Annotated in this window: 28 protein-coding genes (1 of these 28 running past the window's edge); 5 read left to right on the forward strand and 23 right to left on the reverse strand. The window is 49.4% G+C overall.

Features of this window, described 5'->3' with window-relative positions; all coding sequences use genetic code 11:
* From BN1546_RS00005 to BN1546_RS00060, 13 genes are all read right to left on the reverse strand, one after another.
* Nucleotides 1–373 (reverse strand): AMP-binding protein (locus BN1546_RS00005; protein ID WP_176702314.1); only part of this gene is annotated, 373 nt, incomplete at its 3' end.
* Nucleotides 360–6,254, reverse strand: coding sequence for an amino acid adenylation domain-containing protein (locus BN1546_RS27625; protein ID WP_369690598.1), 5,895 nt, complete (start codon nucleotides 6,252–6,254; stop codon nucleotides 360–362). The genes BN1546_RS27625 and BN1546_RS00005, both read right to left, overlap by 14 nt.
* A complete protein-coding gene (locus BN1546_RS00010) occupies nucleotides 6,176–28,702 on the reverse strand; it encodes a non-ribosomal peptide synthetase (protein ID WP_255305233.1) in 22,527 nt (7,508 codons plus the stop codon). Before BN1546_RS00010 ends, BN1546_RS27625 begins: the two co-directional genes overlap by 79 nt.
* A gap of 51 nt (nucleotides 28,703–28,753) precedes the next feature.
* Nucleotides 28,754–30,619 (reverse strand): ABC transporter ATP-binding protein, encoded by a 1,866-nt coding sequence (locus BN1546_RS00015; RefSeq protein ID WP_090735168.1) that lies wholly within the window; start codon nucleotides 30,617–30,619, stop codon nucleotides 28,754–28,756.
* A complete protein-coding gene (locus BN1546_RS00020; protein ID WP_090735171.1) occupies nucleotides 30,594–32,423 on the reverse strand; it encodes an ABC transporter ATP-binding protein in 1,830 nt (609 codons plus the stop codon). The genes BN1546_RS00015 and BN1546_RS00020 overlap by 26 nt, the downstream gene beginning before the upstream one ends.
* Nucleotides 32,424–32,638: 215 nt before the next feature.
* Nucleotides 32,639–33,463, reverse strand: a complete 825-nt coding sequence (locus BN1546_RS00025; protein WP_058831520.1) for a thioesterase II family protein — start codon at nucleotides 33,461–33,463, stop codon at nucleotides 32,639–32,641.
* 805 nt (nucleotides 33,464–34,268) lie between these two features.
* On the reverse strand, nucleotides 34,269–35,246 hold the full coding sequence (gene glpX, locus BN1546_RS00030; RefSeq protein ID WP_014599716.1) for a class II fructose-bisphosphatase: 978 nt from the start codon (nucleotides 35,244–35,246) through the stop codon (nucleotides 34,269–34,271).
* Between the two features lie 144 nt (nucleotides 35,247–35,390).
* A complete protein-coding gene (locus BN1546_RS00035) occupies nucleotides 35,391–36,194 on the reverse strand; it encodes a pyruvate, water dikinase regulatory protein (RefSeq protein ID WP_064962314.1) in 804 nt (267 codons plus the stop codon).
* A gap of 13 nt (nucleotides 36,195–36,207) precedes the next feature.
* Complete coding sequence (locus BN1546_RS00040) at nucleotides 36,208–36,903, reverse strand: helix-turn-helix transcriptional regulator (protein ID WP_013370994.1); 696 nt, start codon at nucleotides 36,901–36,903, stop codon at nucleotides 36,208–36,210.
* 156 nt (nucleotides 36,904–37,059) lie between these two features.
* Nucleotides 37,060–38,271: an ABC transporter permease gene (locus BN1546_RS00045; RefSeq protein WP_058831517.1), complete on the reverse strand. Its 1,212-nt coding sequence runs from the start codon at nucleotides 38,269–38,271 to the stop codon at nucleotides 37,060–37,062.
* A complete protein-coding gene (locus BN1546_RS00050; RefSeq protein ID WP_013370992.1) occupies nucleotides 38,268–38,987 on the reverse strand; it encodes an ABC transporter ATP-binding protein in 720 nt (239 codons plus the stop codon). The genes BN1546_RS00045 and BN1546_RS00050 overlap by 4 nt, the downstream gene beginning before the upstream one ends.
* A 6-nt stretch (nucleotides 38,988–38,993) precedes the next feature.
* The gene (locus tag BN1546_RS00055) at nucleotides 38,994–40,454 is read right to left on the reverse strand and encodes an efflux RND transporter periplasmic adaptor subunit (RefSeq protein ID WP_058831516.1); all 1,461 of its coding nucleotides are present in this window, start codon (nucleotides 40,452–40,454) and stop codon (nucleotides 38,994–38,996) included.
* Nucleotides 40,455–40,467: 13 nt separating this feature from the next.
* A complete protein-coding gene (locus BN1546_RS00060) occupies nucleotides 40,468–41,631 on the reverse strand; it encodes a TolC family protein (protein ID WP_090735174.1) in 1,164 nt (387 codons plus the stop codon).
* Nucleotides 41,632–41,950: 319 nt separating this feature from the next.
* On the opposite strand from BN1546_RS00060, the gene BN1546_RS00065 reads away from it, so the two are divergent.
* Nucleotides 41,951–42,139, forward strand: a complete 189-nt coding sequence (locus tag BN1546_RS00065) for a hypothetical protein (RefSeq protein ID WP_013370989.1) — start codon at nucleotides 41,951–41,953, stop codon at nucleotides 42,137–42,139.
* Between the two features lie 144 nt (nucleotides 42,140–42,283).
* Here the strand turns inward: BN1546_RS00065 and BN1546_RS00070 are convergent, their stop codons facing one another.
* Entirely contained in the window at nucleotides 42,284–42,607 is a 324-nt protein-coding gene (locus BN1546_RS00070) for an MGMT family protein (protein ID WP_013370988.1), read from the reverse strand.
* A gap of 116 nt (nucleotides 42,608–42,723) precedes the next feature.
* On the reverse strand, nucleotides 42,724–43,884 hold the full coding sequence (locus BN1546_RS00075) for a rhamnogalacturonan acetylesterase (protein WP_090735177.1): 1,161 nt from the start codon (nucleotides 43,882–43,884) through the stop codon (nucleotides 42,724–42,726).
* Nucleotides 43,885–44,216: 332 nt separating this feature from the next.
* Here BN1546_RS00075 and BN1546_RS00080 point away from each other — a divergent pair, with 332 nt between their 5' ends.
* The 4 genes from BN1546_RS00080 to BN1546_RS00095 all read left to right on the forward strand — a co-directional run bounded on the left by BN1546_RS00080 (nucleotide 44,217) and on the right by BN1546_RS00095 (nucleotide 47,965).
* On the forward strand, nucleotides 44,217–44,642 hold the full coding sequence (locus tag BN1546_RS00080; protein WP_058831512.1) for a CHRD domain-containing protein: 426 nt from the start codon (nucleotides 44,217–44,219) through the stop codon (nucleotides 44,640–44,642).
* Nucleotides 44,643–44,840: 198 nt separating this feature from the next.
* A complete protein-coding gene (locus tag BN1546_RS00085; RefSeq protein WP_090735179.1) occupies nucleotides 44,841–46,031 on the forward strand; it encodes an acyltransferase in 1,191 nt (396 codons plus the stop codon).
* Between the two features lie 110 nt (nucleotides 46,032–46,141).
* A complete protein-coding gene (locus BN1546_RS00090) occupies nucleotides 46,142–46,843 on the forward strand; it encodes a response regulator transcription factor (protein WP_090735182.1) in 702 nt (233 codons plus the stop codon).
* A 15-nt stretch (nucleotides 46,844–46,858) separates the two neighbouring features.
* A complete protein-coding gene (locus tag BN1546_RS00095) occupies nucleotides 46,859–47,965 on the forward strand; it encodes a sensor histidine kinase (RefSeq protein ID WP_090735185.1) in 1,107 nt (368 codons plus the stop codon).
* Nucleotides 47,966–47,980: 15 nt separating this feature from the next.
* Here the strand turns inward: BN1546_RS00095 and BN1546_RS00100 are convergent, their stop codons facing one another.
* The 8 genes from BN1546_RS00100 to BN1546_RS00135 form a co-directional block, all read right to left on the reverse strand.
* On the reverse strand, nucleotides 47,981–48,736 hold the full coding sequence (locus BN1546_RS00100; protein WP_058831508.1) for a LutC/YkgG family protein: 756 nt from the start codon (nucleotides 48,734–48,736) through the stop codon (nucleotides 47,981–47,983).
* Nucleotides 48,729–50,249 (reverse strand): LutB/LldF family L-lactate oxidation iron-sulfur protein, encoded by a 1,521-nt coding sequence (locus BN1546_RS00105; protein WP_090735188.1) that lies wholly within the window; start codon nucleotides 50,247–50,249, stop codon nucleotides 48,729–48,731. The genes BN1546_RS00100 and BN1546_RS00105 overlap by 8 nt, the downstream gene beginning before the upstream one ends.
* Nucleotides 50,246–50,974, reverse strand: coding sequence for a (Fe-S)-binding protein (locus BN1546_RS00110; protein WP_058831506.1), 729 nt, complete (start codon nucleotides 50,972–50,974; stop codon nucleotides 50,246–50,248). The genes BN1546_RS00105 and BN1546_RS00110 overlap by 4 nt, the downstream gene beginning before the upstream one ends.
* A gap of 171 nt (nucleotides 50,975–51,145) precedes the next feature.
* Nucleotides 51,146–51,904, reverse strand: a complete 759-nt coding sequence (locus BN1546_RS00115) for a DeoR/GlpR family DNA-binding transcription regulator (RefSeq protein ID WP_013370978.1) — start codon at nucleotides 51,902–51,904, stop codon at nucleotides 51,146–51,148.
* A gap of 20 nt (nucleotides 51,905–51,924) precedes the next feature.
* Complete coding sequence (gene rhaB, locus BN1546_RS00120; RefSeq protein ID WP_090735190.1) at nucleotides 51,925–53,400, reverse strand: rhamnulokinase; 1,476 nt, start codon at nucleotides 53,398–53,400, stop codon at nucleotides 51,925–51,927.
* The gene (gene rhaI / locus BN1546_RS00125; RefSeq protein ID WP_090735193.1) at nucleotides 53,397–54,617 is read right to left on the reverse strand and encodes an L-rhamnose isomerase; all 1,221 of its coding nucleotides are present in this window, start codon (nucleotides 54,615–54,617) and stop codon (nucleotides 53,397–53,399) included. The genes rhaB and rhaI overlap by 4 nt, the downstream gene beginning before the upstream one ends.
* Before the next feature lie 389 nt (nucleotides 54,618–55,006).
* Complete coding sequence (locus tag BN1546_RS00130; protein WP_013370975.1) at nucleotides 55,007–57,076, reverse strand: bifunctional rhamnulose-1-phosphate aldolase/short-chain dehydrogenase; 2,070 nt, start codon at nucleotides 57,074–57,076, stop codon at nucleotides 55,007–55,009.
* A 304-nt stretch (nucleotides 57,077–57,380) separates the two neighbouring features.
* Nucleotides 57,381–57,671, reverse strand: partial view of an acetyltransferase gene (locus BN1546_RS00135; protein ID WP_090735195.1) — the final stretch only. The gene runs 351 nt beyond the window's last position; only the last 291 of its 642 coding nucleotides appear in the window; its start codon lies beyond the right edge, outside the window; its stop codon occupies nucleotides 57,381–57,383.

Genomic DNA, 57,671 nt, shown 5'->3' on the forward strand with positions numbered 1-57,671 from the left:
TGGGCCAGTTGCAGGCAATGTACTGGGAACTGGTTCCAAAACGGTAATCCCGGCGATACGCCGCAGCCGTATTCACCAAACTGCGATGCTCGATCATAACACCCTTCGGACGTCCGGTTGTCCCGGACGTATAGATCACATACGCCAGATCGTGCGGTTCATTGATGTGATCGACGTCTGTCGTATCTCCCGTGTACATCGACTCGTTGTCCAGCGCTAATACAGTATACAGACACAGCTTTGTTGCCGATTCAGATGCTGCTTCGCTGTCAGACTTCGAATCTGATTTCAAGCTTAAGCCTTCATTCAGGTTGTCTCTTTCCATCGTTTCAACGCTAACCGCCGTCTCCAGCTCACCCTTAGCTTTTTTCATCGCCCAAAGTCCATTGGCTTTCATTCAGCCATGCTTGTGCGCGCTCCTGCAATCCCGTCTGGGTCAACAGTACCGTCGCACCACTGTCCTCCAGCATGAAGCGAATGCGTTCGGACGGATAATCCGCATCCAGCGGCACATATGCGCCTCCAGCCTTCCATACCGCCAATACGCCGACCAACATGTCTACCGACCGTTCACTCAGAATGCCGACAATCGATTCGCGTCCGATACCTTCATTTCGCAATCTACGCGCCAATTGGTTCGCACGCTTGTTCAGTTTCCGGTACGTAAGCTGTTGCTCCTCGTACACCACCGCCACGTGATCTGGTATAAGCTGGGCCTGTTTTTCCACAAAGGTATGGAACAGGGCTCCTGCTTCAACAGCAACATCCGTTACGCCCACTTCTCCAAAACCGTAGATGAGTTGCTCTTGTTCCTCATCGGTTACCATATTCAAAACTGCCAGTGGCTGCTGTGGATGATAGGCAATCGCTCGAACAATTTCCGCAAAATGCTGTGCCAATCGCGTCATGGTCTCCCGCTTGTACAGCACTGTGCTGTATTCCAGACTGCACAGAATGCCTTCTGGCTGCTCTATTGCCTCCAAGCTCAGATCGAATTTGGATGTATGATTATCCAGTGGATAGGAGTTCAAGCTCAGCCCTTCCAGCTCGAACTCCCGCTTCTCCAACGTTTTCAATTCAAACATCGTGTCGAACAGCGCATTCCGGCTCGTATCCCGCGCTACATTCAATTTTTCAACCAATTCTTCAAAAGGATAATCCTGATGCTCATACGCACTGAGCGCATGTTCCTTGACCTCTTGCAGATACTCAAGGAACGATTTGTCGCTGGATGGATAATTACGAATCGCCAGCGTGTTAATGAAGACACCGACTAGATTACTGAGCTCCGCATGCGGTCGTCCTGCAATCGGCGTACCGACTACAATGTCCTCTTGGCCTGTGTATTTGTGCAAGAGTGTGGTGTACGCAGCCAGCATCACCATATACAGGGTAGAGCCGGTCTGGGCAGCCAGTTCTTTCAGGCGTTCACTAACCTCACGCTCCAGTACAAATTCGATCGTATCCCCTGCCGTACTCTGTACCGCTGGGCGAGCAAAGTCCGTAGAGAGATCCAGCACAGGCAGTTCCCCTCGGAAGGTGTTCAGCCAGTACGCTTCCTGACGCTGCATCCATTCCTGATGGGCTTCGCTTTGCTGCCATACGGCATAATCTTTGTACTGAATCCGCAATGGCGCCAGCTCTTCACCGTCATACAAACGGACAAACTCATCAGTCAGGACCTCCAGGGACACCCCATCTGAGACGATATGGTGCATATCGAGCATAAGCAGATGTTGGGATTCCTGTTCTACTCCTTGAATGCCCAGATCCACCAAGCCTACTCGTAGCAGCGGCGCAGCTTTGAGATCAAACGGACGGACAAAGCGCCGCACCAGCTGTTGCGCCTCTATGTTGACCCTGGTGTACCTATCTGTAGTTGTGTCCTGATCTATATCCGCAGTCGCACCCTCTGCCTGTACCTTCGTATATTCCACCTCGAACGGTACGGTGTCCTCGATCCATTGCATTGGCTCACTGTCGATCAGCTCAAAACGGGTACGCAAGGTCGCATGGCGGGCGATCAGTTGACGGAATACATGTTCCACTCGTTTCACGTCCAGCGGACCGCTCACTTGCAGCACCGACGGCATGTTGTAGTTCACATCCAGCGGATCGAACTGATGCAGCACATACAGTCGTTTTTGCGCCGAGGATAGTGGATAGAAGCTACGCTCTTCCGTTACTGGAATGGACGCATACGCCACCTGATCCAGCTGTTCCAGCACAGCCGCCAGTTGTTCAATCGTTGGTGCTTCAAAAATACTGCGCAGAGGAAGCTGCTTGTTCAGCTCTTGGTGAATCTTCGAGGTTAGTGTCGTCGCCCGCAGCGAATGTCCGCCAATCTCGAAGAAGTTTTCCTTCACGCCAACTTGTGCCAGGCCCAGCACATCTTGCCAAATTTGCGCCAGCTTCACTTCCACCCACGTCCGCGGCGGGACATAATCGGCTCCGCTTTGCAGGCTACCTTCCGGTGCTGGCAGTGCCTTGCGGTCGATTTTGCCATTGGGACTCAGTGGCATCTGCTCCAGCTGTACAAAGTAGGACGGCACCATGTAGCTTGGTAGTTCCTGCCCCAGCGCACTTCTCAGCTCGCTGGCACTGATTTCTTGCCCCGCGACATAGTAGGCCACCATGTGTTTTTGTCCCGTTTCATCTGCACGAGCCATGACAATCGCTTCTCGTACCGATTCCACTTGGAGCAACTGCGTTTCGACCTCGCCCAGCTCAATCCGGTACCCCCGGATTTTCACCTGATGGTCGATCCGGCCCAGATATTCAATGTTCCCGTCCGGCATCCATCTCGCCAAATCGCCGGTACGGTACATCCGCTCATACCCTGCTTCCCCGCCAGCAAACGGATCTTTCACAAATTTCTCAGCCGTCAGCTCCGGACGGTTCAGATAACCTCGAGCTACGCCGACACCGCCGATGCACAGTTCACCTGCCACGCCAATTGGCTGCAATTGCTCCGTGCCTTCCTTCACGATGTAGAGACGAATGTTTTGAATCGGTTTTCCGATCGGAATAACCGCATATTCCTCTGACGGCTCGCAATCGAAGTACGATACGTCCACCGTCGCTTCGGTTGGGCCATACAGGTTGACTAGCTTCGCTCCGGCTAGGCTCGACACGAGCCGCTGGAACCGGGCCACATGCTGTGGCGGCAACGCTTCGCCACTGGCAAAGACATGGCGCAGTGTGCCTAGCTTCGCTCGCATCACATCCCGCGGCTGCTGCTCCACATATTCCAGGAACGCATGCAGCATGGCTGGTACAAAGTGCATCGTACTCACGCCATCGCGGGCAATCGTGTCGACGATGTCTTCCGGGTTCTTTTCCCCGCCGACCGACAGCAGGCTTACCTTTGAGCCGACCATCGACCACCAGAACAGCTCCCACACCGACACGTCGAAGGTAAAGGCGGTCTTTTGCAGAATCGTATCTTCCACGCTTAGGCCATACCGATCATGCATCCACAAAATCCGGTTTAGCACGGAATGGTGTTCCACCATCACGCCCTTCGGTTTTCCGGTGGAACCGGAGGTATAGATCACATAGGCCACATGGTGCGGTCCGGCCAAGGGCTCCAGATTCGAGCCATCTTCGTGATAGATGTCCTCACGGTCCAGCACCAGCACCCGGCCGTCGAAACTCAGCGATGCTTGCTCCGCCAGATGCGATTGCGTCAGCACTAGCTTCGCGCCCGAGTCCTCCAGCATAAAGCGGATGCGGTCGGCCGGATATTCCGGATCGATCGGTACATAAGCTCCGCCTGCCTTGAGGATCGCGTAGATACCTACGATCATGTCCAGCGAACGGTGAAGCAGAATGCCCACCGGCTGATCCGGTTCCACCCCTTCCGCACGCAGCGTCCGGGCCAAACGGTTGGCTCGCTCGTTTAGCTCACGGTAGGTCAGCGACTCTTCACCGCACAGTACCGCGACTTGCTCCGGCATGTTCGCGACCTGCTGCTCAAACAGACTGCTTAGTGTCTGATCCTGCGGATAGGCTGCCGCTGTATCTCCCCATACCTGAACGATCTGTGCCTGTTCTTCCGGTGTCACCAATTCCAGCTCATTCACACGGATATGCGGATTGTTCACGATTTGCCCGATGACATGCAGTACATGTCCCTGCATCCGCTCGATCGTAGACCGGTCGTACACATTCGCGTTGTATCTGAACATGATGCGGAAGGTTTCATCCGGCATCACAATCAAATCCAGATCATAGTTCGTCTGCTCAACAACCTCTACATTCGTAATGTCAAATGCAGACGGACGAACTTCACCCAACTGCTCGACTTGCTCCTCTACCGGATAGTTTTCAAATACCATAATGTGATTAATCAGATGCTGCTTCTGCTCGGTCAGCGCCTGAATTTCATACAGCGGGAAGCTGTCATATACCCCCGAAGCCAGCGCTTGCTCCTGCGTGTTCCGCATGATTTCGACAAACGTGGCATTTCGTTCACTTTGAATCCGAACCGGAATCGTATTAATGAACAGACCGATCATATTTTCTACGCCAGCAATATCCGTCGGACGTCCAGATACGACACTGCCGAATACAACATCTTCATTGTTATTATATTGCTGCAAAATAACGCCCCACACGCTCTGCATCAGCGTATTGATCGTGACCTGCTGCTGCTTTGCAATCCGGTACATGGCTTCGCTCCACGTTGGATCCAGATCTACCGTTACTTTTTCAGAAACATATTCGCTGGCTTCGCTTGCTGTCGAGGATACCGCATGTTCCCTGCTGTCCGTCACGTGGTCTTTCGATGCAGTATCCGATCCAGGCAGCAACGTCTGCTGTTCAAAGCCCGCCAAATAGTTGCTCCAATACTCTTTTGCCGCACGTTCATCCTGACGCTCTAGCCACTCGATATATTGGCCATACGGTGTGATCGGAGCCAGCTCCGGCTGTTTCTGCTCCAGCAGCGCAAAGTACGTACCAAACACCTCACCCGTAACGAGCGATAAGCACCAGCCGTCCATGATAATGTGATGGAAGCTCCAAACCCAGTGATACGTTTCTTCATCGGTCTGCCATACCTGTACGCGCATGAGTGCATCCGTACCGAGATCAAAGCCCCGAGCCTGATCCTCCTGCTTCAACGCCTGGATATACGCCTGTTGTTCTGCTTTCGGCATTCCGCGTACATCCTTGAAGGACAGATCGCTATCTTTGTGACGGAACACCAGTTGCAATGGCTCCTGACCGTGTCCGGTCTCAAACCGATGGAAATTCGTCCGCAGCGCTTCATGACGCTGTGTCAGCAGATCTAGGCTCTTGCGGAAAACAGCAACATCGAAGCTGCCTTTTTGATCAAACGAGGCTTGCTGGAAGTATGCACCTGAGTCGGGTTCCATCAAGCTATGGAACAGCATCCCTTTCTGCATGGGAGAAAGAGCATACACATTTTCCAGTTCACCCACAGAAGCCGTTTGCTCCGTTAATTGCTCCAGTTGTTCCAACGACAAGCCTTTGAACAAGACATCGCTTGGCGTTAGTTCGCTCCGCTCTTGGGAGGCACAATGCTTGATTACTTCCTGCAAGCTTTCCCGTAGCAGCCGGGCAAACTTCTCTACATTTTGCTGATGATATACTTGGCTGTCATAGCGAATTTCCAAGGTCAGCACGCCTGCTGTAATCATGCCGTTCACATTCAGCGGCTGCTCCAGCACGGTATAACCACTCATCGGTTCTCCGTCCGTATGCGAAGACAGCACGATGTCACTCTGTTCCAAATCCTGATCAAATTGTCCCAAATAGTTAAAGCTGATCTCAGGCTGCAGATTCAAGGAAGGATCGGCATTATCCGAAGACATATACTTCAAAATACCGTAACCAATACCCTTATGCGGCACATGACGCAGGTCCTCTTTTACCCGCTTGATGCGCTGCCCTACTTCCGCCTTTCCATCGACATCCAGCAGCACGGGATACTGACTTGTAAACCAGCCCACGGTACGTGTAATATCCATATCTGGAACAATAGCTTCCCGGCCATGCCCCTCCAGATTGACCAGCACACGCTTTTGACCGCTCCAGTTGTACAATGCGCTGCCGAGTGCGGTTAACAGCAAATCATTGACCTCCGTATTGTACGCACGATGTGATTCCTGAAGCAGCAACCGGGTTTCCTGTTCGCTCCAAGCTACGGTCACCGTCTCACTATCTCTGACCCAAAAAGGCTGTCCTGCCGCTTTGTCTCGATCCTTAGGCAGCGATGCAACTTCCATGTGAGCAAGACGCTGCCAGTATTCGCGTTCGTTGTCAATGGCCGGACTGTTCGCATATTGAGACAACCGCTCTGCCAAGCAGAGAACGAATCCGTTTTATAAGGCAAGCGAATCGCTTCTCCCCGAACGGCCTGTTCATATCCAGTCGCAAAATCTTCAAACACAATCCGCCATGAGATCCCATCTATAACCAAATGGTGAATGGCAATCAGTAAATGATCTCCATCCATGCAGCGGAAAAGTCCCAGCTTCACCAGCGGTCCTTCATCCAGATGAATGGAGCTTTGGATGGCATTGGCTTTCATCTCAATTGCGGCTGCCACCTCTGCCATGTTTTGCACATCCGTCAAATCCACAACGTCCAGACTGTACAGCTCGCCTTCGTTCACACTGCGATTCCACGCTTCATAGCCCTGTTCCGTCTGACGGAAGACCATACGCAGCGCATCATGATGCTTCGTCATCTGGGTCACCGTGCGATGCAATGCGCCTATGTCGAAGCCTTCTGCTCTATTCAGCATCACCGACTGGTTAAAATAGTGCGGCTCTGCCGATGCTTGTCCAAAGAACCATTGCTGAATCGGAGTCAGCTTAACACTTCCCGAAACCTCGCCCTGATCGGCCGTACGGCTAACTGGGTGTACATGATCGCTCAGCAGCGAAATGGACGGATATTGGAACAAATCCTTCATGTCCAGCTTGTAGCCCGCTTGCAGCAAGCGGGAGGATACCTGGATTGCTTTGATCGAATCGCCGCCCAGATCAAAGAAATTATCCAAAATCCCGATGTTCTTCGTTCCTAATACAGACTGCCAAATCGAAACCAACGTCTGCTCCAGTGCTGTGCGCGGCTCTACATAATCCGCTCCGCTTTGCAGACTGCCTTCCGGTGCCGGCAGGGCCTTACGGTCGATTTTGCCGTTCGGTGTCAGCGGCATCTGCTCCAGCTGGATGAAATACGAAGGCACCATGTAGTTTGGCAATTCCTCACCCAGAAAGCCGCGCAGCTCCCCAGCGCTTACGTCTCTTTCAGCGACATAGTACGCCACCAGTTGGTTTTGCCCCTGCTCGTCCGCTTGGGCCAGTACGATGACCTCTTGCACGTCTTCCACTTTCAAGATTTGTGCCTCGACTTCGCCCAGTTCGATCCGGTAGCCCCGGATTTTTACCTGATGGTCGATCCGGCCCAAATATTCAATATTGCCGTCTTGCATCCATCTCGCCAAGTCCCCCGTACGGTACATTCGTTCATAGCCTGCTTCACCCGCCGCAAACGGGTTCGCTACAAATTTCTCCGCCGTCAGATCTGGACGATCCAGATAACCACGCGCCAGACCCGGACCGGACACGCACAGTTCACCTGCTACGCCGACCGGCGCCAAATGTCCATGGATATCCACCATGTATACCCGGTGATTCGGCATAGGACGTCCGATGGAAATGAGTTGTCCTGCCCTTTCATCCTCGGATACCGGCCAGATGGACGTCGCCACCGAGTTTTCGGTTGGTCCATAGCCATTGTAGTACGCCACCTGATCCTTCCACTTGTATACCAGTTCGGTGGATGAGGCTGAACCCGCAGTGAACAGAATACGCAGGCTTGACATCCGCTGCGGCTCCAGATACACCGCATAGGTCGGTGGCAAAGCAGCCACCGTAATGTGGTGATCCGCCATATATTGCTCAAACCGCTCGTAGTTCAAAATCGTCTCTGTTGTTGGCACATATAACGTAGCCCCGCAGAACAGCGCTTGGAAGATTTCCCAGCAAGCCGCATCGAACGAATAGCTGGCAAACAGCAGTGCATGATCCGTTGTACTAATCTTGAGTGTCTGATCAAAATACGTTTTCAGATTGCAGAGCCCGTGATGCTCCAGCATAACGCCCTTCGGCTGCCCGGTTGTACCCGACGTATAGATTACATACGCCAAATCGTTCGGACCAGACAGCGGCTCCAGGTTGGAACCATCCTCGTGGTACACGGTTTGTGCTCCATCCAATACCAGTACTTGACCATCAATAACTGCTTTGTCCATCAGATGACTTTGTGTTAACAGCAGCTTCGCACCCGAGTCGTCCAGCATGTAGCGGATACGTTCCTCCGGATACGTCGGATCAATAGGGACATATGCGCCTCCAGCTTTCAAAATCCCGAAGATGCCCACGATCATATCCACCGAACGCTCGGTCATCAGACCCACCAGCCGATCCTTCGTCACGCCTTGACTGCGCAAGGTACGTGCCAGACGATTCGCGCGTTCATTCAGCTCGCGATAAGTCAGCGTTTCTCCTTCAAAGAACAAGGCTGTCTGCTCTGGCGTCTCTAATGCTTGCGCTTCGAACAAGCCGTGAATCGTTTGCTCGCTTGCATAGGCTGCCGCTGTATTGCCCCACACCTCAACGATTTGCTTACGCTCCTGCATCGTAACCATGTCCAGTTCATGTACACGAATGTTCGGATTCGCTGTCACCTGCTTCAGCAGCTGCACCAGATGACCTCGAATTTGCTCCACACTTTCCCGTTCAAAGGCTAGGGCATTATAGCCAAAGCTCATATGAATGGTGTTTCCCGGCAGCACTACCACGTTAAAGTCATAGTTGGTCTGCTCAACGGACTCGGCTCCTGTGATCGTGAAGCTGGACGCCTCACTACTACCTAATTGCTCAATTTGCTCCTCTACCGGATAGTTCTCAAAAATAAGAATATGATGAATCAAATCCTGCTTAAGCTCCGACAACCCCTGAATTTCATACAACGGATACGTATCATACACATGGGAAGCAATCGATTGCTCCTGGATGTGCTTCATCACGTCGGAGAATACGCTGTCCACCTGACTGCGGATACGCACCGGAATCGTATTGATAAACAGACCAATGATATGCTCCACATTCGGAATGTCTGCCGGACGTCCAGATACCACACTGCCAAACACGACATCATCGGTGCCATTATATTTTTGCAGCAAAAGGCCCCATACGGTTTGCATCAACGTATTGATGGTCACCTGATAACGCTTGGCTATGCGCTGAATACCAGCTGTGAGCTCTGCGCCCAAATCAAAATCCAAACGCTCCGACTGATACCCCGTCTTACCCTGAATTTTTGCCTGTGGCAAGCGGGACTGCTCCTCATATCCATCCAGAACCTTGCTCCAGTAGCTCGATGCGGCCTGACGATCCTGCTGCTCTAGCCATTCGATATATTGACTGTACGGCGTTACAGGGGCCAGTTCCGGCTGTTTATGAGCCAGTATCGCAAAATAACTCGCAAACACTTCGTTGGTCACCAGTGACAAGCACCAGCCGTCCATCACGATATGATGGAAGCTCCATACAAAACGGTACGATTCCTCACCTGTGCGCAAAACAGCGACACGCATCAAAGCATCCTGCGCCAGATCAAAGCCTCTTTGCTTGTCTTGGCGCGTAAATTCGAGCATGTACTCGTTTTGCTTCTCTTCCTCCATATCCCGCAAATCCTCAACATACAGTTCGCTGCGCTTATTCCGGTACACGACCTGAAGCGGTTCATCCTTCCAGCCGCTGTAGAAGTTCGTACGCAGTACTGTATGCCGCTGCACCAATACATCCAAACTGGCCGCAAAGGCAGCGATATTAAACTCTCCTCGCAGATCAAAGGAGGCCTGTTCAAAATATGCTCCCGATTGCGAATCCATCAGATTGTAAAAGAGCATGCCCTTCTGCATCGGCGTCAGTGCGTATACATTTTCCAGCTCACCAATACGTGCCGCCTGTTCCGCGATCTGTTCCAGCTCTCCAGTCGTCAGACCTTTGAAGGATACATCACTTGGCGTCAGCTGAGGCTGCTTTTGAGCGGCGCAATGCGCAATGACCTCCTGCAAAGCAGATTTCATTAGCCCCGCCACCCGTTCCAGCGTTTCTTTACGATACTGCTTACGGCTGTAAGCGATCGTCAAGCGCAGCTTACCTTCTGAGATCATCGCGTTCAAATCCAGCGTGTACAGTAACGGTGAATGGGCATCCTCTGTTTCCCCTGCACGGTAGGAGGACAACGTGATTCCACTGTTTTGCAGATCTTGATCGACTTGACCCAAATAGTTAAAGCTGATTTCCGGCTCGGCTGCGATCGTGCCCACTTCATCTGCAGGCAACGCAGAGGACAGGTAACGCCAAGTGCCATAGGTCAGGCCTTTATGCGGAATCCGGCGCAATCCTTCCTTCGTTTCTTTAATCCGCTGAGCCAGCGTCAGGTTTGCACCTGTATCCAGCAGCACTGGATACAAGCTCGTAAACCAGCCTACTGTACGTGTAATATCCACCTCTGGCAAGATCGCTTCCCGACCGTGTCCCTCCAGGTTCACCAGTACATGGCCTGCACCTGTCCAGTTGTGCACCGCGAGTCCCAGCGCGGTCAGCAGCAAATCATTGACCTCGGTGTTATAGGCGCGATGGGCCTGCTTCAGCAGTTGCTGGGTTTCAGCTTCAGTCCACTCCACCGTTAGCACTTCGCTGTCTGCATTCACGGAGCCCTCGTAGGCAAAATCCTTAGGCAGTGGTGCAGCTTCAGCTTTGACCTGTTCCAGCTGCTTCCAATAGACTTCATCCGATGCAGCCTCAGGACGGTTAGCATAAGAGGATAACTCCCGTGCCCAAGTTTGGAAGGAATCTGTTTTATAGGGCAATCGTACAGGCTCGCCCTGGATCGCCTGCTCGTAGCCTGTCGAGAAATCTTCAAACAGAATCCGCCACGACACCCCGTCCACCACCAAGTGGTGAATGGCGATCAGCAGATGGTCGCCCTCCGCTGTGCGGAACCATCCGAGTTTCACCAAAGGTCCTGCGGACAGGTCCATGCTGCTTTGGATTTCCGTTGCCTTCGCTTCCAGCGCTTCCGCATAAGCGGCCCGTTCACGGTAATCTACCATTTCCAGTGTATATAACGTGCCTTCCTCTACATGGCGAGTCCAAGCTGTATAACCAGCGGAAGTCTGATGGAATACCATACGCAGCGCATCATGATGCTTCACGAGGTGATCCATGGCTTGGCGAATTGCCGTCTCCTCAAAGCCCTCCGCGCGATAGAGCATGACCGCTTGATTAAAGTGCTGTGGACGCTCGCGCTCCTGCGCCAAGAACCAATGCTGGATCGGAAGTAGCGCCGTTTCCCCGCTGACTTCTTCCTGATCTGCCATACGACGGACCTCGTGCATATGCGGTGCCAGAGCTTCAACGGTTGGATACTGGAACAAATCCTTCATGTCCAGCTTATAGCCAGCCTGGAACGCACGGGATGCGATTTGGATCGCCTTGATCGAATCACCGCCCAGATCAAAGAAATTGTCCAGAATACCAACCGTCTGCAGCCCCAGTACCGACTCCCAGACGGCTACCAGAGCGCGCTCTTGCATAGTGCGCGGCTCTGCATAATCGACTCCAGTTTGCAGGCTGCCTTCCGGTGCCGGCAAGGCCTTGCGGTCGATTTTGCCATTCGGTGTCAGTGGCAGCTGTTCCAGTTGTACAAAGTACGATGGTACCATGTAGCCTGGCAGCTCCCGTCCCAGCTCACTTCTTAGCTCGCTGGCCTCGACTACTTGTCCCGCGACATAGTAGGCCACCATGTGGTTTTGGCCCATTTCGTCCATACGGGCCACGACCACGGCTTCGCGTACCGATTCCACCTGGAGCAGCTGCGATTCGACCTCGCCCAGCTCAATCCGATAACCCCTGATTTTCACCTGATGATCGATCCGGCCCAGATATTCGATGTTGCCGTCCGGCATCCATCTCGCCAAATCGCCGGTGCGGTACATCCGTTCATAGCCTGCTTTGCCTCCGGCAAACGGGTTCTCTACAAATTTCTCGGCCGTTAGTTCTTCGCGTTTCCAATAACCACGGGCTAATCCTTCCCCTGCAATACATAATTCGCCCGGCACACCGATTGGCTGCAATCCCCCATCCGCGTTCATGATATATATTTGGGTATTCGCGATAGGACGTCCGATATTAATTTGATGAGCATGGGTCAGTTCCTGTACAGTCGACCAAACTGTCGTTTCTGTAGGTCCGTACATATTGTAAATGCGAGGACCGTTTATCTTTTGCAGATCTCCCAACAGCTTGGACGGTAGGGCTTCACCCCCGACCATAATTGCCTTCACGCTTTGCAGTGCGTGGGAACCTGTTTCATGACCCAGTAGCATTTGCACCCGCGATGGTGTCATTTGCAACATCTCAATATGATGATGAGTAATCAACTCACCAAGTGCCTGAGGATTCACCTGATGCTGGCGGTCGCCAAGCACAACCGTCATGCCACCGAGCAGAGGCAGGATGGTTTCCAAGACAAAAATATCGAATGAAATGGTCGTCAGTGACAAAATGGTTTGACTCGTTTCAAAGTCAATTGCTTCGCGCATACCTGTAATAAAGTTGAGCACTGAGCGATGCTGGAGCATAACCCCTTTCGGGTTTCCAGTTGAACCAGAGGTATAGATGACGTAAGCCAAATGCTCTGGGCGGGCAATCGCCTCCAGGTTGCTGCTTTCTCCCTGATACAATTCTGCATCCTCAATAAATATTGCATTGGCGTTGCAATGGTGCTCTTCCAACAGATCACGACTGGTCAGAAGCACTGTGGCCTCGCTATCTTCCAGCATGTATTGAATACGAGATGACGGAAATTCGGGATCAATTGGCACATATGCACCGCCTGCTTTTAGAACGGCCAGCAGACCTACGATCATTTCCACTGAGCGATGCACCATCAGGCCGACCAGCTTATCAGGTCCTACACCCTGTGCTTGAAGTATGCGTGCCAATGAGTTGGCTCGTTCATTCAGCTCCCGATAAGTCAGACTCTGATGTCCAAACATTAATGCTACCTGATCCGGTGTCTGTGCCACCTGTTCCTCGAACACCGCACTTAACGTCTGATCCTGTGGATAAGCTGTTGCAGTATCGCCCCAAACCTGAATAATCTGCGCTTGTTCTTCCGATGTTATCAATTCCAACTCACTCACACGGATATTCGGATTCTCCACAATTTGCCTAATGACATGCTCGATATGACCCTTGATACGCTGCATTTCGGACCGGTTATATACCAGTTCATTGTATTCCAGCAGGATCGTGATATCCTCGTCAGGCACGACAATCAGGTTAAAATCGTAGTTGGTTTGCTCTGCAATTGCCACATTGGCTATAGATAAGCCTTTATGTGCGTCTGCTTCGCCGGAATCAATCACCTGAGATATCTTTTGCCCGATCGGATAGTTTTCAAAGACCATAATATGATTAATCAGGTCTTGTTTTTGTTCAGTCAGCGCCTGAATATCGTAGAGCGGAAACGTGTTATATGGACCGGAGGTCAAAGCCTGTTCCTGTGTACGCTTTAATATTTCAGCAAATGTTGCATTCCGCTCACTGTAAATGCGTACCGGAATTGTATTAATGAACAAACCGATCATGCTCTCCACGCCTGCGACTTCTGCCGGACGCCCGGATACCACACTACCAAACACGACATCCTGATTATTATTGTATTTCTGTAAAATAACACCCCACGCACTCTGTAAAATCGTATTAATTGTTACTTTCTGTTGCTTTGCAATACGCTTCAATGCGGTACTCCGCTCTTTACCTAACCCAAAGGTCACCTTCTCCAAAACATAGCCTGTATCCGAACGCCCGTCACTTCCGTCTGCATCCTCATTCTGCACTGTTACAGAAGCCTGCGCTTTCTCACCAAGCAACAAGGTCTGTTGCTCATAGCCCGCCAAATAGTCGCTCCAATAGCGAGCCGCTTCCTGCGCTTTCTGCTGTTCCAGCCATTCAATGTAACGGCTATATGGTCTGACAGGTGGTAGTTCCGGCTGCCTGTTCTTCATCAAAGACGAATACGCACTTAGCACTTCTTCCATGACAAGTGACAGACACCAGCCGTCCATCAGGATATGATGGAAGCTCCATACAAATCGGTATGAGCAATCCCCTGTACGGAAGACAGCTATACGCATCAGCGCATCCTTGCCTAAATCAAAGCCTCGAGCTTTGTCCTGAGTCACAAATTCAGCTACAGTGTGTTCACGCCCTCTGGCATCCTCGTAACGGAAGCTCGGATTTTTATGACGATAGACAACCTGCAACGGTTGACCATGCCAGCCACTGTAGAAATTTGTCCGGAAAATTGCATGACGGCTTACGAGCAGCTTCACGCTTTCCTCAAACATGCTCGGTTCAAACTCTCCTTCAAGATCAAACGTCAACTGTTCAAAATACACTTCGGTTTGTGTATTCATCAAACTATGGAACAGCATACCCTTTTGCATTGGCGTTAGCGGGTACACGTTTTCCAATTCTCCAACCGTCTTTGTCTGCTCCTTAATCGTATCTAATTGCTCTAGGGTCAGACCTTTAAACAGTACATCGCTTGGAGTCAATTCGGTCTGCTCCCTTGCAACACAGTGCTCGATAACTTCAAGCAGATTGGCTTTTAGTAGGTTAGCCAGCATTTGGATGGTGTCCTTACGAAAGACCTTGCTGTTATATCGAATATCCAGTTTCAGGATACCGTTGGTTACACCCGCGTCCACAATGAAATCGTATTTCATCTCCACCTGATCACTAACGACCGATCCAATCGAGTAAGGTGACATACGGATATCACTGTTTTGCAACTCCTGATCAAACTGTCCGTGATAGCTAAAACTTACCTGTGGCTCGGCAAAAGCTTGATGTTGACCGAGATTCAGTGCATCTGCTTGCTGATCCGTGGCTTGGCCGGATTCACTCAAATATCTCCAGATTCCGTAGCCAATTCCCTTATTCGGAATATCACGCAGACTCTCTTTGACCTGTTTGATGCGTCCCGATAAAGTAAAATCACTGCCGATGTTCAGCCATATTGGATATTGAACCGTAAAGCAACCTACCGTACGAGAAAGGTCCGTATCTGGTAAAATGCCCTCACGTCCATATCCTTCCAAATTGATCAGGCTACGTTCATGACCGGTCCATGTGTACAGCATCATGCTCAAAGCTGTCAGCAGCAGATCGTTCACTTCCGTGTTATATGCGCGGTGCGCTTGCTTCAATAGCCGTTCTGTCTCTTCTTCCGAAAGCTTAACGACCATTTTACCCGTGTCAGCCAAGATAAATTTGCCATCCTGTGCTTGATCTTCAGGCAAGCGTACCTGGTCAGCCAAAGCGGATGCGTTCAGATGCTCCCAATAGGCGCGTTCGCCTTCCAGTGCTGCACTATTCGCATAGGTGTACAGTCTTTGAGACCAGGAACGGAACGAGTCCGTTTTATCCGGTAACTGAAGCACTTCTTGATGGACGGCTTTCTCATAGACTGTGGCTAAATCCTCCAACAAAATGCGCCACGATACCCCGTCTGCCACCAAATGGTGGATGGCTATGAGCAAATGATCCCCATCCGCACAGTGGAACAAACCAGCTTTAAATAGCGGGCCTTCATGCGCATAAATACTGCTTTGAATTTCGCTGACTTTCGCCTCAATCGTCGCACTAAGCAAGGCTTCATCAGTGACATCTCTAAAGTTCAATACATCCAGATGATACAGTTCGCCCTCATGTACTCCACGGTTCCATGCTTCATAGCCTTGCTCCGTCTTGCTGAACACCATCCGTAGTGCATCATGGTGCTCAGTTAGCTTCATGAGCGCCTGACGTAGAGCGGATTCGTCAAAGCCCTGCTTCAGATGCAGCAAAACCGCCTGGTTAAATGGATACGCATGCACTTGCCCTTGTTCTGCAAGCCAGTATTGGGTCGGCGTTAGCGCCACTTTCCCCGTGACCTCGCCTTGCTCGGTCGTTTGCTTGTCCGCTAACCGAAGATGCGGAGCCAGTTCCTTCACATTTGGAAATTTGAACAAGTCCTTCATATCCATCTTGTACCCGGCTTGAAGCAGTCGGGAAGAGAATTGAATCGCCTTGATGGAGTCGCCGCCCAGATCAAAGAAGTTGTCTAAAATACCGACCGTTTGTACGTTCAGAACGGACTGCCAGATTGCTACGAGTGCCCGTTCGGCTCCAGTGCGCGGCTCTACATACTCCGCTCCGCTTTGCAGACTGCCTTCGGGTGCCGGCAGAGCCTTGCGGTCAATTTTGCCGTTTGGACTCAGTGGCATCTGCTCCAGCTGTACAAAGTAGGATGGTACCATGTAGCTTGGCAGTTCTCGGCCCAGCTCACTTCTCAGCTCACTGGCACTGAGTTCTTGCCCCGCAACATAGTAGGCCACCATTTGGTTTTGGCCCGTTTCATCCGCACGAGCCATGACCACGGCTTCTCGTACCGATTCCACCTGGAGCAGTTGCGTTTCCACCTCGCCCAGTTCGATTCGATAACCCCGGATTTTTACCTGATGGTCAATCCGTCCCAAATATTCGATGTTCCCGTCTGGCAACCATCTCGCCAAATCGCCTGTGCGGTACATCCGCTCATAGCCTGCTTCCCCACCAGCAAACGGATCGGCTACGAATTTCTCAGCCGTCAGCTCCGGTCGGTTCAGGTAACCGCGGGCTACGCCGACACCGCCGATGCACAGCTCACCCGCAACCCCAATCGGCTGCAATTGCTCTTTGCCTTCCTTCACGATGTACAGACGAATATTTTGAATCGGTTTCCCGATGGGAATAACTGTATATTCTTCATCCAGCTCGCAATCGAAGTACGATACGTCCACCGTCGCTTCCGTCGGGCCGTACAGGTTGATCAGCTTCGCTCCGGCTAGGCTCGACACGAGACGTTGGAACCTCGCCACATGCTGCGGTGGTAAGGCTTCACCACTGGCAAAGACATGGCGCAGCGTGCCCAGCTTCGCTTGCATCACTTCCCGTGGCTGTTGCTCCACGTACTCCAGGAACGCATGCAGCATAGCAGGTACAAAGTGCATCGTGGTCACGCCATCACGGGCAATCGTGTCAACGATGTCTTCCGGGTTCTTCTCCCCGCCGACTGACAGCAAACTCACCTTCGAGCCGACCATCGACCACCAGAACAGCTCCCACACCGACACGTCGAAGGTGAAGGTGGTTTTTTGCAGAATTGTATCCTCCGCACTCAAGCCGTAGCGATCATGCATCCACAAAATCCGGTTCAGCACGGAATGGTGCTCCACCACTACACCTTTCGGTTTTCCAGTGGAACCGGAGGTGTAGATCACATAGGCGACATGATGTGGCCCCGACAACGGCTCCAAGTTGGAGCTATCTTCGTGGTAGATTTCGTTGCGTTCCAACACCAGCACCTGGCCGTCGAAACTCAGCGATGCTTGCTCGGCCAGGTGCGATGACGTCAGCACGAGTTTCGCTCCCGAATCCTCCAGCATAAAGCGGATGCGGTCGGCCGGATATTCCGGATCGATTGGTACATAAGCTCCGCCAGCCTTAAGGATCGCATAGATGCCTACGATCATGTCCAGCGAGCGCTGCGCCAGAATGCCTACCGGCTGTTCCGATTCTACTCCTTCTGTGCGCAAGGTGCGTGCAAGACGGTTGGCTCTCTCGTTCAGTTCACGATAGGTTAAGGATTGATGCTCCCAAACGACAGCTACATGATCTGGTGTGCGTTCAGCCTGCTCCTCAAACAGCTTTTGGATCGTCTGATGGCTTGGATATGCTGAAGCCGTCGCATTAAACGCTCCTGTAATCTGCTGCTTTTCCGCTGCTGTGACTAATTCCAGCTCTTCAACCCGAACATGCGGGTTGAGCGAAATTTGCTCCAGCAGGCGTGCTAAATGCCCATGCAGACGCTCAATACCTGCTTGATCAAAGCTGAGCGCGTTATACATAAAGCGAATCTTGATGCCTTCTCCCGGCATAACAGCTACGTTCAGATCGTAGTTGGTTTCCTCTGTAGCCACCACGTTCGAAATCGTAAATTTATCCTGTCCCTCGCTACCTAACTGTTCTACCTGCTGTCCCACCGGATAATTTTCAAATATCATAATATGATTGATTAAATCCTGTTTCTGCTCGGTCAGCGCCTGAATTTCATACAACGGGAATGCATCGTAGGCATTGGAAGCCAGCGCCTGCTGCTGGGTTCGTTTCATCAGCTCGACAAAGGTTTCACCTTGTTCAGACTGCACACGCACTGGAATGGTATTAATGAACAGCCCGATCATGTGCTCCACGCCTGGAATATCCCCTGGACGACCGGACACGACGCTACCGAACACGACATCCGTACTGTTGTTATATTTTTGCAACAGAACGCCCCATACCGTCTGAATCAGCGTATTGATCGTGACCTGATTTTGCTTCGCCACCCGTTCGATCTGAGCAACCAGCTCTGGCTGGAAGTTACATTCCAGATCTTCAGCGACATACTCCCCGGATTGTAAAGATTTCGACTGTGTTTTTTGCTGTGGAAGCGTAATTTGCTGCTCGTAGTCCGCCAGATACCCACTCCAGTATTGCAAGGCCGCCTCACGGTCCTGACGCTCCAACCATTCGATAAATCGGCTGAACGGCGTGACTGGCTCCAGTACTGGCTCCCCTCCCGCACGCAGTGCCAGATAGCTACCGAATACCTCCTGTGTCATAAAGGACAAGCACCAGCCATCCATCAAAATGTGATGGAAGCTCCAGATAAAGTGATACGTTTCATCCCCGGTTTGCAGGATGGAGATACGAATGAGTGCGCCCTCTGCGAGATTGAATCCTTTTGCTTTATCTTCGATGACAAAAGCTTCAACACGAGCTGCTCGTTCCTCTTTTTCCAGTCCGCGCAGGTCTTCATAATATAATTGTCCGCTACGGTTGCGGAAAACGACCTGTACAGGCTCGTCCTTCCATGAACTGATAAAGTTCGTCCGCAATGCCTCATGACGCTGCACGAGCAAATCAAAGCTTTTACCGAAAGTAACTACATCGAAGCGGCCATTCAACTCAAAGGTGGCCTGCTCAAAATAAGCCGCCGAATTTTCATCCATCAAGCTGTAAAAGAGCATCCCCTTTTGCATCGGCGTCAAGGCATATACATTTTCCAGCTCGCCCAGATCTCGCGTATCTTCCACCAATTGCTCCAGCTCGTCCAGCGTTACATGGTTTAACAGGACATCACTTGGGGTCAGCACCGTTCTTTCTTGGGCAACACAGTGATGAATCACCTCACGCAAGCTGGATGCCAGCAGCTCTCCAAGCCGTTCAATTGTTTCATGACGGAACTGCGTTGTGCCGTAGCGAATCGTGAACATCAACTCGCCATCTTCGATCACTCCATTGATATCCAGCGCAAAATCCATAGTCGCGTTCGTGCTGACAGGCACACCGATAGAATAGGCGGAAGGCTGTAGATCATTGCCTTTATAATCCTGATCGAATTGGCCCAAATAGTTAAAACTGATCTCAGGCTGAGCCTGTAACTGTACGCCTGCTTTCTCCAGCGCATTCATATCTGACAGGTATCGTAAAATACCATAGCCGATGCCTTTTTGCGGAATATGGCGCAGCCCTTCCTTGATCTTTTTGATCAGGCGAGCGATATGTCCCCCTTCTCCCAGACTTCCATCCAGTACAACCGGGAATTGGCTCGTAAACCAGCCGACCGTGCGCGTAATATCCACATCCGGCACAATGGCTTCCCGTCCATGGCCCTCCAGGTTGATCAGCACCCGTTCGGAACCAGACCAGTCATAGACGGCTTTTCCGAGCGCAGCCAGCAGCAGGTCATTCATTTCCGTGTTGTACGCGCGATGAGCTTGTTTGAGTAGCTGCTCGGTTTCCGGCTTCGTCCAGCGGACCGTGACTACCTCACTGTCTCCGAGCCGTGCCTTGTCATTAGCAAAATCCTTCGGCAAAGGCTTCGCGAGGCTCGCTTCTGCTTGCTCGATATGCTGCCAGTAGGCAAGCTCCCGCCCCATCGTCGCCTGATTGGCATAAGCTGACAGCTGTTTGGCCCATACCTGGAATGAATCTGTTTTATGCGGTAGTCGAATGGCTGTGCCGGTTTGACCTGCAACAGCCTGCTCATAACCGGATGCCAAATCCTCCAGCAAAATACGCCACGATACACCGTCTACAACCAAATGATGAATGACGATTAATAAATGGTCACCCTCCGCGCAGTGGAACAGACCGAGCTTCACAAGTGGACCCTCGCTCAAATGAATGCTCGCTTGAATTTCACTCGCCTTGGCCTCCACAGCGGTCGATTCGTCTTCGACTCCGCCAAAATCTACAATGTCCAGCGTGTATAGCTCGCCTTCCTCTACGCTGCGGTTCCAAGCGACATAACCCTGCTCCGTCTCACGGAATACCGTGCGCAGTGCGTCATGATGCTGGACAATACGGTCCATCGTATGGCACAGCGCGTCAACATCAAAGCGCCCGGCTCGGTACAGCATCATGGCCTGGTTGCTGTGGTGCAGGTCAGCCGGCTGCTGCTCGAAGAACCATCGCTGAATAGGTGTCAGTTCCACCGGGCCTACTGCCTCTTCCTGACTGGCCATCTTGCCATCTGTACGAAGCAAAGGACTGAGTGCCGCTACCGTCGGATTACTGAAGAGATCCTTCATGTTCAATCGATAGCCTGCTTGCATCAATCGGGATGATACTTGCAGTGCTTTGATCGAATCGCCACCCAGCTCAAAGAAGTTATCCTGCGTGCCTACGGCTTCCACGCCCAGCACCCCAGCCCATACCGCAGCCAGTACTTGCTCCACCTGGGTACGCGGGGCCACATAGGCTGCTCCCGTATAGATGCTGCCTTCCGGCTCCGGCAAGGCCTTGCGGTCGATTTTGCCGTTGCTGGTCAGCGGGATGGTCTCCAATCGCATCAGACGTGCAGGCACCATGTGTGCTGGCAGTCCGGCTTCCAGCTCGGTCTGTACTTCCTCCATCCGCAGCTCGGCTTCTCCCGTGATGTATCCACACAAATATTTGTTTCCACGCTCGTCCGTCCGGTCGATGACTACGGCTTGGCGCACACCTGGTACTCGCTGGATCGCCGTTTCAATCTCGCTCAGCTCGATCCGGTAGCCCCGAATTTTGACCTGATAGTCCATCCGGCCGATAAAGTCCACATTGCCGTCCGGCATCCACCGCGCCAAATCGCCTGTGCGATACAGCCGTTCCCCCGGTACGTACGGGTTCGCTACGAATTTCTCGGCGGTCAAGTCCGCACGGTTCAGGTACCCCCGTGCCACGCCAGCACCGCCAATGCACAGCTCACCCAGTACGCCGATCGGCACCGGATTCAGCTGGCTGTCCACGATGTAGAAGCGTGCGTTCAGCCACGCTTGACCAATCGGCACATGGCCGCTGCTTGGCAGCTTCGATAGCTCTTCGTCATAGAAGCTGGAGTCAATCGCCGCTTCGGTGACGCCGTAGCTGTTCATGATGCGGATATCTGCGCCAAACCGTTCTTGCAGCACCCGGTAGTCCGTCACGCTGCAGCTATCCGAGCTGGTGATCAGCAGTTCCATGCTGCTCATGTCCAGCCCCTGTTCATGCACATGCTGCATAAACGGTACGATCAAAGCTGGTGTCGATTCGAACACCGTGATTTGATAATCACGAATCCATCCGTACAAACGGCTTGGATCAATGCGATCATCTTTCGGACAGATAACCATCGTGCCGCCGTTATAAAGCGTCCGTGCAATATCGCCGACGAACACGTCGAAGGAAAAGCTGGCCAGTTGCAACAGTCGTACCGGGAACTGGTTCAGACGGTAATCCCGGCGATACGCCGCAGCCGTATTCACCAAGCTGCGATGTTCGATCATGACGCCTTTCGGACGTCCGGTTGTACCGGACGTATAGATCACATATGCCAAATCGTGTGGTTCATTGATAGGTTCAACATCCGTGGCATCCCCGGTGTACAGCGACTCATCGTCCAATGCCAATACGGTATGCAGACGCAGCCCTGTTGCTGGTTTGGATGCTTCTTCGCTGTCAGACTTCGAATCTAATTTCAAGCTTACGCCTTCACTCAGGCTGTCTCTTTCCATCGTTTCAGCGCCAGCCGCTGTTTCCAATTCACCCTCAGTCTGCCCTCCGACCAAGGCCTGCCGACTTGCCTCCAGCCAACCCTGTGCACGCTCTTGCAAACCGGTTTGCGTTAGCAGCACCGTCGCACCACTGTCCTCCAGCATAAAGCGAATCCGATCGGACGGATAATCCGCATCCAGCGGTACATATGCGCCTCCGGCTTTCCACACCGCCAGTACGCCGACCAGCATGTCCACCGAGCGTTCACTCAAAATACCGACAATGGACTCGCGTCCAATGCCCTCATTCCGCAATCTACGAGCAAGCTGGTTTCCACGCTCGTTCAGCTCGCGGTACGTAAACTGCCGTTCCTCGTATACAACGGCCACGTGATCCGGCACAAGCTGTGCCTGTTCTTCCACATAGGCGTGGAACAACAAATTAGATTCTTTTTCATCAGTCCACGCAGCTACGCCTACTGATCCAAAACCATCGATGATTTTTGCTTTTTCCGCAGCAGTCACCAATTGAAGCTCATCTACCAGTGCATCTGGTCTGTGAATCGCTTCTTCAATCATATGCAGCAAATGCTCACGGATTTGCTCTACAGCTGCACGTTCCAACACCTTCGCGTTGTACTCCAAATGCACATGGATTTCGTCGCCTGGCACAACGGTAATGTTGAAATCATAGTTTGTTTGCTCTGACATGGAAGCATTGGCAATCGTAAAGCCATTCGCTCCACGGCTACCCATCTGCTCCATGCGCTGTTCCACCGGGTAGTTTTCAAACACCATAATATGATTCACTAGATCCTGTTTCTGCTCGGTCAGGGCCTGAATGTCATACAACGGATAGGTTTCGTAGGCACGGGAAGCCAGTGCCTGCTCCTGGATCTGCTTCATCAGCCCAGCAAATGTCATATCTTTCTCACTGTGAATCCGTACAGGAACGGTATTAATGAACAACCCAATCATTTTGTCTATGCCCGGAATATCGGCTGATCTACCAGATACGACACTGCCAAATACCACATCCCGGCTGTTGTTATACCGCTGTAGCACAACGCCCCACGCTGCTTGCAAAAGTGTGTTGACCGTCACTTGCTTCTGCTTAACCAGCTTGTTCATCCGCTCCGTCACTTCACGGCCCAGTGTAAACGAAAGCTTGTCCGCTTCATATGCTTTAGCGTGACCGTCCAGCTGTTTGACCTGCGGCAATACCGTCTGCTGCTCAAAGCCCGCAAAATAATCGCGCCAGAACCGTTCAGCCTCCGTCTTGTCCTGCCGATCCAGCCATTCAATATATTCGCTGTATGGTGTTACCGGGGCAAGCTCCGGCTTGCGGTCTTCGAGGATAGCAAAGTACGTATTAAATGCTTCCCCTACAACCAGGAACAAGCACCAGCCGTCCATCAAAATATGATGGAAGCTCCATACAAAACGGTACGACTCCTCGCCTGTACGTAAAATAGACACCCGCATCAGCTCGCCTGAGCTGAAATGAAAGCCTTCGGCTTTGTCGCGCTCAGCAAAATCAGCAATGTATGCGTCCTGCTCTTCTTGTCCCATCAAGCGTATATCTTCAAAACGGAACCCCGCATGTTTGTGTCGATACACCACCTGTAAGGGCTGTTCATTCCAGCCGCTATAAAAATTCGTTCTGAATATTTGATGGCGATCCACCAGTTGATTGAGGCTTTCGGCAAAAGTCTCCACTTGAAAGCTGCCTTGTAGATCAAATGTCGCCTGCTCAAAATATGCCCCGGATTGCGGCTCCATGAAGCCGTGGAACAGAATGCCTTTTTGCATGGGTGTTAACGAATAAATGTTTTCCAGTTCCCCCGCAGCAGCCGTCTGCTCTACAATATGATCCAGCTCTACAGTCGTCAGTCCTCGGAAGGACAAGTCGCTTGGGGTCAGCTCCGGCAACTCTTTGGCCACACAGTGAGCCAATACCTCACGTAAACTCTCCTGAAGTAAATCAGCCAGCTTTTTGATTGATTTTTTCATGAACATTTTGTTGCTGTAGCTGATCGTCAGTTCCAGTGCACCGTCCGTGATCATGCCGTTAATATCCAGCGCATACCGCTTGGTCAACGTGTCACTCATGGAAGCTCCGATGGAATAAGGAGACATGCGGAAAGCATTATTTTTCAAATCCTGATCAAATTGTCCAAGATAGTTAAAGCTGATTTCCGGCTCGGCAACAAAAGTTGCTTTCCCTTCTCCGTCAGCAAGATATCTCAAAATCCCGTATCCAATCCCTTTATGCGGCAGACGGCGTAGTCCTTCCTTGACGTTCTTGACACGCTGTCCCACATTCCGGTCTTCGCCCATATCCAGTACAACTGGGAATTGACTGGTAAACCAACCGACCGTGCGCGTAATATCCATATCCGGCAAAATGGATTCCCGTCCGTGACCCTCCAAGTTTACAAGCACCTGACGGATGCCTGCCCACTCCTGAATGGCGATGCCCAGAGCTGTCAGCAGCAAGTCATTTGCTTCTGTATTGTAGGCCCGATGAGCTTGTTTCAAGAATTGTTCCGTTTCTTCGACCGTCCACGCTACGGTCAGTGTTCGATCATCACGAAGCTGTGGCTTGGCCTGAGATTTACGAGTATAATCCTTAGGCAATGCCTCTTGAGCAGCACCAGCTCGCTCCACCTGCTCCCAATACGCACGTTCCTTCTCCAACGCGGCGCTGTTCGCATAAGCTGCCAGTTGATCTGCCCACAGGCGGAAGGAATCCGTCTTATTCGCCAAGCGGACAGACTCGCCCCGTAAAGCCTGCTCATAGCCGGATGCCAGATCCTCCAGCAAAATACGCCATGACACGCCGTCGACCACCAAATGGTGGATCGCCACCAGCAAATGGTCTCCATCGGTGCAACGGAACAGACCCAGCTTCACCAGAGGACCTTCATCTAGACGGATGCTGCTTTGGATTTCGCTGGCTTTGTTCTCCAGCAAATGAGCAAAGTCAGACTCCGTGGTATAATCCATCACTTCGAGGCTATACAGCTCTCCTTCTTGCACGCCACGGTTCCATGCTTCATAACCACCGTCTGCATTCTGGCGGAATACGATGCGCAAAGCATCATGATGCTCGACAATGCGTTGCAGTGCTTGATGAAGCGCCGTTTCGTCCAAACGATCCTCACGGTGCAACATCAGAGCTTGGTTATAGTGTTCAGGATGGGATGGCTGCTGTTCAATAAACCAATGCTGAATCGGTGTCAATGCCACGTTTCCTCTGACTTCTCCTTGATCGGACACGCGGGTCACCCTCTGCACCCGTCCATTCAGCTCAGCAATCGTTGGATACTGGAACAGCTCCCTCATTTCCAGCTTGTAACCATTTTGCAGCAGTCTTGAAGACACCTGGATGGCCTTGATCGAGTCGCCGCCCAAATGAAAAAAGTTATCCAGAACACCAATCTGTTCGATACCCAGTACAGATTGCCATACCGATACCAATGTCCGCTCTACCTCATTACGAGCGGCTACATAATCCTCGCCGGAATCCACGCTTCCCTCCGGCTGCGGCAACGCACGCCGATCCACTTTGCCATTTGGTGTCAATGGCAATTGTTCCAGCTGTACAAAATACGACGGCACCATGTAACCCGGCAATTCCTGACTCAAGTCGCTTCGCAGCTCACTTGCTGTGATATCGGCAAGGGTGACCACATATGCGCAGAGCTGTTTTTGTCCCTGCTCATCCTCACGTACAATGACAACAGCTTCTTGCACTGCCTCCAGCTTCAGCAACTGCGCTTCCACCTCGCCTAGCTCAATCCGGTAGCCACGGATTTTCACCTGTGCGTCGATCCGTCCTTTGTATTCCAGCGTTCCGTCCTCATTCCAGCGCACCAAATCGCCTGTACGGTAGCAGCGCTCACCGCTGCGGAAAGGACTGTCTATGAACTTTTCAGCCGTTAAATCAGGACGATTCCGGTAGCCACGTGCCACCCCGTCGCCGCCGACGATTAGCTCACCCCATGCCCCTACAGGCTGAAGCTGCATGGAACGGTCTACAACATACGCTGTGGAGTTGTAGATCGGACGCCCGACCGGCACCGCTTCCGATTGCACGCCAGCAATTGCATGAGTTGTAGAAAAAGTTGTATTTTCCGTTGGGCCATAGCCGTTGATAATCCGTAGGGACGGATGAGCCTCCAGCACCCGGTTAATGTGCGGTACGGATAACACATCACCGCCGACCAGCAGTTCTTGTACCCCCTCGAACAACTCCAGATCCTGCTGGGATAGCTGGTTAAAGAGTGGCGCAGTTAGCCACATTGTCGTAATACCATGGCTGCGGACAGCTTCCTTGAGCTTCGGAGCGTCCAAAATAACATCCTGACTTACCAGTACAAGCTGTCCTCCATTCAGCAACGCACCCCAAATTTCGAAGGTGGACGCGTCAAAGACAACGGCACCAGTTTGCAAAATGCGCGTGTCAGCACCCAGTTGCGCATAGTTTGTATTTTTCACCAAACGCACGACATTGCGATGCTCTACCATAACTCCTTTAGGCTGTCCGGTCGTACCCGAAGTGTACATAAGATAGGCTAGTCGATTGCCAAATGTATGTGCTCCAGTAGTACTGTCTACGACAGACGAAGAAGATTCTTTTAAATTCTCATTTTTCAGATTTAAATAATGGGTAAAATCTGCATGACTAGCTTCGTTTTGTTCCCCATGTATGTTATTCACGTCTTGGTTATTCTCTGCCCCGTACACAGCGGCATCGCTCAGATCCAGCACGATTCCGGTGTAATCCTCCGGCTGCTGTTCCACATGCTGCACCAGCAGCAACTCCGCTCCCGAATCTTCCAACAGGTAGCGCACACGTTCAGCCGGATAATCAGGGTCAATTGGCACATATGCGCCGCCCGCTTTGAGAATCGCAAGCATACCAACGATCATATCTGCGGAACGCTCTGCAACGATACCTACAGTTCGCTCGGCAGTTACACCGTGCCCGCGCAGCGTGTGAGCCAGTCGATTGGCTTTTACATTCAATTCGCCATAAGTTAAATGGGCATTGCCAGACACAACTGCTGTCTGATTCGGTGTACGTGCCGCCTGTTCCTCAAACAGCTCATGAATGCCTGCTTCGTGTGGATATTCCACTGCTGTAGCATTGAATACGTCGACGATTTCCGCCCGTTCTTCCTCACTGATCAGCGACAATTCCTGTATTCGCTTGTGTGGGCCCTGTACCATATGCTCCGCCACACTCAAAAATTGTCGAATAATTCGAGCTATTTCCTGCTCACTAAACAGCTCGGTACGATAATCCAGGTATAATACGAGTCTATCGTCATCCAGCATTTCAACCATGTGAATATCGAAGTCATTCACTGTATCTCCGCAGAAATCGTTATCCACCTGCTGAATCGCTTCATCAAAACGAGAGAAACTCAATGTACGGTACTGAATGGATGCTCCAAACAGACGCTGGATGTCCAGACTGCTTTGCTGTTCACGTAAATCTTGAATAATTTTGTTGTACGGGTAACGCTGATGCCGCAAAATGGACGCCTGCTCCTTCCCTACACCCTGTAAGAAGGCCAGCAGTTCGGATTCCGGTTCGACCAGCAGACGCGTAGCCACGGTGCTGACGAACATGCCGATGGTATCCTTTTCTTTCTTAGACGTACGGTTGGCATAGAGTGTTCCTACGGTTAAGTCCTGCTCACCCGTCACTTTATGCAAATAAATATACAGAGCGGCCAGGAAGAACGTGAAAATACTGATTTTATGTTCCTCGCAAAAAGCCGTAACACCACGATACAATCCATGTTCCAGTATAAAACTCTCCCGGCGTGCAGATGTGCTCAGTGTCAGCGGGTTATATGATTTTAAACCTGTGGTCTCTGGCAAATCAGCAAACTTTTCCGTCCAATACGTCTTGTCCTTTTGATAGCGATCAGATTGCTCATAGCTTTGCTCTACCTGAATAAAATCCAGATAAGGATTGCCTTTGGTTGATGCATCCTGTCCTGTACCGTGCACAATATCCATATAATGTCCAGTGATTTCATTAATGGCCTGATTCATGGACACGCCGTCCGAAATAATATGATGCATTTTAAAATTAAACCAGGTTTCTTCTGCCCCTAACTGCAAAATAACAAATCGGTACAGCTGCGAATCCAACAATGAGAACGGCTGTGGATTATGGCGCTTTAACCATTCATTCGCTTCTTCCGGGGTTACTTGAAGCGTTTCAATACTTTCCGCTGTAAACGGCTCTACATATTGATATGGGATTCCATCCTGAGCAGTGATTTTGATACGGAAAGAATCGTTTTGGGCAATCACCCGGTTCATTGCTTGCCGCAATGCATCTATACGAACAGTTCCTCTGATTTTTACAGTAGCAATAATGGTTGAAGTGTTCCGATGAGGATACAAAAGCTCCGTGTACCAAATACGTTGCTGTGGCTGGCTTAAGGAAAACAATTGAACATCTTGCTGTGTCATCCGTCTCTCTCCTCGCAAAATAGATATTTGGTAAAAAGAAAATTCGCATATTTATGCGGTTTGTTCCTCGGGATGCTTTCGGAACTGAAGCTCGTACAGCTCCGCATAATGACCTCCCTCAGCAAGGAGCTGGTCATGAGTTCCCTGTTCTTTGAGCTCGCCATCGGCAAGGACACAGATCGTATCCGCCCGTTCAATCGTAGACAATCGATGGGCAATAACTAATGTGGTGCGATCCTTCATCAGCTCATCTAAGCCCTGCTGAACTTCGTATTCCGACTCTGCATCCAGGGCTGAGGTCGCTTCATCCAGCAGCAAAATCGGTGCATTTTTGAGCAGAGCACGGGCAATCGCAATCCGCTGTCTTTGTCCGCCGGACAAATTGGCTCCGCGTTCACCGACAATCGTGTCATAACCCTCCGGAAGCTCAGCTATGAAGCCGCTGGCATAGGCTGTTTTGGCCGCAACCTTTACTTCCTCATCGGTGGCATCCGGTGAGCCAAAACGGATATTATCCGCTACTGTACCATGGAACAGTGTAGCCTCCTGTGGCACATAGCCCATCAATTCCCTAACCTCATCCAACCGAAATTCTTCTGCCAAGCGGCCGCGAACTCGCAGCACTCCTTCATCCGGTGGGTAAAATCCCAGTAACAGCTTCATCACTGTGCTTTTGCCACCCCCACTCGGACCGACAATCGCGGTTACCTGCCCTTCTGGCACGACCAAGTTCAATCCTCGCAGCGTTGGACGGTCTGGCTGATAGCCAAAGGTAATGTTATGCAGTTCCAGCGCAGCCGCAGTCTGTTCAATGGCGAGGTCTGAACCCACAGTCTCGACACCGCCATAAGATTCCTTAGGTTCACGGGCGGATGAAGCTGATACCTCCAGATCGAAAAGCACGGTTACTGATCCCTTCTGCTTCGCCGCAGGGAACTGTTCCTCTTCCTTCGACTCATTCAAGATTTCGCGGATACGCGCCAAGCCTGCCAAAGAGTTTTGTAACAGGGATACAGCCGCCCCCAGTTCCAAAAACACCGTTGAAATACCCGTTTGCAGCTGCACAATCTGTCCCAAAACTCCAAGTTCCATTTGCTTCTGCGAAACCAGGATCAATCCGGCAACAAGCACACCGCCCAATGTAATAAATTCAATGACAAAATTGCACATATCCTGCAAGCCCATATGACGTCCCTGTCGGATACTAATGCGATTTATGTCTTCGCTTGCATCGTTGCAAAGTCCGCCTACCTTTGCCCTGAGCCCAAACAACTTCACCGTCTGTAATCCGGAAAGCAAATCACTCAATCGTTCTGTAAATCTGCTCATCCGTCCCTGTAATTCTTCGCTCGTGTGTCGCATTTTCTTCGCGAAATGAGCATTTATCCAGGCTGAAGCCAAACCAAGTAAAACCGCCATAGCCCCAAATCGCCAATCCAGCACCATCAGAATGACTAATGAGCCTAAGAAAAGCGAAGTTTCCAGTATAATCGAGCGAATATGAACGGTATAAGCCTGCTCCAGCGCTTGCACATCGTTCGTCATGCGGGATACAAGATTACCCGAATGATGTTTTTCGGCTTTTTCATACGATAGCTTGACAACATGGCCGAATAGCTTCATTCGTACATCGGCAATCGCAAGCTTGACACAGCGTTTATACATATAGCTGCACACAGGGGAAATAAGACTTAATGCCAAAAATGTCCCGCTGACCAGATAGACCGCTCGATATAGCTCCTGTACATCGCCATTAACCGCAAAATTCAGCAGATTATGCACCACAAAAGAAAGCAAAATTGTGATGCTGGCATTGGTTAGACTGTTGCCAACCAACCCCGTAAAATACCATTTTCGATGCGGCTTCATCAGGGACATCAATTGCTTAAATTCATAAAACCCCTGCTTGAAGGTCACGACGCTCACTCCTTTCCTCAGGCAGTGAATACCCGTCTTCCTCCGTTTGCTGTCCTTCAAAATTTTGCAAATACAGCTTTCGGTACACACCATCACGGCCTAGTAATTCCTCATGTGTACCTGATTCCACAATACTCCCCTGATCAAGTACGATAATGCGGTTCGCCTGGCGTACAGTTGACAGTCGATGAGCTATGACCAGTACCGTCCGGTCTTGCATGGCTGCATTCATTGCAATCTGTACCTGAGCCTCCGACTGGCTATCAAGTGCTGAAGTCGGCTCGTCCAGTAAAAGCAGCGGAGCATTTTTCAGCAATGCTCTTGCTATAGAAATACGCTGCTTTTGTCCGCCGGACAATCCGCCTCCCCGCTCGCTCAACAGAGTTTCATATCCCTCTGGTAGCTGAACAATAAAGTCATGCGCATGTGCCGCTTTCGCCGCCTCGACAATTTCTTTCCGAGTCGCCTCCAGACGGCCATATCCGATATTTTCTGCAATGGTGGCCGGAAAAAGCGACGGTTCCTGAGATACCATCGAGATATGGCTACGTAGGCTTGATAGGTTCCAATCTGTCAAATTCTTGCCAAATAATTGAACGGCTCCAGCATGTTCTCCAGGTTCATTAAATCCGCATAGCAGCTTGAAAATTGTGCTTTTACCGCCACCGCTGGCCCCAACAATCGCTACCGTTTCACCTTGTCCTACCTGAAAGCTAATATCCTTCAGCACCGAGTTCCCTTCGTTGTAGCCAAAGGTCAAATGCTCAAAGCTGACTACAGTAATGTCGTCCTTGCTTTCTGCATCGTCTTCCTTGAGATTTTGGCTTATTGTAGTGATTTTCCCGTCTTGCCGTTCATCCGGCCAATCCAGCACCTCAAACAAATGCTTCGCAGCTCCCTCTGCTTCCTTCATTTGTGAAATGATTGTCGGCAGCATGGCGACAGGCTGCAAGATGAACGAAATCAGATATAAAAAAAGGACAATGCCTCCAGCATTCAGCTCACCTTGTTGAATCAGATATCCCCCGCACACTATGACCAAAATAATTGGTGTCGCCAGCATCATCACACCTACTGGGGTGATGAACGCATAGCGTTTTTCCAGCCGCAGCCCACGCCGGATGACCTCCTCCGTAATCACCAAATACTTCTTCAACAGCACAGCCTGCATATTGAATGCCTTGACGATAGGAAGTCCTCCAATTGCATCCTGCCCCACCGCATTCAAATGAGCAATTTTCTCCTGAAGCTCCTTGGAGTATTTTTCAATTGGCTTGCTCATCAGTGAGGTGATAATCATTCCTACAGGCATAAGCGCAAGACTTGCCAAAACCAGTTTCCAGCTTGTCAGTAAAAGCAACGTTAATGATGCTGTAAACACAAGTGGCAAATAAAACAGATTAGCAAATTGCTGGATAAAAAAGTTCTGCAACAGCGCCGTATTGTTTGTTAGACGGGATACCAGATCTCCGGTGAACTTCCTCTCCACGCTAGAAACAGGTAAATCATAAAACTTATGTACGAGATCGCCTCTCAAGTCACGCAGTGCACTAACACTAAATCGTGCTGAAGCGTACCTCATCACAAACTTACAAGGCATTCCAATGACCGTCATACCAACAACTAGATAGATCATGTTCTGGGTGGAGGAGAATGTGCCCTGTGCCATTTGCTCTATGGCCTTACCCAAAATAATGTCAATAGCTGCCAAACACAAAGAAGAAATTACGGTTATAAAAACCCAAAGGTTATACGGTTTTATATAACGTGTAAGTCTCCGAAAAGCAGAATTTGCTTGAAACAAGGGCATCCCTCTTTTTCATTGCCCACACTTTATGCAGTGCGAACTATTTAGATTGGCGATGGACGTCGTTGAAGTAAACTCTGTGTCTGAAATGAATGAGTGCCTGTACAGTAAAGTTGGATTTTAATCTATGTTGGGAAATGCATCATGGTGGGTTGTTTTATCGGTTATTGCTGAGATGGTGATAGCGAAGTGCATCGTGATGTGTGGGACAGTCAACTCTGCCTAAATCGTGGTTGTAGAGTACTTGTGTTGCAAGCTGTATGAGCTGCCGCAGTGTGGGCCATCGGCGAGGATGCGGAAAGAATGTCCTCGACTGCACTCATAACCTCTTGCTCTTGTTCATGGATGAAAAAGTGATTGCCTTCGAACATCCGGACATCCATAGGTGACATCGTATGCTGCTGCCAGGCACGGAGTGAGTCTGTGCTAACCTCAAAATCCTTCGTTCCCCCTAGAACCGTCATCGGGCATGCCAGTGGATTTCCCGGCTGATAAATATAAGTTTCACATACCTTAAAATCTGCACGCAGACGAGGCATAATAATTTGCATCAATTCTGCATTTTGCAGCACCTCTTCGGGGGTGCCCTGCATCAACCGGAGCTCTTCGGTGAAAGAATCATCTGCTAAATCATGGAGTCGTTTTTTGGAGTATGGAATATGAGGGGCGGATTTGCCGGATACGATGATATGCACAGGTAGTTTTCCTGTTTTGCTGTACAACTGCCGTGCTGTTTCAAATGCAATCAGTGCCCCCATGCTATGTCCAAAAAAGGCAAACGGCTTATGCATGTATGGAGCCATAGCGGGAACCAGCGATTGAACGATGTCTTGAAGGGTTTCCATTGGAGCTTCAATGGAGCGGGCCTCACGTCCTGGGAGTTGTATTGGCAACACAGTAATATCAGGTGCGAGCCTGGACTTCCAAGAGTTAAATATGTAAGCACCGCCGCCGGCGTAGGGGAAGCAAAATAATTGGAGTTTCGCAGTCGGTTGGACCTCTGTTTTCGCGAACCAAGATTGTGATCGAGTCGTCATATGAATTCCTCCATCCTCTATTAAGTCATAATTTTACATTAAATCCTTATATATCTTTTTTTCTTCCAACACTTTCTAGCTTTTTTAAATATACAAACTTTAAAACGGCTTGACATGGGACAAAAGTGCTAAATTACTAGACTTCATAAAAATAAACCAAAATCCATATTATGCTATTTGTTTCCAAACTACAAAAGCAACAATTTTACTTTTTCGCTCATTATCTGCCCATCACGATCTGCAAATTTGGCTTAAAACATAATTTCACATTTTCACGAACATTGTAAAACTAAAATCATTATGATTTACAATTACGCCTAAAGCCCTTATCCTATAACAATTTTATCTTTACATGCCTTTAACATAAATGTAACAAATTCAACCTGATATCATCCGACAAATTCCGACTTTTTCCGCACCTCCCTTCAACCTCCTATATAATGGAACTAATTTAAAACAACCACACACAAACCCAAATTAATAACTCTTTAAATTTTTAATAAACAGGGTTTTTATATAGTTCCAAAGAACTATATAATGCATAATTTTTTTTGACTCTTCGTCTAAAAAAATTAGTTCGAATTGATTTTTTCTCTTCCAAAGCTATGTTTTTTCTTTTCAAGCCCTAATAGAAACGTTTCAATTTCACTTCAAAAGTGCCTGCTTTTTAGAAATTTATATCCTTGCTTTTACTCTTTTATCCCCAAAAAACAGTAACAGCAAGTCTCCCTTTAGTCAGAGACTTGCTGTTTTATAAGTTTATTATGATTGAATTCACCAGTGAAGGAAGTCTTGACTTCAAATTTCAAGAGGATGCCGCGGCTGCAAGCGTACCGGAAGAATCAGCTGTATGATGAATACTTCGCACGAAACGAATCGTTTTTGTATCTGAATGCATTACAACTGAATGGGTTTCAGCTCTGTGACCAGGCAGAGAACGAACCCCCTGCAACCACTCACCAGGCGTAACGCCTGTAGCGACAAACATCACGCCTTGGCGTCCGACCATGTCCTCCATCGACAGCAACGCCCCTGGATCAGTAATACCCATGCGTTTGCAACGTGCAATCTCTTCTTCTCCATGAGGAAGCAGACGGCCTTGTATTTCTCCGCCCATGCATTTCAGCGCGGCCGCGGCCAATACACCCTCAGGAGCGCCGCCAGAGCCGATATGCAAATCTACACCGCTATCCAGGCAGGTTTCAATTGCGCCCATCACATCCCCATGACCAAGCAGCTTGATCCGAACGCCGCTTTCCCGCAGAAGCTGGATAATCCCGGCATGCCGTGAACGATCCAGAATCGACACCGTAAGATCGGACAAGGATTTCCCCAGTATGCGCGCTGCTTTTGACAATGTAGTCGGAATCGTGTCTTCTAGTGACAGCTTTCCAGCCAATGCCGGACCAACAGCTAATTTTTGCATGTACATATCCGGAGCGTGTAGTAGACTACCACGAGGTGCAGCAGCAATGACCGACAGTGCGTTATTCAAACCGTTCGCCACCGTTTCCGTCCCTTCGAGAGGATCAACAGCAATATCCATGGCCGGCCCTCTGCGATTGCCTACTCTCTCCCCGATATACAGCATGGGAGCCTCATCCATTTCGCCTTCACCAATCACGACCGTGCCGTCCATGGATACCGCATTAAAATGAGTACGAATGGCTACTGTTGCCGCCTCGTCCGCGCTATTCTTATCTCCACGCCCTGTCCATTGTGCCGATTGCAGTGCCGCTGCCTCTGTTACCCGAACGAATTCCAATGCCATTTGACTCTCCATACCTATCCCTCCACCTCTCCTAAAAATAATTGTTACCCACAGGCAAATAATATTTCACGGCAGCTTTGCTGCCTTTTATATTTACACTCCTGTATCCCGTGATTCATATTTTCTTTATAAACGCTGCTTCTAAGTTGCTTCGCTTTATAGCATTCTGACAATCAAGCCTGCTGTCTCTTCAATTGCTTTATCTGTAACATCAATGATCGGACAATTCAGTTCTTTAAACAAAGACTGCGCATACGCGATCTCCTCTTCCACCCTCGTCGCTGTAGCATACTGCACATTATTAGGAAGCCCCATTACCTTCAGTCGTTCACTGCGTATTTTCAACAGTAGCTCCGGCTGGATCGTCAATCCGAACACTCGGCCACGCTGAACATCCTTCAACTGAACAGGTGGTGTCAGCTCCGGTACAACCGGTATGTTGACTGTTTTATAACCTTTATGTGCGAGAAACATGGATAAAGGAGTTTTGGAAATACGAGACACCCCAAGCAATACTATATCTGCTTTGAGAATAGCGCTCACATCTTTGCCATCATCGTATTGAACTGCAAAATCCAGCGCCTCTACACGCCGAAAATAGTTGTCGTCCAGTCGGTGCAATAGACCAGGCTTCTCCTTGGGATCGTTATGAAACGTATCGGCAAACGCCTGCATCATCGGTCCCATAATATCGACAGCCCGCACATTCAGCCGAACAGCCTCCTCTTTCATCGCCTCTCTCAATTCCGGCTGTACCAGCGTATAAGCTACAAAGCCTTTACGCTCGGCAACTTCCTCCATTACCCGACTCAGCTCGTCTTCATCCCTCACATTCATAAATCTTTTGATCTCTGTGTCTGGTAACTCAAATTGGCGCATGGTCGCCTGTACGACAGCTTCTGCCGTTTCACCAATCGAGTCTGAACAGATCGCTATAAAATGACTGCTCGCCTGAACCATTCGATTCCTCCCATTAATCCTCTGCTACCATATCGAGCAACATTTTAATAATATTTGTCTTTGTAATACGTCCCACGACTTTCCAGTGTTCTCCTGGTTTGTCAGAATCCGAAGGGACCACGACAGGCAGACTGTCGATTTGACGGGCAATAATTTTGCGTGCTGCCTCTAGTACGGTATCCTCTGGGGAAACAGTGACCACATTCGCCTGTCGGGTCATCACAAGACTGACAGGAATGGTTGCTGCATTGGGATTGCCTAACGTGACCTTGAGTAAATCCTTGCGGGAAGCCACCCCTGCCAAATTTCCGTCTTCATCGGTGACGATCAAATTGCTCACATTTTCCAAAAACAGAGCTACGACAGCTTCCTGAATTGTGGTTGTTTCACGTACGATGACTGGAACCCCGTGAAGATCACCGACCTTCATTTGCAAAAGCCGGAATTTTTCCTCCCGGTTCGGCGTACCCCGCTTTCCAACAAAATAACCGACCTTGGGCTTAGCATCTATGTAATTCAAAATGCCCAATTTGGATAGGTCGGTCCGAATGGTCGCCTTACTGAGATTAAGCATTTCCGCAATCTGGTCACCCGTAATCGGGGCATGCTTTTGTACGATGTTTAAAATTTCTACTTGTCTTGCCGTAAGGTCGATGATGAACGCCCCTCCTTTTTTGCTTGCGATCTGATATGGAATATAATACGTCATATATGATAATAAATCAACCTAAAAAAACATATAAAACATCACATATATAAAATCAAAGTGGTTATTCATGTTTTTTTATCATTTAAAACACTTATTCCATACAAAAAACGGGCGCTTTATCCCCCCTCTTTCGAGTAAGGCAAAGCACCCGCTTTCCTATTCGTATCTTAAAGCATCAATCGGACGCAGCTTCGAGGCTTTGCGCGCCGGATATACTCCGAACAGCACTCCGACTCCCATGCAGCACAGAAAAGAGTACAGTACTGGCTCTATCGAATACACAATCGGCATTTGGACGAATTTCTCAAGCAGCTTTGCACCCCCAAGACCCACCATAACGCCGACCAGTCCACCCATTAGACTGAGAAAAACAGCCTCAGCCACAAACTGCAGCATAATATCACTGCGTTGCGCACCAATCGCTTTGCGAATTCCGATCTCCCTCGTACGCTCCGTGACAGACACCAGCATAATATTCATAATGCCAACACCACCAACGCCGAGCGCAATTGCAGCTACACCGATCAGTAGCATATTCATAACCCGGTCAACCCCGGAAACTGTTTTTAGGATTTCCGTCTGGGTCATAATTTGAAAATCATCGCCCTCTGATGGCTTTAGCTCATGTCTGACACGCAGCACCTGCCGAATTTGAGCACTTGCCTGATCAATCTTGTCCTCCGTTGTTGCAGAGGCATTCACCTGCTGAATGCTCATATTACCTAGTCGTTCCATCCCCGTTGTGATTGGCACATATACCTGCTGTCCGCTGTTACTCATATTGGAATTGGAATTAGCCAGCACACCAACCACCTTAAAGGGCAGTTGTTTGATCATAATGATCTCACCTACCGCTTTGGAAGCATCCGGGCCAAAAATATTACGGGCCGCATCACTCCCCAATACAGCCACATTCAATCGTTTATCCACTTCATAGTGGGTAAACGATCTGCCCTGAGCGAGCGACAACTTTCTCACATGAACAAATCCCAGCGAGGTCCCCTCGATTTGCCCGCTGACCTTATTGCGACTCCATGTAATATCTGCATTGGTCATCGCACTTGGCGCCACCTCGGCTACTGCTTTTTGCTGCTCTAGTGCCTCAATATCCTCCAAAGATATTCCTTTCGTCTGGTTGAACGACATGGAACTTGACCCATCATATGGAGCATAAGGATAGATCATCAGCAGATTATTTCCCATACTATTGATCTGCGATGTAATTGTAGCGGTTGATCCTTTACCGATGGCTACAATCGCAATCACAGCGGCTACTCCGATAATAATACCCACCATGGTCAGCAAGGATCGCAGCATATTGGTTCGCAAACTATTGAGCGACACACGAATAATTTCCTGAAACTTCATGCCTTCACTTCCTCTGCCGCCATTCTTCGTTCCTCAACAGGCTGATCCTTTTCAATCCGCCCATCTCGAAAATGAATCAGACGCTTGGCGTATTCCGCAACCTCTTGATCATGAGTAACCAGTACAACCGTTTTCCCCTGATCGTTCAGACGCTGAAAAATCCCCATGATTTCCACACTTGTTTTGGAGTCCAAAGCTCCTGTCGGTTCATCCGCTAAGAGAATAACCGGATTGTTCACAAGTGCCCGCGCAATGGATACCCGTTGCTGCTGACCGCCTGACAATTCATTTGGCCTGTTGTTCATCCGATCGCCTAGACCTACGCTTGTGAGGGCATCCATAGCCCGCAAACGACGCTCCTTGGCAGAAACCCCCGCATAGATCATAGGCAGTTCCACGTTTTCCAGAGCTGTGGATCGTGGAAGTAAATGGAATTTCTGAAATACAAATCCGATTTTCTGATTACGTATAATAGCCAGTTCATCCTCGCGAGCATCTAAGATCGAATATCCATCCAAATAAAATTGTCCTGATGTAGGTAAATCCAGACAGCCGATGACATTCATCATTGTGGACTTGCCTGATCCAGACGGTCCCATAATCGCAACAAAATCACCGTCAGCAATATCAAGTTGAACCTCACGCAGAGCATGAATTTCCTGATCTCCGACATGGTACACTTTTTTCAAACCCTCAATCTGAATAACATATCTCATGCCCGTTTAAAAGCCTCCCTGCATGCCGCCCATTGCGGAAGGATCTGGCGGAGGTTCAGGGGCAGGCACAATAATCGTGTCTCCCTCCTTAACACCGGACTTAAGCTCTACTCGGTCTGGCGTGTAAAATCCGAGTTCTACGGGCTTGAATGTGCGTGCCCCCGGATTCGCAGCGTTATTAGCGGAAACATACACGCCATCCTGTCCTCCTTCGGATCTCAGGGCAGTCGCAGGAACGAACAGTACATTTTTGTGGACTCCCAAAATAACGGCCACATTCATAATCATGCCTGTTTTAAGCTTACCTTTCGGGTCATGAACAGACAGCTCCATCAGATACGTCGTCATCCCTTCATCCGTAGAGGCTTCCGGTGAGACAAATTGCACCTTGCCTGGAAACGATTCACCCGGATATGCATTGGTCGTCAACACAGCCGAAAGCCCCTTTTTGACCTTGACAATGTCGTTCTGACTTACCTTCACAACTACCTTAAGATCGTTAGAATCCGAGTTATTCATGACAATAAATGGAGCCGTTGGACTGGTTCCCACATCCCCGTTTACCTTCAAGATCACTCCGTCCCACGGTGCCGTGACCTGAAGCTTGTTCAGTTCATTTTTTTTCTGCTCTAGCTCAGTCGCGAGTCTTCGCACCTCTATCCGTGAGGACTGAATACTCGATGCATCAGCCGGAACCTGAGTCTTGCGAAGCTCAGCCAATGCGGCACGGTAGCCGATTTCAGCCTCTGAAATGGTACGACGTTTTTGCGATATAATCTTGCGGAACTGTAAATCTAGATTATCATAGTCCGTTTGTGCTTTATCCAATGCTTGCTCTGCCTGCTCCAATTCACTGTTGGATACAGCCCCGGCATCATGTAAAAACTTTTGGTCTTCATATGCCTTCCGTGCTTGCTCCAACTGCTTTTGGGAAGCTTTCTTCTGACTTTCGGCCTCTTCCAGCTCAAATGATTCTTGCGCTGTATCGACAGCCATTTTGGCCCGAAGTACATTTGTTTTCTGAATTTCAATATCTTCCGCCTTCGGACCCTTCTCCAATTCAGCCAACTTGGCTTTGGATATCTCTAAAGAATCAGACGCACTCTGAATTTGCATTTTAATTTCTGAACTGTCCAGAAGCGCCAGCACTTGCCCTTTTTTGACCTTGTCTCCGGCTTTTACGTTCACCGCAGCCAGCTTGTTATCGCCTGCACTTGTGAAGTTCAGCTTCACTTCCTTGGATGCTTGTACGGTGCCGGTTGTGTCGAGCTTCTCGCTCACATCGCCGCGCTCTACTTTAAACGTCTCGTCCTGAACTATAGGTGCTGCCTGCTCTTTCGGCATATTCAGATATACTGCTGCTCCGCTTCCGCCTACAACCAGTAAAACAATCGCAGTCCAGATCCACTTTTTTCTCCGTTTTCTCCGTAGCTTGATTAAAGCATCATTTAAAACCGTTTCTGCCAACGCCTTTTCCTCCCTATGTGCTCCATGGCTTGTTCAACGTATACTCATTTTGATCCAACTCGATCGCCAGCTCTTCCATTTGCCGTTCAATCTGGTTCACTTTTAACTGGTTGTTTTTCAATTCCATCTCAATAATCAGACCTCTGGCCCACTTTTTGTGTGATAACTCCAAGGCCTCTTTTGCCGTACGCAAGCTTTCTTCCAGTTGTACGTATTTCTTTTGGTTTTCCTTAACCGTGGCATACAAATTGCGAAGTGATTCGGCAAAATCCTTTTGACCTTTGGCAAGCTCCTCTTTGGCTGTATCGACATCCATTTTAGCTAGATCGTAAGCACCTGCGCCGTTGTTAAAATCAAAATATCTCACATTAAGTTCCGAAGATTTGATGCTGTCCTCCAGCTTCCATAAATTCGGATTCATGTCTGTCAGCTGTTGTATATGTAATTCGATATCCAGCTTCTTCGGTTCCTTGTACACGGGTCGATCCACCATTTCATAGGCTGTTCCGTTAGGCTGTCCCATGAGGAAATTCAGAGCATCTCTGGATTTTTGCAACGCAATTTTTCCCTGCTCGACCGCTTGCTGCGCCTGGGCTCTGGCTTGTGTACTCTCGTTTTTCGCATATTCAGACAGCTTGCCGCGCGCAAATTTGGCAAGTGCAATCTTTTCCTCCGCTTGGGCGATTTCAAGCGCCTCCAGATCATTTTTCACCTGATTCTCTGCTACAAACACACTTTGGTAGCTTTTCATTACATTAAAATAAATCTGGTCTTTGGCATATTGCGCCTGCTTTTTGCTAGCTAGATAGGATAGTGTCGAAGAACTGTAATTCCTCCAGGACGTTTCATTATCAACATACTCATTGTCTATATAATCGATAGGTGAATTGCCCAGCTCCTTTTCTGCATTTTTCAGTTCAAGTCTGCGACGCTCTACATCCCGCTCTGCGGTACGCGTATTGTAGCTGTTCGTCTGTGCCCATTCCACTGCCTGCTTGAGCGTTAATGGAGGTAGAGCCTGTCCCGTTACGGATGATGTCTTCGCCGTAGCCGCAGCAGATGAATTAACTGACACATTTGCTGAAATGCTTCCTGATGAACTGTCAGCCTGTGCAGTGGTAACCAAGCCTGTAGAAAAGGACAATACAAGCAGCACGGCAGCCGCTTTTTGCTTCATAAGTGAATCTCTCCCCTTTCGGTGCATCTTTCGAATCTTTTCCATTCTTTTCGACATAAATTTCCACGAATTCCTCGCATTCTAATTGTACTTTCAGGTTTATGTTGGTACAAGGTGTCAAAACAATACATTTTTGTAACCTTTACTGTCAGATTACTCGTTGTAAACTACTTTACGTCCCACCAGACATAGATTTAAGCTGTTTTTACCTGAACTTTACCTAAATTTCAGCTAATTTTAAGGAAACCAACAGCATCTATTAAGGTTTGGAACATATAATAGAGAAAGAATAACAGCCGCTCACTAGGAGGGTTAATAGATGATAAAAGAATCTCGCATGACAACTACTAACGAACCGTCTGATTTGTGGATGACTCGCTTTTTACGCGAATCAGAACAAAAAAAGAAACAACTCATTCGGGAAGCCCGAAAAAATAATGATATACCGCTGATGAACAGTATTTCTTTTCACCTTGCCCAGCGTGACCAGCAGCATCTGATTGGATAAGCTTACTGGGAAATCTAGTGCTTATATATGAACGCCATTCTTCATTAATCTACATGATACGCCAGTTTAAAAAGAGACGGGACAAATCAAAACTATGATTTGTCCCGTCTCTTTTTGGCGAGGATTTAGACTAGTGTTCCTCGCCTATTCTTCCGTCTCCGTCTGCGGATGATAAAGATATTGATCCAGCGGGATACGTCCGTTTGCATTAAACTGTATGCCCTCCTCTTCCAAGTACAGGCGCTGCAGGGAGGCGGACTCATCCTCCTGCAAAGCAATCTCTCCCAAGCGGTTGACTACTCTATGCCATGGAAGTCGATGTTTTTGGCTCAGTGTATGCAAAATTCGCACCACCTGTCTAGCACCTCTTGGGCTTCCGGCCTCTGCCGCAATTTGACCGTAAGTCATTACTTTTCCCTCAGGGATCAGCAATATAATCTGAAGCACACGGGCAGTGAAAGGCTGCATGTTCTAATTCCTCCGAATTACTATTGCTTTTTTCCATTATTATAGCACCCTGAACATAAGCCAAAAACCCCTGTTCCTACAAATGTAAGAAACAGAGGTAAAACCAGCATTGAAATTTAGAATCCACTCAGACCCTGTCTTTTTAAATCGTGTGCTACTAATCGCGCCAGTTGCCTTGCTCCTGCAAAGTTTGGATGTAGTGTATCACCGTTCATATACAAAGCCAGCGTAGCTTCTTTGCCAATAGAAGTGAAATAAGCTGAACTGAGCACATTCAGATCGACTAAAGGCGTTTGTTCCTCTTGAGCCAGCGCCAAAATAGCGCTTCTATACCATCTGTTTTCTGCGTTGTGTACATTGTTAGCATTAAAGTCAGTGGCTCGTCCTTGCGGTGTTGACAGAATTACCGTCGCCCCCTTAGCCTTCACCTGCCGGATCATATCTCGCATCCAATCCTTAAACTCCGCTTCGCTTTCGTTATGCTTTGGATTGGTGTCATTAATGCCTAATTGGAGAATAAAATAATCCCCTGGCTTGATATATTGAACGATAGCCTCCAACTGACCGTCCTGATGGAAGCCTCTAGCAATTTGGCCCCCTGACGCCATATTGCGAATTTGAAAAGTATTCGTGTTTACAAACTCTGGCAGCAGTTGACCCCATCCTGCCTGCACGCTGCTATCTAGCGGATAATAGTTACATACCGTAGAATCCCCGCCGATATAAATCGTGCGATTCGTAGCTGGATTGCTAGACAACTGCTTGATTTCCAGTGCACTAAGTGTGAAGACCGCGCCCTCTTTGCCTTCAGTAATCAGTAGATTTAACTGTCCGTCTGTCACTGGAATTTGAAAGCGATCCTTGGCCCCATTCCCCGTCATATTTATGACCTGATACACCCCTTCGGCCGCAACACTCGAACGGGAAGTATTACCTAAAGTAACCGACACCTCATATAAACCTGGAGGAAGATCGACGTCAAAAGTATTCTTGCTTTTCGTACCTGTAGTCAGGAATTGTACCGCATCACTTGCCACCCCAGTCCCCGATGCACTGACATTACGCATATTCTCAGGGGTACGAAAGCCATAGCCACGTGCTGAGTCATAGGACAGCGAAGCGCTCACTCCGGTATAACCCGTTTCGACCATACCTCCGCCAAAATCAAACTTGTACTCGCCATTGGATGCATGTGCCGGAGTAGCTATACCCACCCCTGGCGCACCACATAAAAAAGCTGCTAAAAGCATACCAGTCAATCCTTTTTTCCACTTCATTCTTCATTCCTCCTCCAGATTTTTAATTGTAAGAAGCAAAGAATATTTAATGTAAGCGCATACATAAAATTCTACCAATGGTTGCACGGTTGTACCTATGTAATTCTTATGCAAATAAAAAGTTAACGTAGCCGAATAAACAACAGGATCCGTTATCTGCGTACCTCTTACAATAGTAATTGTAGCCCAACTAAATCAAGTGGAATTTGAAGAGATATAGTTCCCTTTAAGCAGAACCCGTAAACACACAACTTCTGATGAATAGGCAAATGTACAGCCCTTTCTCTGGTTCTGTGAATACACTAAACCAACACTGGGAAAGGAGGGACGTAATGTCTAATAAGTTTAGAGCCACGTTGAGGGGGGCTAATGAAGTGCCTCCTGTCAGAACAAATGCGACAGGAACTGCGGAATTTCGTTACCGTCCAGCGAGCCAGCAATTAAGCTTTGAACTGACGGTCCGCAATATTTCACGAGTAACGGAAGCGCACATTCATCTGGGACGAAGAGGTGAAAACGGACCTGTTGTCGCTACCCTGTTTGGCCCTTCGAAGTTTGGGATTACCGTAAGAAGAGGCGTCGTTACCGGCGTGCTGCGTGCATTTGATCTTACTGGTCCGCTCAGAGGCAGAACCATTAATGATTTGGTATGCCAAATCAGAGAGGGCAACGCCTACGTCAATGTCCACACGATCCGTCATCCGAACGGTGCCATTCGTGGACAAATCAGACGCGCACCTATCAAACGTTGCAAATAACGAATGGACATGAGTACTAAAAGAACTTCCATGCTGCTCATTTTGAGCCTATGGAAGTTCTTTTTCTTAATTCTTAACAAAAGTTAAGAAGTTCATAAGCGATTCTTAAGCCACTCCCTTTCAGATTGTTAAGAACTTTATCTTTTAATAGAAAGAGTTCAACAAGATACAGTTCACTACTGAAAGGAAATGAAGCTTATGAAGCCTACGACCAAAGAAAGAATTCCCGAATTACAGTTGGTCAGAGCCATGGCGATTTTAGCCGTCTTAATGGTACATGCCACTTCTTATGCAACGGTTCAACTTACACATTCCAGCCTTTATGTTGTATATAATGCGCTCAATGTGTTGATGAAGTATGGTACCCCTGTATTTATCGCGCTTAGCAGCATGGTGCTGTTCTACAACTATAAGGATCGTCCAATGGGACGACAGCTTTTGAGCCGCTTTTATAAGCAGAGATTGCTGTATATTCTCGTACCTTATGTCATGTTCTCTCTCTTTTATTTCATCCTGTCCCTTATGGCTGGCAGTAACGAACCATGGAGTATAACTACACTGGCGGAAAGTTTTGCTCTAAAGCTGGTCACAGGCAAAGCCTACACCCATTTATATTATATTTTTATCATGATGCAATTCTATCTTGCATTTCCATGCGTACTGTGGCTGTTCCAGCGTTATCGGCAATTTCCGCAATGGTCTATTGTCATTGGGCTGCTGGTACAGTGGGCATTTATAATTAGCAATAAATTTCTCTTTCAGGTTCAAAATAAAGGCAGCTGGGCGCTGTCCTATGTTGCCTGTTACATGCTGGGCGCTGCTCTCGGTTACTATTATCCCCAGCTCCGAACTTGGTTTCTGATGCGTAAAGGGGAACGAAGCTTTGTCAGCATGCTGACTTGGATTGCAATTTGGGCTTTATGGCTGATTTCAGCCATCATTCATGTCTATATGTGGTATGAAAATAGAATGTACGGAACCTCATACAATTCGCTGGTTTTTGAACTTATGTATAATATGTACAGCCTGTCTAGTACGCTGGTATTGTTACAGATTTCCTTTCTCATGTATAGGAGACAACATTCCATTGTCATTCGCAAGCTGGAACGTCTGGGTACCCTGTCCTTTGGGGTGTATCTCATCCATCCGTTTTTCCTGCTCCTGTATCGGCAGTTTTCACCACACATCGGTTCGCCGCAGCTTATTCATGTGTGGTACGCTGGAGGTTTTTTCTGTGCACTTCTTTGCTCTTGGCTCGTCGTGTCGTTCATCGCCCGCTTCCTGCCATGTGCGTGGATTTTGTTCGGTCAGCTGCCGGATATAGGAAAAAGGAACTTCAAGCAAGAAGAGCGTATGTCTTCGCCCGAAACGTTACTATTCAAAGGCTGATGATACCCGACAAACGATCTGAGAAGGGTGTCCATAGCCTCCACCGCCAAAAAGGTATATAATACGCCCATATTGTATACTGCTGGAAAGAACAGAAAGGGTGCGCGGCCATGCATAACGGAACCATTTTATTAGTAGACGATGAACCTGAAATAATTAAGCTCATGCAAATATATTTAGAAAATGAAGGATACCGCTTGCTCATGGCACGGGACGGACTGGAAGCGCTGGAGCAGGTTAATCGGGAACAGATAGATGTGATGGTGCTGGATGTGATGATGCCCAACATGGACGGGATTGAAGCCTGTATGAAAATCAGGGAAACCGAACATTTTCCGATCATTATGTTGTCTGCGAAGGGACAAGATATGGACAAAATTACAGGGCTTAGCGTTGGGGCCGATGATTATGTCACCAAGCCGTTCAGCCCGCTGGAGCTAGTGGCACGCATCAAATCCCAGCTACGTAGAGTACGGAAGTATACCCAGTCCTCTCCTGTATTGGAGCATGAAATGGTACTGGATGAACTCTCCATTAACACTGTTACGCATGAAGTCACTCTCGCTGGAGAATCCGTAAAGCTGACTCCGCGTGAATTCGCCATTGTTGAGCTTTTGGCTCGGCACCGGGGGCAAGTGCTGAGCATGGAGCAGATTTATGAGAAGGTCTGGAAGGAGCAATATCTGGAATCTAACAACACGCTAATGGTTCATGTGCGTAAAATTCGCGAGAAAATTGAGACTGATCCGAGAAAGCCCAAATACCTGAAAACAGTGTGGGGCATCGGCTATAAAATGGAAAAATTCGATTAATGGAGGACTTGCGTCTTGAAGGCAAAACGATATGATACGCTGGGATGGAAGCTGGCAGCTCTTAGCCTTGCTGCCTTCACTTTAACTGGACTGATTTTAATGGTGTTTTATTATGGAGCGTCTTTGCTGTTATGGCTGAATCCCTCCCGTTCATTTTTCGGCACCCGGCTGATCCGCTGGACCGTAAATCATATTGGTTCCTCACTGATCATGCTGGTGTGCGGGCTGCCTTTATATATTTATTTCTTTTTCCTTTTTACCAAAAATACGATTGGCTATCTACGCGAGATTACGAAAGGGATGCAGAAGTTCGCGGACGGAAATCTATCCTATTCGATTCCGGTATCTTCAGCGGATGAGCTGGCAAGCTTGGCGAAAAATATGAATACCATGGCAGACAAGCTCCGTCTCTCACTAGAAGAAGAACGGGCTTCCGCCAAAGCCAAAAACGACCTGATCACTGGCGTATCCCACGATCTTCGCACCCCGCTAACCTCTGTGATTGGCTTTTTGGAGTATATTGAAACCGACCGCTATCGGGACGAAATTGAGCTGCGCTACTATGTAAACATTGCTTATGAAAAATCGCTGACGCTGAAAAAGCTGATCGACGAATTGTTTGAGTACACGCGTGTGAGCGGTGGTAGCCTGCCTCTGGAGCTGGAGCCTGTAGACCTCGGCAAATTGCTCACTCAACTTGCTGAGGAATTTGTACCCTCACTGGAACAGGCGGACATGTCTTATCGTGTCCGAATCGTTGAGCCTGTGCGGATTTTGGCCGATACGGACGAGCTGGTACGCCTGTATGAAAATTTATTTTCCAACGCGATTCGATACGGAAAGGATGGCAAGCGTCTCGATATCACCATAGGACGCGAAAGCGATGAAGCGATAGTGATCTGCACCAACTACGGCACCCCGATTCCACCGGAAGATGTCCCGCATCTGTTTGAACGGTTTTACAGAGTGGACAAATCACGCTCCAAGGAAACCGGAGGCACCGGGCTGGGTCTTGCCATTACCAAAAGCATTACTGAGCTGCACAATGGCCGCATTTCGGTTAGGAGCAATCGCAGACAAACGGATTTTGAAACCCGTTTTCCGCTCTATCGCGCCCGTTAGACGGGCAGTGTAACGCTAACCAATCAACAACGTATAAACGATACCCGGTCCGTGTACGCCGATCGTCAAGTCATTTTCAATATCGGACGAGCGGCTCGGTCCAGTAATAAAATGAATGCCTGCGGGCAATTGCTCGCGCCCTGCTTCGTCAAATCGGCTTAAAATCTCGCCCAGTCGTGTTCGCAGACGCTCCACGGGCAGGAGAATGATCAGCACGGTCGGCAGCAGACTGACCGAGCGCCCCTTCTCCGGCGAGGATAGCACTGCTACCGAGCCGGTATAGGCGGCGGCCTCATCGGCTATGACAATGCCGATATCGGCCTCCGCGGCGCGTACCTTCCAGTCTTCGGCTGGATCGGTGTTCCACACCGAAAGTCGGACTTCCGGCAGCGCTGCTTCCAACTGGAGCGCCTCCAGGTCCGGCTCATTCTGCCGGACGATATAGGCCGCTCCCAGCTCTCGCGCTTTGTTCGCGATCCAGTCTGCCGACTCCTTCAGATCCGGCAGACGCACGACATGTCCGCCAACACTTGTAAAGTTGGCGGTGAACTCCTCGATGCGCTGCTCCGCACTCCATTCGAATTCGTGCCAAAACGCTGGTGCGCCGCGAAACGGCTGCATCGGTGGCTCCGTCTGCCGCGGACGCTTGAGCCGCGCCGCAATGCCCTCCATAAAGCGTGCCTGCTTGACACGGGATTCTGATTGCATTTGATGAAGCCACGCCTCATGCTCCGCTTTTGCTTGCGCAGAAGGATTACGCTGTTCATTCATGCTGCATCCCTCCTTTTCTTCTATCCGCCAAGATCGTCTCCATTCGGCTGAGAATGTCCGGATGCATGACCTTGCGTTCCTGCTCCAGCTCACGCGCCAGTGTGTTCCAGTGCTGACGGAAGGATTTTTTTGCCAGACTAGGGGCCACACGGTACGTATTCCAGCCTTTTAAGGGGCCAAGCTTAAGAGTAATTTCTCCCTTACGAACGACCGCTTTCTGTGCGATCTGTCCGAGTCGAATCGCCGCAGCGAATCGCTTTGAGCTGGAAACTACTGACGCAAAACCTTTCATCGCTGCCGTCTCTAGATTATCCCCTTTTCCCGCCTCCACCTTGCGTCTACGCAAATAAACCAGCATATCATGCAGTGGTATTTTGACCGGACAGGCTTCATAACACGCCCCACACAAGCTGGACGCACTCGCTATATCGTTCCACTCTTCGATGTTGCCGTGAAGGGCAGGCGTAAGCACTGCACCAATAGGACCACTGTATGTCCCGCCATACGCGTGTCCCCCAATGTGTCGGTACACCGGACAAGCGTTCAGACAAGCACCGCAGCGAATACAATTTAACAGCTCCTGAAACTCGGGATTGCCTAGCTGAAGCGAACGCCCGTTATCTACGATGATAATGTGCATTTCCTCCGGTCCATCGGCATCCTGGCTGCGCCGGGGTCCTGAAATCCCCGACATATACATAGTCAGCTTTTGTCCGGTAGCGGAGCGTGGCAGCAATGTAGCCATCACCTCCAAATCTGTCCAGGATGGAATAATTCGCTCCATACCCATCAGTGTGATTTGCGTTTTGGGCAGAGTGGAAACCATACGAGCGTTGCCTTCATTTTCGAACAGGACCATGGAACCCGTCTCAGCAATGGCAAAATTGCAGCCTGTCATGCCAATATCCGCATCCAGAAACTTTTCACGCAGCTTTTTGCGGACAAAGCCCGCCAAAATCGTCGTATCTGCGGACAACTCCTCCCCCGCTTCTTTGGACAGCAGTTCGGCAATCTGATAACGGTTTTTGTGAATCGCAGGGATTACGATATGAGACGGCGCCTCTCCTGCCAGTTGAATAATGTACTCACCGAGATCACTTTCAATCGTCTCGATATCCGCACCCTCCAGCGCCTGATTCAAATGCAACTCCTCCGACACCATCGACTTGGATTTGACGACAGAACGTGCTTGATTATGCGCGGCAATGTCCAGTGTAATGCGTACAGCATCCACAGCTGTGCCGGCAAAATGGATATGCACCCCGTTGGCACGGGCATTTTCTACAAACAGATTTAAGTAATAGTCCAGATGGGCAATGGTATGAAGCCGAATTTGGCGCCCCCGCTCACGCCATTCCTCCCAATTTCCATGCTGCTCAGAAGCTACCCGCTTGCCGTTGCGCAGCCGCTCGGTAGTGAAACGAACTGCATTCCGTAGAAAATCGTCATTTAGAGCCAGCTCTGCACGTTCTTTGACCTTTTGCTTCATAGAATGTGTATGTACAGCGGTCATGCGTGCTTCACCCCTTCATACAGCAGCTCTGCCAGATGCATTACCCGAACTGGATCTTCCCGATATCTGAGATTTCCGGCGATGTTCATCAAACAGGCCATGTCCAGTCCAACCAGCACCTCAGCTTCCGTCTCCCTGATATGGTCCACTTTTTCAGTCACCATCGCTCCCGAAATATCGGGCATTTTTACCGCAAAAGTACCACCAAACCCACAGCAGTCCTCAGCAAAAGGAAGCGGCACTAATTGCAAACCCTTTACGCTGCCAAGCAGCTTCATCGGTTCCTCTTTTACGCCGAGCAAACGTGTTCCATGACAAGACGGATGGTAGGTTACCGTATGAGGAAAAGACGCGCCCACATCGGTCACGCCAAGTACCTGTACCATAAATTGTGTAAACTCATACGTCTTTTGCTCCAGTCTCCGTGCCGAATCCAGCCACTCAGGCTCATCCTTAAACAACTTCGGGTAATGATGAATCATATATGTGCAGGAACCGGAAGGAGCTACGACAAAATCACTGTCATTAAACGCTTTCAAAATCGTTTTTGCCGCAGCCCTTGTTTCATCCCAATAGCCGCTGTTATAGGACGGCTGCCCGCAGCATGTCTGCACCTTGGGAAATTCCAGCTCGACACCATATCTGGCAAGCAAGCGGGCCATCGCTTCCCCTACCTTGGGATAAATCGCATCACTCAGGCAGGTAATAAATAAAGATACCTTCATACGACACACCCCTTCCGTCCGTTTTCCAAAGGAAAACTTTCATCATAAGCATAGCTTGCAGCGGGATTCTTACCTGAATAAAGGTTTTACATTATCCAAGATAATCCCGCTGCAACAGCGATCGTAAGATCAAATGAACCGCAGAGCGACCTCACCCCGGAAACTACATGCTTACACAATCGTAACCGGGATGGACAGCTCTGCGAGCTGACTGCGAATCGGGTCCGACAACCGCGAATCTGTGATAATTTCGGACACTTGCGACAAGTTCACCACATGTGTAAACGCCTGCTGCCCGAATTTGCTCGCATCTGCCAGTAAAATCACGCGATCTGCAATGCTAACCATTTTCTGCTTCAAACGAGCTTGCAGCTCATTCGATTCACTAATGCCGCGATCCAGATGAACTCCCTGACTGGAAAAAAACAGCTTATCTACATAATAGGTTTCTAATGAACGCTCTGCGAGCGGGCCTACGAACGATAGTGAACGTTGAAGCAGCTGACCTCCCGTCGAAATAACCTCAATTTTTTCCTTACCTGCCAGCTCTGTAGCTACCCGAATCGAATTCGTCAGTATCGTTAAAGGAATATCGGGCAGACTGGACGCCATATACCAGGCAGTCGTACTGGCATCCAGCAAAATGCGATCATGCGGCTGAATCTGCTTGACCGCTTCCTCAGCAATTCGACGCTTTTCCTCTGCGTTCATAATTTCCCGTACCGCATAGGGCGTTTCAGGCTGCTCGTTTTTGACACTAACCGCTCCCCCATGTGAACGGCGTAGTCGTCCCGCCTGCTCCAGACGATCCAGATCGCGACGAATCGTTTCTTCCGTTACTTTACACAGCTCACTCAATTCAGACACCCGTATGCTTCCTCTTTCATTCACGAGCTGCACAATCATCTCATATCTTTCTGCGACCAGCATGGTAATCTCACTCCACATCTTTAATGTACAAAAAGTCCTGTCACCCGCCGGAACTGTCCGTAGGCATCCTCCCACGCTTCTGACTCGGCAGGTTCATATTCCTCTACGGTAATCGAATCCGCAATCACCCGGCGTGCTTCCCATATATCGGCGAACTTTCCCTGTGTCATCCATTGTACCGCAAGATTGCCGATTGCGCTCGCTTCTGCGGGGCCCGCGCATACGGGTTTTTGAATCGAGTTGGCCGTCCATTGGCACAGCAAGCGATTTTGAATCCCGCCGCCGACCATATGCAAGCCATTAAAACGCTGTCCTGACACTCGTTCTGTAAGCTCCAAAATGTAACGATACTTTAACGCCAGACTTTCCAGAATACAGCGTGTAATTTCGCCCGGCGTTTCCGGCAATGGCTGCCCGGTATTGCGGCAGTATTGGCGTATGCGTGTTTTCATATCTCCGGCATGCAAAAACAGTTCATCATCCGGGTCAATCAAACAAGTGAACGCTGGAGCCTGTTCTGCCATATGAACCAATTCAGGAAAGGAATAGGAGTTTCCCTGCCGCTCCCACTCTCTGCGCGCCTCCTGTAGTATCCACAGTCCCATGATATTTTTTAGCAACCTGTAGGTTCGGCCCACGCCGCCTTCATTTGTAAAATTAAATCGAAGCGTATCATCATTGATTACTGGCTGTGCGGTCTCCGTTCCCATCAGGGACCATGTTCCGCAGCTCAAGTACGCAAAGGACCGCTCCAGCGCAGGCACGGCCGCCACTGCTGATCCTGTGTCATGCTCTGCTACTGCAATCACAGGAATCGCTCCAATGCCCAGATCCGTCATGACCGATGAACGGATTGTACCTGCAACACTTCCCGGCTCCAGTACCTCTCCAAACCAAGAGCGGGGAATGTTGATTCCGGACAAAAGCTCATCATCCCATTTTTGCTGTAACGGATGATACAATTGCGTGCTGGTTGCATTCGAAAACTCATGATACATTTCACCTGTCAGAAAATACCGCAGCAAATCAGGGATCATCAGGAAATGTTCCGCCTGCTCTAGCAAGGGTGATCTTGCATTTCGCATAGCAGCCAGCTGATAAATCGTATTAAACGTCAAAAACTGAATGCCTGTACGCTGGAAAATAAACGCTTTTCCCAGTTGTTCCTGTACTTTTTCCATTACTCCATGGGTGTGCCAATCCCGATAATGATAAGGGTTGCCCAGCAATTCTCCGGTTTCTCCAATCAGTCCAAAATCGACCGCCCAGGAGTCAATCGCCAGGCTGGATGGATTCATTCCCATATGCTTGGCTTTGAGTAATCCTTGCTGAACCTCGTGATAGAGACGCAATATATCCCAGTGCAGACGCTCCCCAACCTTGACCGGGTCATTGGAAAAGCGGTGGATTTCTTCCACCACGATACGTGAATCTGTCAATTTTCCGAGTAGAACTCTGCCGCTGCTTGCTCCCAAATCATAAGCGAGGATGCTCACCAGCTCGCACCACCCTTGCCTCTTTGCAAAATCTGCGTACCATACTCAGACGCCAAGTAAGCTTTCATTGGATCTACAGGTAATCCTTGCTCTTCACGGATCGCTTTAAGCAATGGGGCCACATCAAACTCAAATGCTTGGCGTACCGCATCCTCCGCACCCAGCACATCCTGACGGCTCGACGCTTCCTCCACCTCTGCATGATTAATCAAGAGTGCCTTCGCATATTGAGTCTGCACATTCAGTACCGAGCGAATCATGGCCGGAATTTTGGGTTCGATATTGTGCGACTGGTCGATCAAATAAGCAATTTTATCAACGGTATGGCGGATATCTGCATCAACATCCTGAGCTGCGTTCAAAATTTGGTAAAAGATTAAAAACAGCTCATACGGATTGGCAGAACCCACGATCAAATCATCATCCGCATATTTATAACTGTTAAAATGAAAGCCGCCCAGTCGTTTCTCATCCATTAAAAACGCAACAATATGCTCCACGTTGGCCCCCGGCAGATGATGCCCTGTATCCACCAGCACCTGTGCCTGCGGCCCTAACTTGGTCGCATAATGGTACGCCATGCCCCAATCGGCAATATCCGTATGGTAAAAGGCCGGCTCAAACGCCTTGTATTCAATCAGCATACGCATGTCTGGCGTGAGCGCCTTATACATTTCGCTGAGTGCCTCCAACATCCAATTTTTGCGTTTGCGAATGTCCCCCTGACCGGGATAATTCGTTCCGTCTGCGAACCATAAGCTAAAATCGTTGGAGCCCGTTTCCTTTGCAATATCCACGCATTCCAGCAAATGGTTGATAGCCTTGCGGCGGATTGCCGGGTCTACATTCGTAACACTACCGAGCATGTAGTCCTCGTCTTGAAACAGATTGGGATTTACGGCCCCAATCTGCAGGCCAAGACTTTCGGCATGACTGCGAAGCTTACCGTAATTGTCTACTTTATCCCACGGGATGTGAATGGCAACGGACGGACACAAGCCTGTCAAGGCATGAACCTGTGCGGCATCCTCCAGCTTTTCGAACGGATCACGCGGCACGCCCGTTTTCTGAAAGACTTTAAAACGTGTACCTGAGTCGCCATATCCCCAGGACGGTGTTTCTATGCTTAGCGCTTTCAGCTTGGTCTTTACTTGCTCCAGGTCAATACCCCGTTGTTGTTGCTGCTCCTCAAATAAGGCGTACGCTTTGTCACTCATCGTCGTTCCTCCTTGAAAAGTAAGTGAGTTATGGGGGGAGGCCGCTTCGCGTCTGGATCATTCTTCCGATCGCTGTTATCCCCAGATTTTTTTTATTTTATAGAACATATTAAAGGTGAAAATCCGGGGATAAAGGCGAACGCTACGCTTCTTCAGAACGATTCCATCCGCTTCGCTGCTGACCACCCATAAAGTCACTTTTATTTTAAAGTGTTAGCGTGTATATAAAGGCATTCGCGCGTAAATAAGTTAACACAACTTATTTACGTGTTTGAAACTAATTAAAAACCTCTTCGTACTATGGGCTTGTGGCCTGGATTATTGCAGTAAATTAGTACATTAAATTAGTTCGCTATGATCCTAAGTGTTCTATTAACTGCCTCTTCTTCCTAGCGTGTAAAGGCTGCGGGTACACCGCCGTCGATGGTCAGCATACAGCCTGTCGTTTTTTCCGCCTTGGATGAGGCGAAAAAGGCTATGCCCTCCGCGATATCCTGCGGGTAAATGTTAACCAGCAGCGTCGTTCGCTTGCGGTAATGCTCCTCCAGCTGGTCTGGCTCGATGCCGTAGGCAGCGGCTCGCTCGTTACGCCAATTGGAGTTCCAGATCGCCGAGCCTTGCAAAATTGCATCTGGCAAAATGGTGTTTACGCGGATACCGTATTCCCCGCCCTCTGCGGCAATACAACGGGCCAGATGCACCTCCAGCGCCTTGACCGAGCTGTAGGCCGTTACATTTTTGCCCGCGTAGACTGAGTTTTTGGAACCAACGAACACCATGCTACCGCCAAGTGTCTGTTCCTTCATCAGCTTGAACGCTTCGCGCGCGACCAGAAAATAGCCTGTTCCCAGCACGTTCACGTTTAAATTCCATTCCTTTAATGACGTTTCATCGAACGGACTGGATGTAGCAAGACCTGCATTGTTTACGATAATATCTACACCGCCGTAGGTTAGCGCCGTTTCGGCATAGGCAGCCTGAATCTGATCTTCCTGCGTCACATCCATTTTTACGGCGATGGCACGGTTTTCACCGTAACTGCTGTTTATGTCTGCGGCTATTTTTTGCGCACCTTCCAGATTGAGGTCTGCCAATACGACATGCGCACCTTCATCTACCAAACGCCGTGCAGTTGCACTGCCGATTCCGCCTGCACCGCCTGTAATGAACGCAATTTTGCGTGAAAATTCCGCTTCTGCTGGCGCCAGTGACAGCTTGTAAAGCTCCAGCGGCCAGTATTCCACGTTGTAAGATTCATTTTCACTGAGCGAAACAAACTCCCCTAACGCCGTTGCTCCTCGCATGACAGCAATAGCACGATGATACAAGGCACCACTTACCTGTGCATTACTCCAGCTTTTGCCTGTGTTGATCATCCCTACACCCGGAATCAAGATTACACGCGGCGCTGCTTCAAATCTCACGTCTCCTTCATGTCGATTACGCTCGAAATAAGCTTGGTACTGCTCTTTATAGGCTGCTATACCCTCGGCAAGCTTAACTTTCAGCCCCTCAACATCCTCTATATCCGGTGTCCAATCTACATAGAGCGGTTTCATTTTGGTATGAACCAGATGATCCGGGCATGCTGCTCCAACCTGGGATAAAGCACTAGAATCCAGGCCGTTCACAAACTCCAACACATCCTCCGCGTCATCAAAGGTGAGGATCATCTTTTTCTCATCACTGACTGCACCCCGGACGGATGGCATGACCTGGGACACTATGCTGCGGCGCTCCTCCGAAGTAAGCGCTTTATATTTTGCGCCTCCAAACCCCTGCTTTTCCTCTTGGTGAGCTTTAATATAGCTTTCTGCTTCTTGGATGATTTCGATCGTTTTGGCATAAGCCGCTTCGGATGTGTCTCCCCACGTAACCAGGCCATGCTTTTCCATCAATACCAACTCAGCTTGTGGATGATCGAGTACCCCTTGGGCAATCATTTTCGACAGCTTAAAGCCGGGACGGATATAGGGTACCCATACAAAACGATCACCGAAAATTTCCTTAGCGATTTCCTTGCCGTTATGCGCACAGCATAAGCTGATAATCGCGTCCGGATGTGTATGATCGACATGCTTAAAAGGCAAAAATGCGTGTAGTAGTGTCTCAATTGAAGCACGCGGATGCTTGGCATCTATCATACAGTTCGCCAAATATGCGACCATATCCTCGTCAGACATATCTTCCCGTTCAAACAGTGGACGAATATCCTCCATACGAAGCCCTGTGAAGTTATGCGCTTTCATTGTTGCAAGATCGGAACCGCTGCCCTTGACGTACATCACTTCCACTTCACGCCCGCGGAAATCCTGTATCGTTGTTTTGGCCGAAGTATTGCCGCCTCCCCAGTTGCACACGCTCCTATCTGTGCCAATCAGGTTAGAACGGTATACGAGTTGTTCCAGCGTGCTTTTCTGCTCAGATGCTTGTGAAGAATTCCATAGACTTTGTACCATAGGAAAAAGACCTCCAAGTTCTGTTTTGGTTTTGAATTGTTTTATTAAGGTGGATATTTTTGTTTATGGAGACTATAACACTTTTGTTTTAATTTGAAAATATAAAATACAAAAATAATCAAAAGTAAATTTTAATTTTATCCATATGTAACACGAATATATCGTCTAGCTTAAAATATAATAAGGCCGTGCCGGGGTCAGGTCATAAGAACCTTTTCCGGTACAGCCTTTTGACAGGTAAATCACTTTATTGCCAAGCATATTGCTGCGAATTTGATTACGCTCTATTTTAAAGGAAGGAAGCTTAGAACATATCAAGTTGTTTTTTTACGACTGCTGGTACACCTGCAGCCATGGCAAATTCGGGTATATCCTCTTTAACAAAGGCCCCACCACCGATCATAGACCAGCAACCAATGTGACGTTTCTCCCGTACCGAGGCACCAATGCCGATATAGGCACCCTCATCTATGGTTACATTGCCTGCCAGATTCACACCCGGGGCTATGGTTACATAATCGCCAATAACCGCATCATGACTCACGTTAACACTCCGATTGATAATTACATGCTGTCCGATCTTAATATTGTCCGA

The organism is Paenibacillus sp. Mc5Re-14 (genome assembly GCF_001049835.1).
Lineage (GTDB): Bacteria > Bacillota > Bacilli > Paenibacillales > Paenibacillaceae > Paenibacillus > Paenibacillus polymyxa_C.

Excerpts from the sequence above, each read along its gene's own strand:
- BN1546_RS00080 (WP_058831512.1), top strand. The coding sequence starts at position 44,217 with ATGTCTAATAAGTTTAGAGCCACGTTGAGGGGGGCTAATGAAGTGCCT.
- BN1546_RS00070 (WP_013370988.1), bottom strand. The coding sequence starts at position 42,607 with ATGCAGCCTTTCACTGCCCGTGTGCTTCAGATTATATTGCTGATCCCT.
- glpX (WP_014599716.1), bottom strand. The coding sequence starts at position 35,246 with ATGGAGAGTCAAATGGCATTGGAATTCGTTCGGGTAACAGAGGCAGCG.
- BN1546_RS00100 (WP_058831508.1), bottom strand. The coding sequence starts at position 48,736 with ATGAATGAACAGCGTAATCCTTCTGCGCAAGCAAAAGCGGAGCATGAG.
- BN1546_RS00075 (WP_090735177.1), bottom strand. The coding sequence starts at position 43,884 with ATGAAGTGGAAAAAAGGATTGACTGGTATGCTTTTAGCAGCTTTTTTA.
- BN1546_RS00060 (WP_090735174.1), bottom strand. The coding sequence starts at position 41,631 with ATGAAGCAAAAAGCGGCTGCCGTGCTGCTTGTATTGTCCTTTTCTACA.
- BN1546_RS00110 (WP_058831506.1), bottom strand. The coding sequence starts at position 50,974 with ATGAAGGTATCTTTATTTATTACCTGCCTGAGTGATGCGATTTATCCC.
- BN1546_RS00065 (WP_013370989.1), top strand. The coding sequence starts at position 41,951 with ATGATAAAAGAATCTCGCATGACAACTACTAACGAACCGTCTGATTTG.
- BN1546_RS00050 (WP_013370992.1), bottom strand. The coding sequence starts at position 38,987 with ATGAGATATGTTATTCAGATTGAGGGTTTGAAAAAAGTGTACCATGTC.
- BN1546_RS00090 (WP_090735182.1), top strand. The coding sequence starts at position 46,142 with ATGCATAACGGAACCATTTTATTAGTAGACGATGAACCTGAAATAATT.
- BN1546_RS00130 (WP_013370975.1), bottom strand. The coding sequence starts at position 57,076 with ATGGTACAAAGTCTATGGAATTCTTCACAAGCATCTGAGCAGAAAAGC.
- BN1546_RS00010 (WP_255305233.1), bottom strand. The coding sequence starts at position 28,702 with ATGACACAGCAAGATGTTCAATTGTTTTCCTTAAGCCAGCCACAGCAA.
- BN1546_RS00035 (WP_064962314.1), bottom strand. The coding sequence starts at position 36,194 with ATGGTTCAGGCGAGCAGTCATTTTATAGCGATCTGTTCAGACTCGATT.
- BN1546_RS00085 (WP_090735179.1), top strand. The coding sequence starts at position 44,841 with ATGAAGCCTACGACCAAAGAAAGAATTCCCGAATTACAGTTGGTCAGA.
- BN1546_RS00115 (WP_013370978.1), bottom strand. The coding sequence starts at position 51,904 with ATGCTGGTCGCAGAAAGATATGAGATGATTGTGCAGCTCGTGAATGAA.
- BN1546_RS00040 (WP_013370994.1), bottom strand. The coding sequence starts at position 36,903 with ATGACGTATTATATTCCATATCAGATCGCAAGCAAAAAAGGAGGGGCG.
- BN1546_RS00105 (WP_090735188.1), bottom strand. The coding sequence starts at position 50,249 with ATGACCGCTGTACATACACATTCTATGAAGCAAAAGGTCAAAGAACGT.
- BN1546_RS00025 (WP_058831520.1), bottom strand. The coding sequence starts at position 33,463 with ATGACGACTCGATCACAATCTTGGTTCGCGAAAACAGAGGTCCAACCG.
- rhaI (WP_090735193.1), bottom strand. The coding sequence starts at position 54,617 with ATGAGTGACAAAGCGTACGCCTTATTTGAGGAGCAGCAACAACAACGG.
- BN1546_RS27625 (WP_369690598.1), bottom strand. The coding sequence starts at position 6,254 with ATGGAAGTTGCATCGCTGCCTAAGGATCGAGACAAAGCGGCAGGACAG.
- BN1546_RS00045 (WP_058831517.1), bottom strand. The coding sequence starts at position 38,271 with ATGAAGTTTCAGGAAATTATTCGTGTGTCGCTCAATAGTTTGCGAACC.